At 77.8% G+C, this 55,802-nt stretch carries 54 protein-coding genes, 1 tRNA gene and 1 other RNA gene (2 of these 56 cut by a window edge); 25 read left to right on the top strand and 31 right to left on the bottom strand.

The features are described 5' to 3' along the window. The 3 genes in view from BLS82_RS00510 to BLS82_RS00500 are tightly spaced (at most 46 nt apart) and all read right to left on the bottom strand, a layout consistent with a single transcriptional unit that may run on beyond the window. Nucleotides 1-883 carry the 5' portion of a beta-ketoacyl-ACP synthase III gene (locus tag BLS82_RS00510; RefSeq protein ID WP_092860686.1) on the bottom strand. 143 nt of this gene lie to the left of the window's left edge, so the window shows 883 of its 1,026 coding nt (coding positions 1-883); its start codon is at nucleotides 881-883; its stop codon lies off the left edge, out of view. Beyond that, the gene (locus tag BLS82_RS00505) at nucleotides 880-1,872 is read right to left on the bottom strand and encodes an ACP S-malonyltransferase (RefSeq protein ID WP_255378016.1); all 993 of its coding nucleotides are present in this window, start codon (nucleotides 1,870-1,872) and stop codon (nucleotides 880-882) included. The genes BLS82_RS00510 and BLS82_RS00505 overlap by 4 nt, the downstream gene beginning before the upstream one ends. Nucleotides 1,873-1,918: 46 nt before the next feature. After that, nucleotides 1,919-3,145: a PucR family transcriptional regulator gene (locus BLS82_RS00500; protein WP_218123401.1), complete on the bottom strand. Its 1,227-nt coding sequence runs from the start codon at nucleotides 3,143-3,145 to the stop codon at nucleotides 1,919-1,921. 197 nt (nucleotides 3,146-3,342) lie between these two features. On the opposite strand from BLS82_RS00500, the gene BLS82_RS00495 reads away from it, so the two are divergent. Then, on the top strand, nucleotides 3,343-4,023 hold the full coding sequence (locus tag BLS82_RS00495; RefSeq protein WP_218123400.1) for a hypothetical protein: 681 nt from the start codon (nucleotides 3,343-3,345) through the stop codon (nucleotides 4,021-4,023). Nucleotides 4,024-4,126: 103 nt separating this feature from the next. Here BLS82_RS00495 and aceE read toward each other — a convergent pair whose 3' ends face one another. Beyond that, nucleotides 4,127-6,913: a pyruvate dehydrogenase (acetyl-transferring), homodimeric type gene (gene aceE, locus BLS82_RS00490; protein ID WP_092860684.1), complete on the bottom strand. Its 2,787-nt coding sequence runs from the start codon at nucleotides 6,911-6,913 to the stop codon at nucleotides 4,127-4,129. Nucleotides 6,914-7,106: 193 nt separating this feature from the next. On the opposite strand from aceE, the gene BLS82_RS00485 reads away from it, so the two are divergent. Then, nucleotides 7,107-7,529 (top strand): YjbQ family protein, encoded by a 423-nt coding sequence (locus BLS82_RS00485; RefSeq protein ID WP_092860682.1) that lies wholly within the window; start codon nucleotides 7,107-7,109, stop codon nucleotides 7,527-7,529. Here the strand turns inward: BLS82_RS00485 and fdhD are convergent. After that, complete coding sequence (gene fdhD, locus BLS82_RS00480; protein WP_092860680.1) at nucleotides 7,514-8,452, bottom strand: formate dehydrogenase accessory sulfurtransferase FdhD; 939 nt, start codon at nucleotides 8,450-8,452, stop codon at nucleotides 7,514-7,516. The genes BLS82_RS00485 and fdhD overlap by 16 nt on opposite strands. 117 nt (nucleotides 8,453-8,569) lie before the next feature. On the opposite strand from fdhD, the gene BLS82_RS00475 reads away from it, so the two are divergent. The 5 genes from BLS82_RS00475 to BLS82_RS16180 all read left to right on the top strand — a co-directional run bounded on the left by BLS82_RS00475 (nucleotide 8,570) and on the right by BLS82_RS16180 (nucleotide 12,007). After that, nucleotides 8,570-8,992 (top strand): DUF3052 domain-containing protein, encoded by a 423-nt coding sequence (locus BLS82_RS00475; protein ID WP_092860679.1) that lies wholly within the window; start codon nucleotides 8,570-8,572, stop codon nucleotides 8,990-8,992. 121 nt (nucleotides 8,993-9,113) lie between these two features. Next, a tRNA-Val gene (locus BLS82_RS00470) sits at nucleotides 9,114-9,186 on the top strand. A gap of 34 nt (nucleotides 9,187-9,220) precedes the next feature. Next, the gene (locus tag BLS82_RS00465; protein WP_092860677.1) at nucleotides 9,221-10,390 is read left to right on the top strand and encodes a Nif3-like dinuclear metal center hexameric protein; all 1,170 of its coding nucleotides are present in this window, start codon (nucleotides 9,221-9,223) and stop codon (nucleotides 10,388-10,390) included. 43 nt (nucleotides 10,391-10,433) lie between these two features. After that, nucleotides 10,434-11,186, top strand: a complete 753-nt coding sequence (locus BLS82_RS00460) for a zinc ribbon domain-containing protein (protein WP_092860675.1) — start codon at nucleotides 10,434-10,436, stop codon at nucleotides 11,184-11,186. Next, nucleotides 11,183-12,007 carry a DUF1737 domain-containing protein gene (locus BLS82_RS16180; RefSeq protein WP_143028687.1) on the top strand — a complete coding sequence of 275 codons (825 nt, stop codon included), beginning with the start codon at nucleotides 11,183-11,185 and terminating at the stop codon, nucleotides 12,005-12,007. The genes BLS82_RS00460 and BLS82_RS16180 overlap by 4 nt, the downstream gene beginning before the upstream one ends. Before the next feature lie 52 nt (nucleotides 12,008-12,059). Here the strand turns inward: BLS82_RS16180 and BLS82_RS00445 are convergent, their stop codons facing one another. Together BLS82_RS00445 and BLS82_RS00440 are read right to left on the bottom strand one after the other, a co-directional pair. Continuing rightward, nucleotides 12,060-13,010 (bottom strand): alpha/beta fold hydrolase, encoded by a 951-nt coding sequence (locus BLS82_RS00445; RefSeq protein ID WP_143028686.1) that lies wholly within the window; start codon nucleotides 13,008-13,010, stop codon nucleotides 12,060-12,062. Nucleotides 13,011-13,206: 196 nt separating this feature from the next. Further along, nucleotides 13,207-13,986 (bottom strand): YaaA family protein, encoded by a 780-nt coding sequence (locus BLS82_RS00440; RefSeq protein WP_092862408.1) that lies wholly within the window; start codon nucleotides 13,984-13,986, stop codon nucleotides 13,207-13,209. Nucleotides 13,987-14,028: 42 nt separating this feature from the next. Between BLS82_RS00440 and rnpB the strand changes: the two genes are divergently transcribed. Beyond that, nucleotides 14,029-14,466: RNase P RNA component class A (gene rnpB, locus BLS82_RS00435), an RNA gene on the top strand. Nucleotides 14,467-14,561: 95 nt separating this feature from the next. Next, the gene (locus BLS82_RS15470) at nucleotides 14,562-14,708 is read left to right on the top strand and encodes a hypothetical protein (protein WP_176818854.1); all 147 of its coding nucleotides are present in this window, start codon (nucleotides 14,562-14,564) and stop codon (nucleotides 14,706-14,708) included. 59 nt (nucleotides 14,709-14,767) lie between these two features. Here the strand turns inward: BLS82_RS15470 and BLS82_RS00430 are convergent, their stop codons facing one another. Beyond that, entirely contained in the window at nucleotides 14,768-15,433 is a 666-nt protein-coding gene (locus tag BLS82_RS00430; RefSeq protein WP_092860669.1) for a pyridoxamine 5'-phosphate oxidase family protein, read from the bottom strand. 89 nt (nucleotides 15,434-15,522) lie between these two features. Here BLS82_RS00430 and BLS82_RS00425 point away from each other — a divergent pair, with 89 nt between their 5' ends. The 3 genes from BLS82_RS00425 (at nucleotide 15,523) to BLS82_RS00415 (ending at nucleotide 18,625) form a co-directional block, all read left to right on the top strand. Further along, on the top strand, nucleotides 15,523-17,088 hold the full coding sequence (locus BLS82_RS00425; RefSeq protein ID WP_218123399.1) for a MocR-like pyridoxine biosynthesis transcription factor PdxR: 1,566 nt from the start codon (nucleotides 15,523-15,525) through the stop codon (nucleotides 17,086-17,088). 28 nt (nucleotides 17,089-17,116) lie between these two features. Next, a complete protein-coding gene (locus BLS82_RS00420) occupies nucleotides 17,117-17,944 on the top strand; it encodes a formate/nitrite transporter family protein (RefSeq protein WP_092860667.1) in 828 nt (275 codons plus the stop codon). A gap of 117 nt (nucleotides 17,945-18,061) precedes the next feature. Next, nucleotides 18,062-18,625, top strand: coding sequence for a hypothetical protein (locus tag BLS82_RS00415; protein WP_092860665.1), 564 nt, complete (start codon nucleotides 18,062-18,064; stop codon nucleotides 18,623-18,625). Nucleotides 18,626-18,666: 41 nt separating this feature from the next. Here the strand turns inward: BLS82_RS00415 and BLS82_RS00410 are convergent, their stop codons facing one another. Together BLS82_RS00410 and BLS82_RS00405 are read right to left on the bottom strand one after the other, a co-directional pair. After that, nucleotides 18,667-19,356, bottom strand: coding sequence for a phosphatase PAP2 family protein (locus tag BLS82_RS00410; RefSeq protein ID WP_092860663.1), 690 nt, complete (start codon nucleotides 19,354-19,356; stop codon nucleotides 18,667-18,669). Between the two features lie 10 nt (nucleotides 19,357-19,366). Further along, on the bottom strand, nucleotides 19,367-20,086 hold the full coding sequence (locus BLS82_RS00405; protein ID WP_092860661.1) for a DsbA family oxidoreductase: 720 nt from the start codon (nucleotides 20,084-20,086) through the stop codon (nucleotides 19,367-19,369). A gap of 267 nt (nucleotides 20,087-20,353) precedes the next feature. Here BLS82_RS00405 and BLS82_RS00400 point away from each other — a divergent pair, with 267 nt between their 5' ends. Continuing rightward, complete coding sequence (locus tag BLS82_RS00400) at nucleotides 20,354-21,166, top strand: hypothetical protein (protein ID WP_143028685.1); 813 nt, start codon at nucleotides 20,354-20,356, stop codon at nucleotides 21,164-21,166. On the opposite strand, the gene ppgK is transcribed toward BLS82_RS00400, so the two are convergent. Both ppgK and map read right to left on the bottom strand, forming a co-directional pair. Beyond that, the gene (gene ppgK, locus BLS82_RS00395; RefSeq protein ID WP_092860657.1) at nucleotides 21,163-21,933 is read right to left on the bottom strand and encodes a polyphosphate--glucose phosphotransferase; all 771 of its coding nucleotides are present in this window, start codon (nucleotides 21,931-21,933) and stop codon (nucleotides 21,163-21,165) included. The genes BLS82_RS00400 and ppgK overlap by 4 nt on opposite strands. 51 nt (nucleotides 21,934-21,984) lie before the next feature. Further along, the gene (map, locus tag BLS82_RS00390; protein WP_092860655.1) at nucleotides 21,985-22,878 is read right to left on the bottom strand and encodes a type I methionyl aminopeptidase; all 894 of its coding nucleotides are present in this window, start codon (nucleotides 22,876-22,878) and stop codon (nucleotides 21,985-21,987) included. A gap of 69 nt (nucleotides 22,879-22,947) precedes the next feature. Between map and BLS82_RS00385 the strand changes: the two genes are divergently transcribed. Beyond that, a complete protein-coding gene (locus BLS82_RS00385; RefSeq protein WP_092860653.1) occupies nucleotides 22,948-23,130 on the top strand; it encodes a hypothetical protein in 183 nt (60 codons plus the stop codon). 45 nt (nucleotides 23,131-23,175) lie between these two features. Here BLS82_RS00385 and BLS82_RS00380 read toward each other — a convergent pair whose 3' ends face one another. Genes BLS82_RS00380 through BLS82_RS00360 form a run of 5 tightly spaced genes read right to left on the bottom strand, consistent with a single transcriptional unit; the run spans nucleotide 23,176 to nucleotide 29,434 of the window. Further along, the gene (locus tag BLS82_RS00380; protein ID WP_092860651.1) at nucleotides 23,176-24,201 is read right to left on the bottom strand and encodes a TIGR03557 family F420-dependent LLM class oxidoreductase; all 1,026 of its coding nucleotides are present in this window, start codon (nucleotides 24,199-24,201) and stop codon (nucleotides 23,176-23,178) included. Beyond that, entirely contained in the window at nucleotides 24,201-25,277 is a 1,077-nt protein-coding gene (locus tag BLS82_RS00375; RefSeq protein ID WP_092860649.1) for a CDP-glycerol glycerophosphotransferase family protein, read from the bottom strand. Before BLS82_RS00375 ends, BLS82_RS00380 begins: the two co-directional genes overlap by 1 nt. Before the next feature lie 40 nt (nucleotides 25,278-25,317). Then, nucleotides 25,318-26,136 (bottom strand): 3-methyl-2-oxobutanoate hydroxymethyltransferase, encoded by an 819-nt coding sequence (gene panB / locus BLS82_RS00370; protein WP_092860647.1) that lies wholly within the window; start codon nucleotides 26,134-26,136, stop codon nucleotides 25,318-25,320. Continuing rightward, nucleotides 26,133-27,941: an NAD+ synthase gene (locus tag BLS82_RS00365; RefSeq protein ID WP_092860645.1), complete on the bottom strand. Its 1,809-nt coding sequence runs from the start codon at nucleotides 27,939-27,941 to the stop codon at nucleotides 26,133-26,135. Before BLS82_RS00365 ends, panB begins: the two co-directional genes overlap by 4 nt. Nucleotides 27,942-27,952: 11 nt before the next feature. Then, nucleotides 27,953-29,434, bottom strand: a complete 1,482-nt coding sequence (locus BLS82_RS00360; protein WP_218123398.1) for an MFS transporter — start codon at nucleotides 29,432-29,434, stop codon at nucleotides 27,953-27,955. An 85-nt stretch (nucleotides 29,435-29,519) separates the two neighbouring features. Between BLS82_RS00360 and BLS82_RS00355 the strand changes: the two genes are divergently transcribed. The 3 genes from BLS82_RS00355 (at nucleotide 29,520) to BLS82_RS00345 (ending at nucleotide 34,686) form a co-directional block, all read left to right on the top strand. Continuing rightward, nucleotides 29,520-30,866, top strand: a complete 1,347-nt coding sequence (locus BLS82_RS00355; RefSeq protein WP_092860643.1) for a glutamine synthetase family protein — start codon at nucleotides 29,520-29,522, stop codon at nucleotides 30,864-30,866. 89 nt (nucleotides 30,867-30,955) lie between these two features. Further along, a complete protein-coding gene (locus BLS82_RS00350) occupies nucleotides 30,956-31,669 on the top strand; it encodes a type 1 glutamine amidotransferase (RefSeq protein WP_176818853.1) in 714 nt (237 codons plus the stop codon). Continuing rightward, nucleotides 31,666-34,686, top strand: coding sequence for a bifunctional [glutamine synthetase] adenylyltransferase/[glutamine synthetase]-adenylyl-L-tyrosine phosphorylase (locus BLS82_RS00345; protein WP_092860639.1), 3,021 nt, complete (start codon nucleotides 31,666-31,668; stop codon nucleotides 34,684-34,686). Before BLS82_RS00350 ends, BLS82_RS00345 begins: the two co-directional genes overlap by 4 nt. On the opposite strand, the gene BLS82_RS00340 is transcribed toward BLS82_RS00345, so the two are convergent. Both BLS82_RS00340 and BLS82_RS00335 read right to left on the bottom strand, forming a co-directional pair. Further along, complete coding sequence (locus tag BLS82_RS00340; protein ID WP_176818852.1) at nucleotides 34,677-35,141, bottom strand: Fur family transcriptional regulator; 465 nt, start codon at nucleotides 35,139-35,141, stop codon at nucleotides 34,677-34,679. The two genes, BLS82_RS00345 and BLS82_RS00340, sit on opposite strands and share 10 nt — an antisense overlap. Before the next feature lie 65 nt (nucleotides 35,142-35,206). Beyond that, nucleotides 35,207-36,178, bottom strand: a complete 972-nt coding sequence (locus BLS82_RS00335; RefSeq protein ID WP_092860637.1) for a glycosyltransferase family 2 protein — start codon at nucleotides 36,176-36,178, stop codon at nucleotides 35,207-35,209. Nucleotides 36,179-36,286: 108 nt separating this feature from the next. Here BLS82_RS00335 and BLS82_RS00330 point away from each other — a divergent pair, with 108 nt between their 5' ends. The 3 genes from BLS82_RS00330 (at nucleotide 36,287) to BLS82_RS00320 (ending at nucleotide 38,098) form a co-directional block, all read left to right on the top strand. Beyond that, nucleotides 36,287-36,481, top strand: coding sequence for a DUF2795 domain-containing protein (locus BLS82_RS00330; protein WP_092860635.1), 195 nt, complete (start codon nucleotides 36,287-36,289; stop codon nucleotides 36,479-36,481). A gap of 94 nt (nucleotides 36,482-36,575) precedes the next feature. Continuing rightward, nucleotides 36,576-37,550 carry a UDP-glucuronic acid decarboxylase family protein gene (locus tag BLS82_RS00325; protein ID WP_092860633.1) on the top strand — a complete coding sequence of 325 codons (975 nt, stop codon included), beginning with the start codon at nucleotides 36,576-36,578 and terminating at the stop codon, nucleotides 37,548-37,550. A 17-nt stretch (nucleotides 37,551-37,567) separates the two neighbouring features. Then, the gene (locus BLS82_RS00320; RefSeq protein ID WP_218123397.1) at nucleotides 37,568-38,098 is read left to right on the top strand and encodes a 2'-5' RNA ligase family protein; all 531 of its coding nucleotides are present in this window, start codon (nucleotides 37,568-37,570) and stop codon (nucleotides 38,096-38,098) included. Here the strand turns inward: BLS82_RS00320 and BLS82_RS00315 are convergent. Further along, a complete protein-coding gene (locus tag BLS82_RS00315; protein WP_092860629.1) occupies nucleotides 38,038-39,390 on the bottom strand; it encodes an FAD-dependent monooxygenase in 1,353 nt (450 codons plus the stop codon). The genes BLS82_RS00320 and BLS82_RS00315 overlap by 61 nt on opposite strands. 172 nt (nucleotides 39,391-39,562) lie before the next feature. Between BLS82_RS00315 and BLS82_RS00310 the strand changes: the two genes are divergently transcribed. Then, nucleotides 39,563-40,126 carry a TetR/AcrR family transcriptional regulator gene (locus BLS82_RS00310; protein ID WP_176818851.1) on the top strand — a complete coding sequence of 188 codons (564 nt, stop codon included), beginning with the start codon at nucleotides 39,563-39,565 and terminating at the stop codon, nucleotides 40,124-40,126. Between the two features lie 29 nt (nucleotides 40,127-40,155). Here the strand turns inward: BLS82_RS00310 and BLS82_RS00305 are convergent, their stop codons facing one another. Next, the gene (locus BLS82_RS00305) at nucleotides 40,156-40,749 is read right to left on the bottom strand and encodes a TetR/AcrR family transcriptional regulator (RefSeq protein ID WP_092860625.1); all 594 of its coding nucleotides are present in this window, start codon (nucleotides 40,747-40,749) and stop codon (nucleotides 40,156-40,158) included. 96 nt (nucleotides 40,750-40,845) lie between these two features. On the opposite strand from BLS82_RS00305, the gene BLS82_RS00300 reads away from it, so the two are divergent. Then, nucleotides 40,846-41,262, top strand: a complete 417-nt coding sequence (locus BLS82_RS00300; RefSeq protein WP_092860623.1) for a nuclear transport factor 2 family protein — start codon at nucleotides 40,846-40,848, stop codon at nucleotides 41,260-41,262. Between the two features lie 69 nt (nucleotides 41,263-41,331). Here the strand turns inward: BLS82_RS00300 and BLS82_RS16170 are convergent, their stop codons facing one another. Beyond that, nucleotides 41,332-41,463 carry a hypothetical protein gene (locus BLS82_RS16170; RefSeq protein WP_255378012.1) on the bottom strand — a complete coding sequence of 44 codons (132 nt, stop codon included), beginning with the start codon at nucleotides 41,461-41,463 and terminating at the stop codon, nucleotides 41,332-41,334. Nucleotides 41,464-41,547: 84 nt separating this feature from the next. Here BLS82_RS16170 and BLS82_RS00295 point away from each other — a divergent pair, with 84 nt between their 5' ends. Further along, nucleotides 41,548-42,162: a DsbA family oxidoreductase gene (locus tag BLS82_RS00295; protein ID WP_092860621.1), complete on the top strand. Its 615-nt coding sequence runs from the start codon at nucleotides 41,548-41,550 to the stop codon at nucleotides 42,160-42,162. A gap of 350 nt (nucleotides 42,163-42,512) precedes the next feature. Here BLS82_RS00295 and BLS82_RS00290 read toward each other — a convergent pair whose 3' ends face one another. From BLS82_RS00290 to BLS82_RS00250, 9 genes are all read right to left on the bottom strand, one after another. Further along, the gene (locus BLS82_RS00290; RefSeq protein WP_218123396.1) at nucleotides 42,513-42,962 is read right to left on the bottom strand and encodes a MarR family winged helix-turn-helix transcriptional regulator; all 450 of its coding nucleotides are present in this window, start codon (nucleotides 42,960-42,962) and stop codon (nucleotides 42,513-42,515) included. 9 nt (nucleotides 42,963-42,971) lie between these two features. Next, on the bottom strand, nucleotides 42,972-43,883 hold the full coding sequence (locus BLS82_RS00285) for a glycosyltransferase family 9 protein (protein WP_218123395.1): 912 nt from the start codon (nucleotides 43,881-43,883) through the stop codon (nucleotides 42,972-42,974). A gap of 62 nt (nucleotides 43,884-43,945) precedes the next feature. Next, nucleotides 43,946-44,656: an SDR family oxidoreductase gene (locus BLS82_RS00280; RefSeq protein WP_218123394.1), complete on the bottom strand. Its 711-nt coding sequence runs from the start codon at nucleotides 44,654-44,656 to the stop codon at nucleotides 43,946-43,948. Continuing rightward, on the bottom strand, nucleotides 44,653-46,872 hold the full coding sequence (locus BLS82_RS00275) for a PfkB family carbohydrate kinase (RefSeq protein ID WP_143028684.1): 2,220 nt from the start codon (nucleotides 46,870-46,872) through the stop codon (nucleotides 44,653-44,655). The genes BLS82_RS00280 and BLS82_RS00275 overlap by 4 nt, the downstream gene beginning before the upstream one ends. After that, entirely contained in the window at nucleotides 46,869-48,113 is a 1,245-nt protein-coding gene (locus BLS82_RS00270; protein ID WP_092860615.1) for a glycosyltransferase, read from the bottom strand. Before BLS82_RS00270 ends, BLS82_RS00275 begins: the two co-directional genes overlap by 4 nt. Beyond that, complete coding sequence (locus BLS82_RS00265) at nucleotides 48,110-49,117, bottom strand: glycosyltransferase (RefSeq protein WP_092860613.1); 1,008 nt, start codon at nucleotides 49,115-49,117, stop codon at nucleotides 48,110-48,112. The genes BLS82_RS00270 and BLS82_RS00265 overlap by 4 nt, the downstream gene beginning before the upstream one ends. Continuing rightward, on the bottom strand, nucleotides 49,114-50,241 hold the full coding sequence (locus BLS82_RS00260) for a glycosyltransferase family 9 protein (RefSeq protein ID WP_218123393.1): 1,128 nt from the start codon (nucleotides 50,239-50,241) through the stop codon (nucleotides 49,114-49,116). Before BLS82_RS00260 ends, BLS82_RS00265 begins: the two co-directional genes overlap by 4 nt. Then, nucleotides 50,238-51,776, bottom strand: coding sequence for an HAD-IIIA family hydrolase (locus BLS82_RS00255; protein WP_218123392.1), 1,539 nt, complete (start codon nucleotides 51,774-51,776; stop codon nucleotides 50,238-50,240). Before BLS82_RS00255 ends, BLS82_RS00260 begins: the two co-directional genes overlap by 4 nt. Then, nucleotides 51,773-53,434, bottom strand: a complete 1,662-nt coding sequence (locus BLS82_RS00250; RefSeq protein WP_092860611.1) for a carbamoyltransferase family protein — start codon at nucleotides 53,432-53,434, stop codon at nucleotides 51,773-51,775. The genes BLS82_RS00255 and BLS82_RS00250 overlap by 4 nt, the downstream gene beginning before the upstream one ends. Nucleotides 53,435-53,528: 94 nt before the next feature. Here BLS82_RS00250 and BLS82_RS00245 point away from each other — a divergent pair, with 94 nt between their 5' ends. Beyond that, the gene (locus BLS82_RS00245; RefSeq protein WP_218123391.1) at nucleotides 53,529-55,088 is read left to right on the top strand and encodes an aldehyde dehydrogenase family protein; all 1,560 of its coding nucleotides are present in this window, start codon (nucleotides 53,529-53,531) and stop codon (nucleotides 55,086-55,088) included. A gap of 78 nt (nucleotides 55,089-55,166) precedes the next feature. Further along, nucleotides 55,167-55,802: the 5' portion of an LOG family protein gene (locus BLS82_RS00240; protein WP_092860609.1), read on the top strand. The gene runs 168 nt beyond the window's last position; 636 of the gene's 804 nt are visible here — the first part of the coding sequence; its start codon is at nucleotides 55,167-55,169; its stop codon lies beyond the right edge, outside the window.

The raw sequence follows: 55,802 nt of genomic DNA, 5'->3' as shown, positions 1-55,802 counted from the left end.
CCTGGGCGATGTCGCGCGCGATCGGCACGCCGGCGGGCAGCTGCAGCTGCTTGGCCATCGCGTCGATGATGCGCATGTTGGCCTGGTGGGGGATGAACGCCTGCAGCTGGTCGGCGGTGATGCCGGCGGCGTCGATCGCCTTCTGCGCGACCGGGGCCATGGCCCACACGGCCCAGCGGAAGACCGAGCGGCCCTCCTGCACCAGGTGCGGCCACACCTGCTCGTCGCTGGCGCGCACGTCCAGCCAGGAGTGCCGGCTCTTGATCGTCTCCCACTGCGCGCCGTCCGAGCCCCACACCGTCGGGCCGATGCCCGGGGTGTCCGAGGGCCCGACGACGACCGCGCCGGCGCCGTCCGCGAACAGGAACGCCGTGGAGCGGTCGGTGAGGTCGGTGAAGTCGGACAGCTTGTCGACCCCGACGACGAGGACGTGGCGGGCGGTGCCGCCGCGCACGAGGTCGTTGGCCTGCGCCAGGGCGTGGCAGAAGCCGGCGCAGCCGGCGGAGACGTCCCACGCGGCCGCCGGGGTGGCGCCGATGCGGTGCGTGAGGATCGCGGCGGCTGACGGCGTCTGGTACGGGTGGGAGACCGTGGCGACGATGACGGCGTCGATGTCGCTGGGGGCCAGCCCGGCGCGCTCGACCGCCTCGGCCGCGGCGACCTCGGACATGTCGACCACGGTGGTCTCGGGATCGGCCCAGCGGCGGGTCTCGATGCCGGTGCGCTGGCGGATCCACTCGTCGCTGGAGTCGATGTGCTGGCACACCTCCTCGTTGGTGACGACGCGCTCGGGGCGGTAGGCGCCGACGCCGAGCAGGCGCGCGTGCGGCGAGCCGGTCGCAGGGGTGATCGCGGGGGTGGTCGCAGGGGTGGTCGCGGTCATGCGGGGCTCCCGGGGTGGTGGGGGCTGGGCGCGCCGGTGCGCTGGGGTGCGGGGGCGCCGTGCCGGGCCAGCAGGTCCCGGGCGGCGTCCAGGTCGTCGGGGGTGCGCAGGGCCACGGCCTCCACGCCCGGCAGCGACCGCCGCGCCAGGCCCGTCAGGGTGCCGCCCGGCACCAGCTCCACGAGCCCCGTGACCCCGAGCCCGGCGAGGGTCTCCTGGCACAGGTCCCAGCGCACCGGGTTGGCCACCTGGGCGACCACGCGGCGCAGCACCTGCGCGCCGTCGGCCACGACCGCGCCGTCGGCGTTGGACAGCAGCAGCACGCGCGGGTCGGCGGGAGCGATCGCCGGTGCGTAGCGCTCCAGCACCTCCACGGCGGGTGCCATGTGCTCGGTGTGGAAGGCGCCGGCGACCTGCAGGGGGATCACGCGCGCGCGGGCCGGCGGGTCGGCCGCGAGCGCGGCCAGCTGCTCGAGCGTGCCGGCGGCGACGACCTGGCCCCCGCCGTTGCGGTTCGCCGCGGTCGCGCCGGCGCGGGCGACGGCCGCCTCGACCTCCTCCGGGTCGCCGCCGACGACGGCGCTCATGCCGGTGCGGGTGACCGCGGCCGCGGCGGCCATCGCCCGGCCGCGCTCGCGCACGAGCACGAGGGCCTGCTCGGGGGTCAGGACGCCGGCGACCACCGCCGCCGTGATCTCGCCCACCGAGTGCCCCGCGGTCGCGCTCACCGCGGTCGCGACGTCCTCGGGGGAGGGCAGCAGGGCGCGCAGGGCCACCAGGCCGCTCGCGACGAGCAGCGGCTGGGCCACGGCGGTGTCGCGGATGGTCGCGGCGTCCGAGGTCGTCCCGTGGGCGACCAGGTCGAGGCCGCAGACCGCGGACAGCCACTGCAGCTGGGAGCGCGCGCCGGGCAGCTCCAGCCACGGCGAGAGCATCCCCGGGGCCTGGGCGCCCTGGCCAGGGCAGACGACGACGAGCACGTCCTCCACCTTGCCCGCTGGCGCACGGGTGCTCCGATGATGACGTCCACGAAGCTCAGCGGTGATCTTTGGAGGAACCCGCCAAAGGACGAGCTGTCGGGTCCGCCGGTCGGGGTGCCCGCTCCGCCAGCGCCCCGACCGCCAGGCCCACCTGGAGCACGTACGCCTCCCGGGCGGAGGTGGCGTCCCAGCCGGTGACCTCCGCGATCCGGCGCAGGCGGTAGCGCACCGTGTTCGGATGCACGAAGAGCGTGCGCGCGGTGGCCTCCAGGCCCCGCCCGCACGCGAGGTAGGTGCGCAGCGTCTCCAGCAGCACCGGGGCGCCGGCGTGCAGCGGCGCGTGCACGCGGTCGGCCAGGGCGCGGCGCGCGCTGGCGTCGCCGGCGAGCACGCGCTCGGGCAGCAGGTCGTCGGCGGCCACGGGCCGCGGGGCCTCCGGCCACGCGCGCGCCGCCGTCATGCCCAGCAGCGCCGCCCGCGCCGAGCGGGAGGCCGCGGGCAGCCCCGGAGCGGGCGGGCCGAGCACGACCGGGCCGGGGCCGAAGCGGGGCGCCAGCGCCTCGGCGGCCGCGCGCGCGTCCTCCGCGCCGAGCACGACGAGCGCGCGCTCGCCCTGCAGCCCCACCAGGGCGTCGGTCGCTCCGGCCCGGGCGGCGGCGCGCAGCTCGGCCGCGACCTGCTCGGGCCCGCCCGGGGGCCGGTGGCCGACGACGACGACGACCTCCTGGCTGCCGCGCCAGCCCAGCGCCGTCACGCGGCCGGCCAGGGAGTCGTCGGCCTCCCCGCGCACGAGGGCGTCGACGACGAGGGCCTCCAGGCGCGCGTCCCACGCCCCCCGGGCCTCGGCGGCGCGCGCGTAGACCTCCGCGGCGCTGAAGGCGACCTCGCGCGAGTACCGCAGCACCGCCTCGCGCAGGTCCTGCCGGCGCTCGGGCGCCGCCAGGACCGGCACGTGGTCCTCGACGACGTCGACGACGACGCGCACCAGCTGCAGGGTCTGGTGCAGCGAGACCGCGCGGGTCAGCTCGCGCGGGGCCGTGCCGAAGACGTCGGCCGAGACCTCCGGGCGCCGCTCGGGCGAGCGGTACCAGGCGACGAACGCGGAGATGCCGGCCTGCGCGACCAGCCCCACCCACGAGCGCTCCTGCGGCCCCATCGCCGCGTACCAGGGCAGCGTCTCGTCGAGGCGCTCCAGCGCCGCGCCGGCCAGCTGGCCCACCCCGGCCTGCAGGCGGCGCAGCGCGTCCTCGTCCGGCCCGGCGCCGGGCGGCTGCGCTGACACGCCCGCCAGCCTAGGGCCGCCTTGTAGGGCCCCTACAACGCTCCGCGAGCGCCTGCCGCGCTCCCGGGCGGCCGCTCGCGGGGGCGGCCGGGCGCCGGCGGACGGCGCCGGGATGGTCCCGCGGCGCCCCGCAGGGTTAGTCTCGGGCTCCTCGGGGCGGACGGCGCCCGCCGACGGCGCAGGGACGGAAGGACCGCATGGGACTGCTGGATCGCCTGCGCAACCGCGCGGTCATCGCCCGCACGCAGGGCCTGCGCCCGGCCCTGAAGCCCCCGGTGGCCCTGGTGCCCAAGAGCCGCCGGGTGCCGGTGGACGCGGCGGAGGAGGTGCGGCTGCGCGAGCGCCTCGAGCACGACCCGAACGACGAGCAGGCCTTCCGGCGCCTGGCCGACATCGTGCGCCGCCGCGCGGCGGAGGGCCACGAGGGCGGTGACCCGCAGCGCGCCGCGGACGACGCGGTGTGGGCGCTGGCGGAGGAGACCGCGCGCAACGGCCGCGCCTGGTACGCCCTGGTGGAGCTGGGCCGCCTGTCGGTCCACGAGGACCGCGAGGGCGCGCTGCGGCGCCTGGGCACGGCCGCGGAGCGCGACCACAGCGGCCAGGCGCTCGCCGAGAGCCTCGCCGTGCTGCGCGAGGCCGGCCTGCCGGACGACGCCCTCGGCCTCGGCGTGGGGCACTGGCGCCCGCGCGAGCACGTGATCGACGCCGGCCGGCACCTGGTGCACGCCGCCGTGGAGGCGGGCCGGATCGCGGAGGCCCGCCGCCACCTGCAGGCCTTCGACCAGTTCCCCGACCAGCAGCGCGTGGCCGGGGTGCGCGCCGAGCTCGAGCGGGCCATCACCGAGGCCGACCAGCGCAAGGACCGCTTCAGCCGCTGACCGGCGGCCCCGCCCCCTGCCGTGATCTTGCACCTCCGGTCGCCGCGTCCCGGCGGAGGGACCCGCAGGCACGGACCGGACGTGCAAGATCACGACGAGGGGGTCAGCTCTCGCCGCCGGCGCTGCCGGTGGTGCCGGCCGTGACGTCGTCCAGGCGGTAGGTCTCGTACGCCTTGGCCGGCACGCCGGCGTCGACCTCGCCGCGGCGGGCGAGGACCTGCAGCGCCCGGTAGGCGATGCTCGGCCCGTCGACGTGGAAGTACCGCCGCACGGCCGGGCGGGTGTCGGACAACCCGAACCCGTCGGTGCCGAGGGAGACGTACTCCTGCGGCACGTACTGGCGGATCTGGTCGGGCACGGCCCGCATCCAGTCGCTGACCGCCACCACCGGGCCGGTCGCGTCGCCGAGGCGCTGGGCGACGAACGGCACGGGCGCCTCCTCGCCGGGGTGGTCGAACGCCCACTCGTCGCACGCGAGGCCGTCTCGGCGCAGCTCGTTCCAGGACGTCACGCTCCACACGTCGGCGTCCACGCCGAAGTCGCGGGACAGCAGGTCCCGCGCCTCCAGCGCCCACGGCACCGCCACGCCGGAGGCGAGCAGCTGCACGCGCGGGCGGCCCTCGCCGCCCTCGGCGGCGGCGACCCGGTGGATGCCGCGCAGGATCCCCTCGACGTCGACGTCCTCCGGCTCGGCCGGCTGGACCATCGGCTCGTTGTAGACCGTCAGGTAGTACATGACGTTCGGGTCGCGCCCGTCGGGCTCCACGGCGGCGCGCGCCGGGTCGTCGCTGTCGTACATGCGCGCCAGGCCGTCGCGCACGATGTGCCCGATCTCGTAGGCGTACGCCGGGTCGTAGGAGACCACCGCCGGGTTCGTCGACGCCAGCAGCAGCGAGTGCCCGTCGCCGTGCTGCAGGCCCTCGCCGGTCAGCGTGGTGCGCCCCGCGGTGGCGCCGAGCAGGAAGCCGCGGGTCATCTGGTCCCCCGCCAGCCACAGCTGGTCGCCGGTGCGCTGGAACCCGAACATCGAGTAGAAGATGTAGACCGGCAGCATCGGCTCGCCGTGCGTGGCGTAGGAGGTGCCGACCGCGGTGAACGCCGCCGCCGAGCCTGCCTCGTTGATCCCCAGGTGCAGGATCTGCCCGGACGTCGACTCCTTGTACGCGAGCATCAGGTCGCGGTCGACGGAGACGTAGTTCTGCCCGTGCGGGTTGTAGATCTTCGCGGTCGGGAAGAAGGAGTCCATCCCGAAGGTGCGGGCCTCGTCGGGGATGATCGGCACCACGCGGGGGCCGAACCCCTTGTCGCGCATGAGGTCCTTGAGCAGCCGCACGAACGCCATGGTCGTGGCGACCTGCTGCTTGCCCGAGCCCCGCTTGACCACCGAGTACGCCGACTCGCCCGGCAGCGTCATCGGCGCCGCCCCGCTCGTGCGCCGGCTGGGCACGTAGCCGCCCAGCTCGCGGCGGCGCTCCTGCAGGTAGCGGGTCTCCGGGGCGTCCTCGCCGGGGTGGTAGTACGGCGGGGCGTACGGGTCGGCGTCCAGCTGCTCGTCGCTGACGGGGATCCGCAGGCTGTCGCGCAGCAGGTGCAGGTCGTCGAGCGTGAGCTTCTTCATCTGGTGCGTGGCGTTGCGCCCGGCGAAGTGCGGGCCCAGGCCGTAGCCCTTGATGGTCTTGGCGAGGATCACGGTCGGCCTGCCGTCGCCCTGCACCGCGCGCGCGTAGGCCGCGTACACCTTGCGGTAGTCGTGCCCGCCGCGCTTGAGGTTCCAGACGTCCTGGTCCGACAGGTCCGCGACCAGCTCGCGGGTGCGCTCGTCGCGCCCGAAGAAGTTCTCCCGGATGTAGCCGCCGTCCTCGGCGCGGAAGGTCTGGTAGTCCCCGTCCGGGGTGCGGTTCATCAGCTGCACCAGGGCGCCGTCGGTGTCGGCGGCCAGCAGCGGGTCCCACTCGCGGCCCCAGACCACCTTGACGACGTTCCAGCCGGCGCCGCCGAAGAACGACTCCAGCTCCTGGATGATCTTCTGGTTGCCGCGCACGGGGCCGTCGAGGCGCTGCAGGTTGCAGTTGACGACGAAGACGAGGTTGTCCAGGCCCTCGTTGCCGGCCAGCTGCAGCAGGCCGCGGCTCTCCGGCTCGTCCATCTCGCCGTCGCCGAGGAACGCCCAGGTGCGCTGCCCGGAGGTGTCCTTGAGACCGCGCGCGTGCAGGTAGCGGTCGAACTGCGCCTGGTGGATGGCGTTGGCCGGGCCCAGGCCCATGGACACCGTCGGGAACTCCCAGAAGTCCTTCATCAGCCGCGGGTGCGGGTAGGAGGGCAGCCCGCCGCCGGGGGAGGACAGCTCCTGGCGGAACCCGTCGAGCCGGTCGGCGGACAGGCGGCCCTCGAGGAAGGCCCGCGCGTACACGCCGGGGGAGGCGTGGCCCTGGATGAAGACGTGGTCGCCGCCGCTGGGGTGCTCCTTGCCGCGGAAGAAGTGGTTGAAGCCGACCTCGTACAGCGTGGCCGACGAGGCGTAGGTGGAGATGTGGCCGCCGACCCCGACACCGGGGCGCTGCGCGCGGTGGACCATCACCGCGGCGTTCCACCGGATGTAGGCGCGGTAGCGGCGCTCGACGTCCTCGTCGCCGGGGAACTCGGGCTCGTCGTCGGGGGCGATCGTGTTGACGTAGTCGGTCGACAGCCGCCCCGACAGCGGCACGCCCGAGCTGCGGGCGTGCTCGTAGCTGCTGGCCAGCACGAACCGCGCGCGGTCGACGCCGCGCTCGGCGACCAGCCCGTCGACCGAGTCCAGCCACTCCCGGGTCTCCTCCGGGTCGGCGTCCGCCAGGTGCAGGGGGCCGCTCAGGCCCGAGCCCGTGCGCGCCGCCTCATCGCGTCCTGCCACGTTCGGCCTTCCTCACGTCGTCCTGCCGCGCGGCGGGTGGCGCCGCGGGGACCCCGTCCGCCGCGCCGGCCGGGTGGGCCTGCGCGGCGCGGACCGAGGTGACCCCATCCTGCCCCCGCGCGGCGCCCGAGTCACCACGCCCCCCGTCACCTCCGCACGCGCAGCGCGACCGGCCCGCGCCTAGCCTGCTCGGGTGAGGACGAGCGAGCTGTCGGTGCGCACGGGCGAGGAGCAGCGCGTGGTGGACCTGACCGACCGGTGCGCGGCGTTCCTGCGCGAGGCGGGTGCGCAGGACGGGCTGCTCAGCGTCTTCGTGCCCCACGCCACGGCCGGCGTCGCGGTGCTGGAGACCGGGGCCGGCTCGGACGACGACCTGCTGGCGGCCCTGGAGGAGCTGCTGCCCCGGCGCGGCCCGGGCGGTGCGGGCTGGCGCCACCGGCACGGCAGCCCCGGGCACGGCCGCGACCACGTGCTGCCCGCCCTCGTGCCGCCGTCCGCGGTGGTGCCGGTGCTCGGCGGCGCGATGGCCCTGGGCACGTGGCAGTCGGTGTGCCTGGTCGACACCAACGTCGACAACCCGGTGCGCACCGTGCGCCTGTCCTACCTCGAGGGCTGAGCCACCGCCGGCCGGGCCGCCACCTGAACCGTCGCCTGGGCCGTCGCCGGGACGCCGTCTCGCTCGCCGGCCCGCTCGCCGTCGGTCGCGGGCGGCGCGACGACGCGGTGCGCGCCGGTGTAGACGTTCAGGCGCGGGTCGCGCACGAACCCGGCGAGGGTCATCCCGGCGTCCGCGGCGAGCTCGACGGCCAGGGAGGACGGCGCGGAGACGGCGGAGAGCACCGGCACGCCCGCGGACCAGGCCTTCTGCGCCAGCTCGAAGGAGGCGCGGCCGCTGACCTGCAGCACGGTGCCGGTCAGGGGCCAGCCGCGCTCGCGGGCCGCGCGCCCGAGCACCTTGTCGACGGCGTTGTGGCGGCCGACGTCCTCGGCGACGGCGAGCAGGTCGCCGGTGGCGGTGAACAGGCCCGCGGCGTGCAGGCCGCCGGTGCGGTCGAAGACCCGCTGGGCGGCCCGCAGCCGCTCGGGCAGGCTCACGAGCAGCCCGGCGTCGACGCGCACGTCGTCGCCCGCCACGTCGTAGCGGGAGCGGCGGCGCACGGCGTCGATGCTGGCCGACCCGCACACGCCGCAGGCCGACGTCATGCCGAAGGTGCGGCGGCCCTCCAGGTCCGGCGGCGGCACGCCGGGGCGCAGGGCGACCTCCACGACGTTGAAGGTCGGCCGCCCGTCCTCGCCGAGGTCGGTGCAGTGCATCGCCGTCGCGACGTCGTCGGCGGAGGCCAGCAGGCCCTCGGTGAGCAGGAAGCCGACGGCGAGGTCGAGGTCGTCGCCCGGCGTGCGCATCGTGACGACGACCGCCTGCCCGCCGACGCGCACCTCCAGCGGCTCCTCGGCGGCCAGGGTGTCGGGGCGGCGCACGGCGACGCCCGTGGCGGTGTCCAGGCGCAGCACCGGCGCGCGCGAGGTGACCCGACCCATCCGCCCAGCGTACGCGCGGGGCAGCCGCTGGCGCGGCGGGCGCGGTACCGTCGCTCCCGACACGCCGCCCGCGCCCGCGAGCGGCGGCCGGTAGGAGAGCACCACAGGAGGACCAGGGTGAGCGCGACCGCGGGGCCCGCGGCCGACAGCGCCGCCGGTCGGCTCGGGGTCCGGGCCGGTCAGGCGGTGCAGGAGCTGGGCTACGACGACGACGTCGACCACGACCTCCGGGAGGCCGTCGAGGCCCTCACGGGCGGTGAGCTGCTGGACGAGGACGACCAGGAGGTCGTCGACGTCGTCCTGCTGTGGTGGCGCGAGGACGACGGCGACCTGGTCGACGCGCTGGTCGACGCGCAGGTCTCCCTGGCGGACGACGGGGTCGTCTGGCTGCTCACGCCGAAGGCCGGCCGCCCGGGCCACGTGCCGCCCTCGGACGTGCAGGAGGCCGCGCCGACGGCGGGCATGCACCTGACCAGCACCGTCAGCCCCTCCCGGGACTGGGTCGCCACCCGCATCGTCGGCGGGCGCACCCGCCGCTGAGGCGCTCCGCGCGCCGATCCCGGGAGTTCCGCGCACCGCCGGGCCCGCGGTGTGCTGTGCTGGGCAGGCGCCACGGCCGCCGCTGGGTCACCCCGGCGGCCGTGGCGGTCGCACCGCACCCGGGCCCGTAGCTCAGCTGGTAGAGCACCGCGCTTACACCGCGGACGTCGCCGGTTCGAACCCGGCCGGGCCCACGAGGGCCGCCCGGCGCGCCGGTAGCCTGCGCGGGTGAGCCCCGCCCCCACGGTCGCCGATGTCGTCGCCGTCCTGGAGCGGCTCTACCCGCCGCGGTGGGCGGCCGACTGGGACCGCGTGGGGCTGGTGTGCGGGGACCCGCGGGCGCCGGTGGAGCGGATCCTGCTCGCCGTCGACCCGACCGCCGACGTGGCCGCCGAGGCCGTCGCGGCGGGCGCCGACCTGCTGCTCGTGCACCACCCGCTGCTGCTGCGCGGGGTGCACTCGGTGGCGGCGGACACCCCCAAGGGCCGCGTCGTCCACGACCTCGTGCGCGCCGGCTGCGCCCTGTACGCCGCGCACACCAACGCCGACTCCGCCCGCCCGGGCGTCTCCGACGCCCTCGCCCGGGTGCTGGGGCTGACCGACCTCGTGCCGCTGTCCGCGGCGCCGTCGGAGCCGACCGACAAGCTCGTCGTCTTCCTCCCGCGCGAGGGCGCGGGCGCCCTGCTCGACGCCCTGGCCGCCGCCGGCGCGGGCGGCGTCGGGCAGTACGAGCGGGTGGCGTGGACGACGTCCGGCACCGGCACCTTCGTGCCCGGCCCCGGCGCCGACCCCGCCGTCGGGGAGGTCGGGCGCCGCGAGCAGGTGGCGGAGGAGCGCCTGGAGGTGGTGCTGCCGCGGGCGCGGCGGGAGGCGGTGCTGGCGGCGCTGCGCGCGGCGCACCCGTTCGAGGAGCCGGCCTTCGACGTCCTCGAGCTGGCGCCGTGGTCCGCCCCGCGCGGGCTGGGCCGGGTCGGGGTGCTCGAGCGGCCGGTGAGCCTGCGGGCGTTCGCGCAGGTGGTCGCCGACGCGCTGCCCGCCACGGCGGGCGGGGTGCGCGCCAGCGGGGACCCGGACGCGCTCGTGGAGCGGGTCGCCGTCTGCGGCGGCGCCGGTGACGGCCTGCTCGGTGCGGCTCGGGCCAGCGGCGCCGACGTCCTCGTCACCGCCGACCTGCGCCACCACCCGGCGTCCGAGGCCCGCGAGGCTGCCGGCGGCGGGCCGCCCTACCTCGTCGACGTCGCCCACTGGGCGAGCGAGTGGCCGTGGCTCAACGGCGCCGCGGAGCGCCTCTCGGCGGCGCTGGCCGAGCGGGGCGCGTCCGTGACGACGACGGTCAGCCAGCGCCGCACCGACCCGTGGACCTTCCACGTCGCCAGCACCGAGGGCCCCGTCCGGTGACCCGCACCGGCGCCGCGCCCGCCCACCGCCCAGGAGGCCCGACGTGACCACCGCCCCCGCGACCGACCAGCGCCGGCTGCTCGGCGTCCAGGCGCTCGACACGAGGCTGGCCCAGCTCGCGCACCGGCGCCGCGCCCTGCCCGAGCACGCCGCGCTGGCCGAGCTGGAGCAGCGGCGCGCCACCGTGCGCGACCGGCTCGTCGCGGCCCGCACCCTCGCCTCGGACGTGCAGCGCGAGCTGGTGCGCGCCGAGCAGGACGTGGAGCAGGTGCGCACCCGCGCCGCGCGCGACGCCGCGCGGCTGGCGGCGGGCACGGGCACCGCCAAGGACCTGCAGGCGCTGGTGAAGGACTCCGAGGCGCTCGCGCGGCGCCAGAGCGACCTCGAGGACGTGGAGCTGGAGGTCATGGAGCGCCTGGAGCAGGCGCAGGCGGCCGCGGCCGACCTGGAGCAGCAGGCCGCGCAGCTGGAGGCGGAGCGCACCCGCCTCGTCGCCGCGCGCGACACGGCGACCACCGCGATCGACGCGGAGGCCGAGCAGCTGCGCCTGCAGCGCGCCGGCGCGGTGCAGGGCCTGGACGCCGGGCTGGTCGCGCTCTACGAGCGCGTGCGCGAGAGCTCGGGCGGGCTGGGTGCGGCCCCGCTGCAGGGAGACCGCTGCGGCGGGTGCCGGCTGCAGCTGAACCCGGTCGAGCTCACCCGGATCCGGAGGGCTGAGCGCGACGAGGTCGTGCGCTGCGAGGAGTGCGGCCGCATCCTCGTCCGCGTGCCCGAGGGCGCGGAGGGTCGGGCGTGAGCGCCGGTGGGCGGCGCCTCGTCGTCGAGGCGGACGGCGGCTCGCGCGGCAACCCCGGGCCCGCCGGCTACGGCGCGCTGGTGCGCGACGCGGAGACCGGGCAGGTCCTCGCCGAGCACGCCGCGGCGATCGGGACGGCCACCAACAACGTCGCCGAGTACTCCGGGCTGCTCGCGGGCCTGCGCGCCGCGGCGGAGATCGACCCGCAGGCGCAGGTGGAGGTGCGCATGGACAGCCGCCTGGTGGTCGAGCAGATGTCGGGGCGCTGGCAGGTCAAGCACGAGGACATGCGCCGCCTCGTCCGCGAGGCGCGCGGCGTCCTGCCGGCGGGGCGCGTGACGTACGCCTGGGTGCCGAGGGCGCGCAACGAGGACGCCGACCGGCTGGCGAACGAGGCCATGGACGCCGCGGCGCAGGGGCGCCCGTGGCAGCGCCGCGGCGGTGCCGGCTCCGCGTCCGGCTCCTCGTCCGGCTCCTCCGCCGGTTCCTCCGCCGGTTCCTCGGAGCCGTCCGGCGGGGATGCCGAGGGCGAGGACGCCTCCGGGTTCGAGGCGCTCGCCGCGCAGGCGGTGGCGGCGGAGGTGATGCCGCCGCGCGGGCTCGCGCCCGAGCCCGGCCAGGAGCCGGCGGAGGAGCCGGACGCCCGCGCTCCCGGTGCGGGGGAGCGGCTGCGCTACCGCGTGCTCACGGGACCGGACGACCGGGCCTTCTGCGAGCGGGTGAGCCGGGCGCTGGCCGAGGGCTACCAGCTGCACGGGAGCCCGGCGGTGGCCTTCGACGGCCAGCGCGTGGTCGTCGCGCAGGCGCTCGTCCTGCCGTAGCGGCCCCAGCGCAGGCCCCAGCGCAGGGCTCGGCGCAGCCCCAGCCCGAGGCTCAGCCCGCGGCCTCGAGCAGGGCGGCGGTGACCTCGGCGGGGCGCTCCAGCGGAGTGGCGTGCCCCGCGCCGTCCAGGACGACCGCCCGCCCGCGGGGCACGCGGTCGGCGATCAGGTGCGCCCTCGACGGGGGGCAGATGCGGTCCGCGCCGCCCGCGACGGCGGTGACGGGAACCGGCACGGCGGGCAGCAGGGGCCGCAGGTCGGCGCCGAGGACGCCGCGGGCGCAGGCCCACCGCGTCGGCAGCGGGCACGCGGACCAGCGGCGCCTCACCGCGTCGACCACCTCGGGTGCGGCGCCGGGGCCGACGATCTGCAGCCGCACCAGCAGGCGCCCGCTGGCCCGGGCGTCCAGCAGGGCCGGGGTCAGCGGGCTGGCCCCGAAGGCGATGGTGCCGACCTCCGGCGGGCGCCGGAACTGCGGCGGCGCGGCGACCGTCACCAGGGCCCGCACGCGCTCGGCGGCCCGCGCGGGGTCGCGGGCGGCGAGGGCGAGGGCCGCCGTCCCCCCGAGGGAGTGACCGCCCAGCACGGCGTCGCGCAGGTCCAGGTGCTCCAGCACCGCCTGGACGGCGTCGGCGAGCCGGCCCACGTCGAGGCGGCCTCTCCCGCGCGAGGAGCGGCCGTGCCCGGGCAGGTCAAGCGCGAGGACCCGGCGGCCGGCGGCCAGCAGGCCCGGCACCACCGGCAGCCAGTCCCCGTGGGTCGCGGTGTACCCGTGGGCGAGCACCACGGGCCTGCCGCGGGCCTGGCCCCACTCCACGACGTGGAGCGAGGCGCCGCCGGTGGTGGGCACCCGGTGGACGGCGCGAGGTGCCGGCACCCGCGCCGCGGCCCCGTCCTCGTCCTCGCGGCCGGGGTCCCGGGTGACGGCCACGGACCGGCCGGTCACGGCAGCGGCAGCAGCGGCGGCGGCGGTGGCGGTGAGCGCAGGGGTCCTGGGGAGCACGTCGAGCACCTCCGGAAGCGTCGGGTGCGCCACGCTTACCCCGTCGGGGCCGCGCGCACCGCCATGGGGCTCGATGCGCTCGACGCTCGTCGCCATGGGGCTGCGTGCGGCGACACGCCGCAGCAGCGCACCGGAACCCCATGATCGACGCGCGCAGGGCGCCTAGGAGCGCAGGGAGTGCGGCCGGGAGAGCGGATCAGTCGCGGACGACGACGTCCAGGGTGCGCGAACGGCCGGGAACGGCGGGGGAGAGCTCGCAGGCGAAGGCCTCGGCGACGGCGCGCGCCAGCCGCTCGGCGTCCTTCGGCGCCGCGCCGCGGCGGGTGAGCAGGTGCCGCGCCACGAGCCCGCGCGCGTGCTTGGCCCCGTGGGAGACGACGCTGCGCCGCCCGTCCTGCTCGCGCAGCACCCGCACCGCGACCACGCGCTCGGCGAGCGCCCGCGGCGGTCGCCAGGCGGCGGCGTAGGCGGCGGATCGGCAGTCCACGACGACCTGCTCCGCCTCCGCGGCCATCGCGTCGAGCACGGGCGTCAGGTGCTCGCGCCAGAAGGCCGCGAGCGGGCCGGTGCCGGGCAGGTCGACGTCCATCGCCAGGCGGTAGGCGGGCACCCGGTCACCCGGGGCGAGCAGGCCGTGGGCCGCGGAGAGCACCCGCACCGACGCCGCCGCCCGGGCCGCCGCCCCGCGGGGCAGGCCGCGCAGGTCGAGCGCGTCGTAGAGGACGCCGGAGTACAGGCGGCGCACGTCCTGGGCCGGTTCGGTGCGCCAGCGGGTGTTGCGCTGGACCTCCGCGACCAGCGAGGCGCCGGTGCCGAGCACCTGCGCGGCGTCGCAGGAGGCGCTGGCCTCCTCCAGCGCCGTGAGCACCTGCTCGCGCGCCGGGGTGAGCTCGGGGTGGTGCAGCGAGGCGAGGTCGAGCGCCGCTCCCCGCGTCGCCGGGGTCTTGCGCTCGGACGGCGGCAGCAGGACGATCACGGCGTCCGAGCCTAGGACGAGCACTAGACTCGCCGGTGCGGACGAGTCAGCCGGGCGGCCGCGTCAGGCGCGTCGCGAGGCGCGACCTGCCGAGGAACGTCCGGGCTCCGCAGGGCGGGGTGGTGGGCAACACCCACCCGGGGCGACCCGCGGGACAGTGCCACAGAGAACAGACCGCCTCGCGACCTCCTCCGGGAGGTCGTGCGGCAAGGGTGAAACGGTGGTGCAAGAGACCACCAGCACCCCCGGTGACGGGGGTGGCTCGGCAAACCCCACCCGGAGCAAGGCCAGACAGGGAGCGCTCGAGGGCTGCCCGCCCGAGCTCCCGGGTAGGCCGCTACGGCGGCCGGACCACGGGCGCGAGCCCGGGGCCCGGCCGCGCGAGGACGTCGGCGACGGCGTCCCGAGATGGATGGCCGCCACCCGCGGCCGGGCGACCGGCCGCGGGGACAGGACCCGGCGTACAGGCTGACTCGTCCGCACCACCCCGCTCCGCCGGCGGACCGACCCGCCAGGCGGGTGACCGGCCCCCTCGGGTGCTTGTCGCCCCGCACCGCGCTCGCCACCCTGACCAGGTGACCGACGACCGAGACGACGCGCTGCGCAGGCGGGTCGTCGTCCCCGCCGCGGACGACGCCCGGGAGGGAGCGCGGCTGGCCCTGGTCGCCGTGCCGGCGGCTGCGGTTCCCGTCGAGGCGGTCGGGGCGCTGCCACCGCGCTGATCCGCTCCGGCACGGGCACAAGCACGGGCACGCGCGCGCGCTCGTCGCCGGCGTCCGGCTCAGCCGCTCCCGTGCCGCGCGAGCAGCCCCCGCACGCTCGGGGGCACCGGCACGGACGCCGGCACCTCGGGGTTGGGCGCGGGGGTCCCGGCGCGCAGCGCGAGCGGGACGACGCCCGCCCACGCGGCCCGGTCCTCGCCGTCGTCGTCCGCGGCGCTCGCCCCCGCGGCGCGCACCTTGACGCTCGCCTCGGCCAGCGGCACGCGCAGCACCAGCGTGGCGGCGCGCTCGCGGGGGCTCGCGGGCCGCACCTCGGACCAGCGGCCGGGCAGCAGGTGCTCGGAGAGGACGAGCAGCGCCCGCTCCTGCTCCTCGCCGCGCAGGACCTCCGCACGCCCGAGCACGAGGGCGCTGCGGTAGTTCATCGAGCTGTCGAACAGCGACCGGGCGACGACGAGGCCGTCGAGGAGCGTCACCGACACCGCCAGCGGCGCTCCGGCGGCGGCCTCGCGCAGGAGCCCGCCGCCGGTGGAGCCGTGCAGCAGCAGCGCGTCGCCGTCGCGGGCGCAGCCGAGCGGCAGCACGACGGGCCCGCCGTCGCGCACCACGGCGACGTGCGCGACGAGCGCCTCGTCGAGCAGGGCGTGCAGCGCGGCGCGGTCGGTGACCTGGCGCTGCGCGAGCCGGGTGACGCGGGTGCGGTCGGTGAGGGGGAGGGGTTCCACGGCGGAGATCCTCGGTGCCACAGTGGACCGCGCGACAGGGCCACTGCCGCGCCGATCCGCCAGACCACTCCGAGGCCGAGGAGGAGGGCGTGCGACCCGCCGCCGACCTGGACCTGCCGCTCGCGCTCGACCGCTCGACCGCCGTTCCGCTGCACCTGCAGCTCGCGGCCGGGCTGCGGGAGGCGGCCTCGACCGGGCTGCTGCCGCCGGGGAGCCGGATGCCCCCGACGCGGCTGCTCGCGCGGCGCCTCGGCGTCGCCCGCAGCACGGTGGTCGCCGCCTACGAGCAGCTGGACGGCGAGGGACACCTGCAGGCCCGCCACGGGTCCGGCACCTACCTCACCGCCTCCTCACCCGCGCCGTCCGCCCCGTCCCTGCTGCCCTCGCCGTCCGCGCCGCCTGTGCCGCCTGTGCCGCCTGTGCCCTCTGCGCGATCCGGCACGGCGACCGCGCCCTCGAGCCCGCCGGCCGCTGCACCGCGCCCGCCCGCCGTCCTCGACCTGCGCCCGGGCCAGCCCGGCACCGCCCGCCTCGCCGACCCGGCGTGGCAGCGGGCCTGGCGCGCCGCCACCGCCGCCGCCCCGCCGACGTGGGAGCCGCCGTCCCTGGGCCTGCCGCGCCTGCGCGAGGAGGTGGCCGCGCACCTGCGCGCCGCCCGCGGCCTGGCCGCCGACCCCGACGACGTGGTCGTCACGGCCGGCACGAGCGAGGCGCTGTCCCTGCTGGCGTGGGCGCTGCCGCTGCGCGGGGAGTCCGTCGCCGTCGAGGACCCAGGCCACCCCGCGGCCCGCCGCTCGCTCGTCCGCCACGGGGCCGCGCTGGTGCCGGTGCCGGTCGACGACGACGGGCTGGTCGTCGACGCCCTGCCCACCGGCCGCGGCGCCCCGCGCGCGGTGCTGACCACCCCGAGCCACCAGTACCCGCTCGGCGGGCGGATGCCGGTCGCGCGCCGCCTGGCGCTGCTGGCGTGGGCCGAGCGCTGCGACGCCGTGGTGGTGGAGGACGACTACGACAGCGAGTTCCGCTTCGACGTCGCCCCGCTGCCGGCCCTGGCCGGTCTGGACCGCGCCGGCCGCACCGTGCACGTGGGGACCTTCTCCAAGGTCCTCACCCCGTGGCTGCGGATCGGGTACCTCGTCGCCCCGCCGTGGCTGCGGCCGGCGCTGCGGGACGCGCGCACCGACCTCGGCACGGTCGTCAGCGGCGTCGACCAGCAGGCGCTCGCGGCGTACCTGGCGGCCGGCGGGCTGCGGCGCCACGTCGCGCGCTGCCGCCGCGACCACGCCCGCACGCGCGCGCACCTGACCCGGCGCCTGGCGCAGCAGGCGCCGGGCGTGCGGCTGCGCGGCCTGGACGGCGGGCTGCACGCCGTCCTCGAGCTGCCGCCCGGCGCCCGTGCGGCCCGGGTGGTCGCGCGGGCGGGAGCCGCCGGCCTGCGGGTGGCGGACCTCGACGAGTACCGCGTGCGGCCGCTGCCGCAGGGCGCCGCGGCGGCGCAGGGCGTCGTCCTCGGCTACGGCAGCGCCACCGCGGCCGACGTCGACCGGGCGGTCGCCGTCCTGGCGCACGCGGTGCGGGCCGAGGCGGTGCAGGTGGAGGCGGTGCAGGCCGAGGCGGTGCGGGCCGGAGCGGTGCGAGCGGAGCCGGGCGCCTGAGGCGCCCCCGGCGGGGTACACCACGCGCATGGCCAGCGCAGCGGGCGGACGGGGCGGGACCGGCTCACCGCTGGAGCCGCCCGCCGAGCCCGAGCAGGAGATCGAGGAGGCCTTCGACCGCCTCGTCGACGAGGGGGAGGACCGCCTGGCGCGGCCCTGGCCGGCGCTGGTCACGACGGGCTTCCTGGGCGGGGTGGACGTCGGCACGGGGGTGATCGCCTACCTGCTCGTCGAGCACGCCACCGGCTCGCCCCTGCTGGCCGGGCCGGCCTTCAGCATCGCCTTCGTCGCGCTCCTGCTGGCCCGCAGCGAGCTGTTCACGGAGAACTTCCTCGTGCCCGTCACCGCCGTCGCGGCCCGGCGCGGCTCGCTCGCCGCCCTCGGGCGGCTGTGGGGCGTGGCGCTGGTGATGAACCTCGTCGGCGGCTGGCTGATCGCCTGGTTGATCGTCACGGCCCTGCCCGACCTGCGGCCGACGGCCGTGACGGCCGGGACCCACTACGCCCAGCTGGGCGTGGACCTGGAGTCCTTCGCGCTCGCCGTCCTCGCCGGCCTGGTGATCACGCTGATGACGCGCATGCAGCACGCGACCGACAGCCTGGGGGTCAAGCTCGTCCCCGCCGTCCTGTTCGGCGCCCTGCTGGCCGGCGGGCAGCTGTTCCACAGCGTCCTGGACTCGGTGCTGATGTTCGCCGCCCTGAACACCGGCCAGGCACCGTTCGGCTACGCGGACTGGTTCGGCGCCCTGTGCTGGTCGGCGCTGGGCAACACGGTCGGGGGCGTGGTGCTCGTGGCCTTCGTGCGCCTGGCGCGCGTGCCCCACCGGCTCGTGCAGGAGCGCGCGCGCAACGCCTGACCCGGCGCCGCGGAACGGTCCGGGGACGACCGCGCCCGCACCGCGGGTCCCGCTCGCCCGTCGCCGCCGCTGCGGGCAGGCTGGGACGTCCGACCCGCGCACCCGTCCGGAGGAGACATGCAGCGCCCCGCCCGTGGACCCCGCCCGCGCCGCGCCGCGACCGCGCTCGCGGCCGCCTCGCTCATCGCCCTGGTGGGCTGCTCCGACGAGGACCCGCCCACCGTCTCCACGCCCGAGGCGGTCGAGTCGGAGGCCGCCGACGGCATCGCCGGGGACGCGGAGGAGGCGGAGGCGGAGGCGGACGCCGAGCCGGAGCTGACCGCCGAGGAGCTGCTCGCCGCGCCGGCGAACCACCAGGGCGAGCAGGTGGACGTCGAGGCCGTGATCCGGCTGGTCCTCGTCGACGGCGCCTTCCTCCTCGCGCCCCCGGGCACCGAGGTGACGCCCGAGCCGAGCCCCGCGCTGCCGCAGGTGGCGTCCGAGAACGAGTTCGTCGTCATCGGCCCGACGGAGGACGTCGCCGCCGGGGACACCGTGCGGGTGACCGGCACGGTGCGCGACGGCCTGGTCGACACGGACCTGGAGGACCGGGTGCCGGAGAGCTGGCCGGACGGGGCGCTCGACGACTTCGTCGACGGGCCGTGGCTGGAGGCCACCTCGGTGGAGCCGGTCGGCGGCTGACCTGCTCGCGGCGCTCCGCTCGCGGCGTCGTGCGCCCGGGATCAGCGGCGGAGGTGCGGCGGGACGGCGACCAGGGCGCCGGTGACGAGCGCGAGCGCGACGACCCAGCCGGCCACGACGTCGCTGAGGTAGTGCACGCCCAGGGCGACGCGGTCGAACCCGGTGGCGAGGACGACGAGCGCCGCTGCCGACCACGCCAGCGCCCTCGCCCGCCGGCCCAGCGCCGGCAGCAGCACGGCGAGCAGCACGGCGGCGCCGAGCATCGAGGTCTGCGCGTGCCCGGAGGGGAAGCTGTACCCGGGCGCCGCGGCGACGGGGTCGGCGAAGGCGGGACGCGCCCGCTCGACCGCCTCCTTGAGCACGACGTTGAGCACCGAGCCGACGGTCGTCGTCGTGACCGCCCATGTCGCCGCCCGGCGCCGTCCCCGCCGCCACAGCGCGACCGCCACCGCCAGGACCGCCAGCCGGAAGGTCCACGGGTGCGCCACGACGGCGAGCACCTCGAGCGCGACCACGGCGCCCGGCCGGGTCAGCGCCCAGGCGTTGAAGCCGGCCGCGACGGCGCCGTCCAGGCGCAGGAGCGCAGGGGAGCCGGCGAGCACCAGGGCGAGCAGCGCGAGGAACGGCAGCGCCACGAGCGCGCCCAGCGCGGCGCCCGCCGCCGTGCGCCCGGCCAGGCCGGCGTGGCGGGCGACCTCCTGCTCGACGGTGCCGGGCGTCGCGGCGCTCACGCGGGCGGCCTCACAGAGCGCAGCCGTCCGGGCCGCACGCGGCGGCGTCGTCCCCCGTGCCGACCAGGGTCAGCGGGCGGCTGTCCTCCCAGGCGCGCTGCAGCACCGCGAGCAGGTGCTCGGGCGGCTGCGCGCCGGAGACGCCGTAGCGGCGGTCGACGACGAAGAACGGCACGCCGCGGATCCCCAGGGCCGCGGCCTCCGCCTCCTCGGCGCGCACCGCCTCCAGCAGGCGGCCCTCGGCCAGGACGGCGCGCACCTCCTCGGCGTCCAGGCCCGCCTCGGCGGCCAGGCGCACGAGCACCTCGCGGTCGCCGACGGCCTCCCCCTCGGTGAAGCACGCCCGCATCAGGCGCTCCTCCACGGCGTCCTGGAGGCCGTGCTCGCCCGCCAGGAGGACCACCTGGTGCGCGTCGGCGGTGTTGGCGCGCACCGCGCGCTCGAAGTGGAAGTCCAGGCCCTCCTCGGCTGCTGCGGCCGTCATGGACGCGAGCATCCCGCGCGCCTGCTCCAGCGAGGTGCCGTACTTGGCCGCCAGCCGCGTCGCGTAGTCGTCCGGGCGGGCGGTCTCGGCAGCGGACGCCGACGTCGCCGTCGGGTCCAGCTCGAACGCCTTCCACTCCACCTCGACCTCGTCGCGGTGCCCGAAGCGCTCCAGGGCGGCTTCGAAGCGGCGCTTGCCGATGTAGCACCAGGGGCAGACGACGTCGGACCAGATCTCGACCTTCACGGCCGGGTCAACGCGCGGGACGGGCGGGCGCTTCCCGCGCCCGCCCGCCCCGGCGGTGGGTCGTGCCGCGCCGTTCGCGGCGCCGACCCGGGCAGGGCCGCCTGGGCGCGCCGCGACCGGACGCCGCGACACGCCTGGCGCGCGGCGACACGCCGGGCACCGGTTGCGCGGAAGTCCTGAGGAGGGGCCACCCGCGCCACTACCGTGGCCGAGGACCCCCGCAGCAGCCTCCCCGCGGCTGACGGGGCGCGCGGCGGAGAGGCACACGTGGGACGACGGGTCAGCACGGCGCGCAAGCGCCGGCTGCTGGCGCACCCCGCCGAGGGGGTCGCGCTCGGGGTCGCGGGCGCCCTCGTCGCCGCGACCCTCGTCGGCGCCCTGGGCGACTTCCACGTCCCGGCCGACGGCGGTCCCGCCCGCCCCAGCTGGTCCGAGACCAGCGTCAGCGCCCGGTCCACGCCGTCCTCGCAGCTGGCGGACGAGCTGGTGATCCCCCTCGCGGAGCCGGTGCCCACCGGGTCGGCGCTGCCCGGGCGCGTGTCCACGCTGCGCCCGGCCGCCCCCGCAGTGCCGTCGCCGCCCGCACCGGCGCGGACCGCCGCGGAGCCGACGCCGGAGGAGCCGGAGCCCTCCCAGGAGCCCTCGCAGGAGGCGTCGCAGGAGCCGCAGTCCTCCAGCGAGTCGTCCGGCGAGTCCTCCGGCGAGTCCTCCGGTGGGTCCTCCGGCCGGTCCTCCGGTTCGCCGGAGGGCTCGCCGAGCTCGACGACGACCACCGACGCGCCGCCGCCGACGCGCAGCCCCTCCCCGGGGACTCCCGACCCGGAGCCGGAGCCGGAGCCCTCCGGCAGCACGAGCACCGGCCCAGAGCCGACCAGCGGGACCGCGGAGCCGGGAACGGCGGCGGAGGAGACGTCCTCCCTGGTGGAGCAGACCGCCGGCGCCCCCGGCGACGGCGGCTCGTCGTCCTCGTCGGCCGCGGGCGCGCCGTCCTCCTCGACCCCGTCCGGGTCGTTCCCGGCCGCGTCGGCGGGGACGTCGTCCAGGACGGCCGAGGCGTCGTCGCAGGGGTCCGGCGGCTAGCTCCCGGCCCGTTCCGCCGCGAGCACCGCGGCGCCCACGATGCCGGCCTGGTTCTGCAGGCGCGCCGGGACGATCGGCGTCCTGAGCTCCAGCAGCGGCAGGAACTTCTCGGACTTGCGCGAGACGCCGCCCCCGACGACGAGCAGGTCGGGCCAGAACAGCGCCTCCAGCGCCCCGAAGTACGCCTGCAGCCGCTTCGCCCACTGCTTGTAGGTCAGGTCCTCGCGCTCGCGGGCGGCGTCCGACGCCCGCGTCTCGGCGTCGTGGCCGCCGACCTCGAGGTGCCCGAGCTCGGTGTTGGGCACCAGGACGCCGTCCACCAGCAGCGCCGTGCCGATGCCCGTGCCGAGGGTGGCGACCAGGACGACGCCCCGCACCCCCTTCGCCGCGCCGAAGCGGGCCTCGGCCACGCCGGCGGCGTCCGCGTCGTTGACCACGTGCACGGGGTGGCCCGTGGCCTCCGCCAGCAGCGCCTGCACGTCGGTGCCGATCCACGCCTCGTGCACGTTCGCGGCGGTGCGCGCCGTGCCGTGCTGGATCACCGCCGGGAACGTGACCCCGAGCGGCAGGCCCTGCCCGGCGTCCCCGAGGCCGCCGGTGATCGTGCGCGCCAGGTCGGCGACCACGCGCGCGACGGCGGCGGGCCTGGAGGGCTGGGGCGTGGGCTCGCGCAGCCGCTCCGCGGTCAGCTCACCCGCCCCCAGGTCCACGGGGGCGCCCTTGATGCCCGAGCCGCCGATGTCGATGCCCACCCCGATCCGCTCCACCCGCCGCACGCTAGGCCGTGCCCGGACGGCGGACCAGTGCGGGGCGCCGGCTCAGGGGAGGGTGAGCACCTCGGCGCCGGTGTCGGTGACGAGCACGGTGTGCTCGAACTGGGCGCTGCGGCGGCGGTCCTTGGTCACGACCGTCCAGCCGTCCTCCCACATGTCCCACTCCACCGTGCCCAGGGTGAGCATCGGCTCGATGGTGAAGGTCATGCCCGGCTCGATCACCTCGGCGTGGCGCGGGGCCGCGTCGTAGTGGGGGATGACGAGGCCGGAGTGGAACGCGGTGCCGATGCCGTGCCCGGTGAAGTCGCGCACCGACCCGTAGCCGAAGCGGCGGGCGTAGGTCTCGATCACCCGCCCGATGACGTTGACCTCCCGGCCGGGCTTGACGGCCCTGATGCCGCGCTCGAGGGCCTCGCGGGTGCGCTCGACGAGCAGGCGCGACTCCTCGTCGACCTCGCCGACGCAGAACGTCGCGTTGGTGTCCCCGTGCACCCCCACGCCGTCGACGACGACGAACGCGGTGATGTCGACGTTGACGATGTCGCCCTCGGCCAGCACCGTGGAGTCGGGGATGCCGTGGCAGACGACCTCGTTGACGCTCGTGCAGACGGCCTTGGGGAAGCCGCGGTAGCCGAGCGTGGAGGGGTAGGCGCCCGCGGCGACGAGGAACTCGTGCCCGACGCGGTCCAGCTCGTCGGTGCTCACGCCGGGCGCCACGTGCCGGCCGACCTCGGCGAGGGCCTGCGCGGCGAGCCGGCACGCCACCCGCATCCGCGCGATCGTGGCGGCGTCCTTGACCTCCGGGCCGGTGTAGGGGCGCGGCGCCGGGCGGTCGACGTACTCCGGGCGCGGGATCGACGCCGGCACCGGGCGGCGGGGGCTGACCGCGCCGGGTCGCAGGGTGCCGAGGGGAGCGGTGGCGGGTGCGCTCGCGGGCATGCGCCGAGTCTAGGTCGACGGCACGATCGTCCTCCCCGACGCGGGGACGCAGCAGCGAGGAGGTGCCGGGTGTCCGAGCCCGAGATGAAGTACTGGTTCAACGTGCGCACGGGTCAGGTCGACGAGGGCCACACCGCGCCGGGCAGGGACCTCATGGGCCCCTACGCCACGCGCGCGGAGGCCGAGCACGCCCTGCAGATCGCGCGGGCGCGCACCGAGGCCTGGGACGACGCGGAGCGCGCGGACGACTGAGGGAGGACCGGCTGGGCGGCTCGCCCCGCCCGGCCGGGCAGCGGGCTACCGGGTCAGCTTCGGCAGGACGTCGCGGCCGAAGACCTCCAGCCACTGCTCCTGGTTCCGGCCGACGTTGTGCAGGTAGACCCGGTCGAAGCCGAGGTCGACGAAGCGCTGGATGTGCGCGCGGTGCTCGTCCGGGTCCTCGGAGATCAGCAGCCGCCCGGAGAAGTCCTCCGGGCGCACCAGCTTCGCCATCGCGGCGAAGTCGTGCGGGGAGCGGACGTCGGCCTTGGGGAACGCCATGCCGCCGTTGGGCCACTGGTCCATCGCGTTCGCCAGCGCCTCCTCGCGGGTCGGCGCCCACGACAGGTGCAGCTGCAGCAGCCTGGGCATGGCGTCCGGGTCCTTGCCCGCCTCGCGGGCGCCCTCGGCGAACCGGTCGAAGAGCCCGGAGATCTTCTCCAGCGGCGCCCCGACGGTGATGATCCCGTCGGCGTGCCGCCCGGTGCGCCGAGCGTTGACCGGCCCGGCGGTGGCCACGAGCACGGGCGGGGCCTGCTGCGGCATCGTCCACAGCCGCGAGGACTCCATCCGGAAGTACCGGCCGTCGTGCTTGACGTCCCTGCCGGCGAGCGAGGCGTCGAACAGCTCCTTGATCACGTCGACGGCCTCGAACACCATCGCGCTGCGCTGGCCGGCCTCGGGCCAGTACGTGCCGAGGACGTGCTCGTTGAGCGCCTCCCCGGCCCCGACGCCCAGCCAGGAGCGGCCCGGGTACATCGACTCCAGCGTCGCCGCCGCCTGCGCCACCACGGCCGGGTGGAAGCGGAAGGACGGGCACGTCACGCCGGGGCCGAAGTCGCCGCGGGTGCGCTCGCCGACCGCCGCCAGCACCGACCACACGAACGACGCCTCGCCCTGGGCGGGCACCCAGGGCTGGAAGTGGTCGGCGGCCATGCACCCGGAGAACCCGTGCTGCTCGGCCAGGGCGGTCAGGGCGACCGCCTCGGCGGGCGCGAACTGCTCCAGCGCCGCGGCGTACCCGACCGTGAGGCCGGCCGCGGTGCCGGGGTCCTGCGCGGCCATCAGCGGCCCTCCAGCAGGAGGTCGAGGACCCGATCCGTGGCGCGGCCGTCCTCGAGGTGGCAGTACCGCTCCTGGAACGCGGCGTACCGCCCGGCGTGCTCGCGGCGGACGCCGTCGAGGTCCGACAGCGCGTCCAGCAGCTGCGGCAGCGTCTGCGCCACCGGGCCGGGCGCCTCGGGGATGGGGTCGAAGTACAGCCCCCGCACGGAGTCGCGGTAGGTGGCGAGGTCGTAGGCGAAGAAGAGCAGCGGCTTGCCGGTGACGGCGAAGTCGAACATCGTCGAGGAGTAGTCGGTGACCATGGCGTCCGCGGCCAGGTACAGCTCGCGGACGTCCGGGTGCCAGGAGACGTCGCGCACGCCCGGCCCCACCAGGGGCTGCATCCGGTCGGTCATCATGTAGTGCAGGCGGGGCAGCAGCACCCAGTCCTCGCCCATCCGCTCCACGAAGCGCTCGACGTCGAGCGCGAGCCGGATGTCGGGGCGGCCCTGCGCGTAGTAGTCGTCGTCGCGCCAGGTGGGCGTGTACAGCACGGCGGTGGTGTGGTCGGCGATGCCCAGGTCGGCGCGCACCTTCGCGCGCACGGCGTCGCGCTCGGGGGAGAGCAGCAGGTCGTTGCGCGGGTAGCCGGTCTCCACCACCCGCCCGTCGAAGCGGAACGCCCGGCGCAGCCGCTCGGTGCTGACCCGGTTGGGCGAGAGCAGCACGTCCCAGCGCGCGACGTCGCGGTCGAGGCGCTGCAGGCGGTCCCCGGGGGCGGAGGTCGGCAGGACGTCGTGGTGGATGCGCTTGAGCGGCGTGCCGTGCCAGGTCTGCAGGTACAGCGCCCCGGGCGCCTTGGTCCACTCGACCTCGGTGTGCGTGTTGGCCACGACCGCGTCGGCGGACTCCAGGGCCGCGACGCCCTCCGCGCTGTCCAGGACGACGGTGCGCGCGTCCGCGGGGAAGCCGGACAGGTGGGCGGGGTCGGCGAGCCACGTGTGCTCGTGCTCGTCGCCGAGCTCGCGCAGCCGCTCGTAGACCGCCCGCGGGCTGTCCGAGTAGCGGCCGGCGAAGGAGTTGTAGACGAGGCGCATGGGCGCATGGTGGGGGTCCGGCGCCCGCGGTGCTAGTCGGCTACTCGGGGTGGGTGTGCTCCTCGGCCGGGAAGGCGCGCGCGCGGACCTCAGCGGCGTACTCGCGCGCCGCGCCGAGCAGCGCGCCGCGCACGTCGGCGTACGCCTTCGCCAGCTTCGGCATCCGGGGGGTCAGGCCGGCCACGTCGGTCCACACCAGCACCTGCCCGTCGCAGCCGGCGCCGGCGCCGATGCCGATGGTGGGGATCTCCAGCGCCTCGCTGACCCGCTGCGCCAGCGGCGCGGGCACGACCTCGAGCACGATCGCGAAGGCGCCCGCCTCCTGCAGCGCCAGGGCGTCGGCGAGGAGGCGGTCCCCGGCGTCCCCCCGCCCCTGCACGCGCGGCCCGCCGAGGCTGTGCACCGACTGCGGGGTGTAGCCGAGGTGGCCCATGAACGCGATGCCGGCGCCGGTGACGGCGCGCACCTGCGGCAGCACCCGCGCGCCGCCCTCGAACTTCACCGCGTGCGCCCGGCCCTCCTTGAGGAAGCGCACCGCCGTCGTGACGGCCTGCTCGGGGGAGACCTCGTAGCTGCCGAAGGGCAGGTCCGCGACCACCAGCGGGCGCCCGCCGCGGTCGGCGACCGCCCGCACGTGCGGCAGCAGCTCCTCGACCGTGACGGGCAGGGTGGTGGCGTAGCCCATCAGGTTGTCGCCCATGGAGTCCCCGACGAGCAGGACGTCGATGCCCGCCTCGTCGAAGATGGCCGCGGTCAGGGCGTCGTAGGCGGTGAGCATGGCGATCGGCTGGCCCGCCGCCTTCATCTGCCGCAGGTGGTGCACGCGCACCCGCTTCGGGGCGATCGCCGGCTCGCTCATCGGGACCGCTCCTCGCGCCAGCGGGTGGTGATCGGCAGCCGCCGGTCGCGGCCGAACGCGACCGCGCTGATCTTGGTGCCGGGGGCGAACTGGCGCCGCTTCCACTCCGCGCGGTCCACCAGCGGCACGACCGCGTCGACGACCTCGGGGTCCAGCCCGGCGGCCAGCAGCTCCGAGCGCCCCTGCGCGCCGACGACGTACCGCTCGAGCACCGCGTCGAGCACCTCGTACGGGGGCAGGGAGTCCTGGTCGGTCTGGCCCGGGCGCAGCTCCGCCGACGGCGGCTTGGTGATGGAGCGCTCCGGGATCGGCGGGGTCTCCCCGCGGCGCTGCGCGTGCGCGTTGCGCCAGCGCGCCAGCTCCCACACCAGCGTCTTGGGCACGTCCTTCAGCGGCGCGAAGCCGCCGACGGAGTCGCCGTAGAGCGTGGAGTAGCCCACGGCCAGCTCGCTCTTGTTGGACGTCGCCACCACCAGGTGGCCCTCGGAGTTGCTCAGCGCCATGAGGGTGGTGCCGCGCACGCGCGCCTGCAGGTTCTCCTCGGCGAAGCCGCCGAGCCGCACGACCGCTGCCAGGTCCGCCGTGAAGGCGTCCACCACGGGCGCGATCGGCACGACCCGGTAGTCCAGCCCGGTGCGCCGGGCCAGGTCCGCGGCGTCGTCCTTGGAGTGCTCCGAGGAGTGGACGCTGGGCATGGACACGCCCGTGACGCACCCGGCGCCCAGGGCGTCGACCCCGAGGGCGGCGACCACGGCCGAGTCGATGCCGCCGGACAGGCCCAGGGCGACGCGCTCGAAGCCGTTCTTGCGCACGTAGGCCCGCAGCCCCGTCACCAGCGCCGTCCACACCTCCCCGACCTCGTCCAGGCGGGGGGCCTGCGGCGGGGGCAGCGGCTCGTACGGGGCCACCGGCTCGTTCCCGACGACGACGCGCACCACCCCGGGCACCGGTTCGGGGGCCGCGCGCCCGGGCTCGGAGGGCAGGTCGAGGTCGACCACGAGCAGCGCCTCGGCGAACTGCGGACCGCGCGCGAGGAGGTGCCCGGCGGCGTCCACGACGAGGGAGTCGCCGTCGAAGACCAGGTCGTCCTGCCCGCCGACCGCGTTCAGGTACGCCAGGGTGCAGCCGGCCTCGACGGCGCGGCGGCGCACCAGCTCCAGGCGGGTGTCGTCCTTGTCGCGCTCGTACGGGGAGCCGTTGACCACCAGCAGCAGGTCCGCGCCGGCCGCCCGCGTCATCGCCACCGGCCCGCCGTCCTGCCAGAGGTCCTCGCAGATCGCGAGGGCCACGTCGACGCCGGCGACCCGCACCACCGCCAGGTCGCGGCCGGGCACGAAGACGCGGAACTCGTCGAAGACGCCGTAGGTCGGCAGGTGGTGCTTGGCGTAGCGGGCCACCACCCGCCCCCCGTGCAGCACCGCCGCGCAGTTCTGCGGCAGGCCCTTGGGCAGCGCGGAGCCGCCGTGCTCGTCGCGGCCGGTCTCCACCAGGTCCAGGTCCACCTGCCCGCCGCGCAGGTCCTCGGCGCGGTCGAGGTGGCCGACGACGACGGGCAGGTCGCCGTGGCCGTCGGCGTGCAGGTCGGCCGCCAGCTGCCGCAGCGCCGCCCGCGAGGCCTGCACGAACGAGGCGCGCAGCGCGAGGTCCTCGACCGGGTAGCCGGTGAGGACCATCTCGGGGAAGGCCACCAGGTGGGCGCCGGCGCGGGCGGCCTCGGCGGTGCGCTCGCGCACCAGGCGGGCGTTGCCGGGCAGGTCGCCCACGGTCGGGTCCACCTGCGCGAGCGCCAGTCGCAGCTGTGGCATGCCCCGGGAGCCTAGTGATGCCAGTGCTCGCCGCCGAGCGGGTGGGCGACCACCGGCGAGGTCGGGCCGGTCAGCACTGCCGGGGAGCGGACCCGCCGTCGCGCGTCCAGGACGGCGGGGACGAGCGCGAGGGCCACCAGGCCCGCGGTGACCAGCAGGGAGACGGTGATCGCCGGCTGCCACCGCCCGCCCGCGGAGACGGCGAAGAAGACGGCGCTGATCCCCGCGATGCCGGCCGCCGAGCCCAGGCGCTGCGCCGTCTGCAGCACGCCGCTGGCGCTGCCGGCGTCCTCCAGCGGCACCTCGGCCAGGGTCAGGGTGACGTTGGGGCTGATCACCAGGCCGCCGCCCGCGCCCGCGACGGCCAGCGGCAGGGCCAGCAGCGCGCCCGTCCACCCCGCGCCGACCGCCGGCGCGAGGACCTCGACGACCAGGACGCCGGCCAGCAGGCCGGCGGCGACCAGGCACAGGCCCGCCACGACCATGCGCCGCCCCACCCGCGTGACGACCCGCCCGGCCAGGGGCGCGGTGACCGCCCCGGCGATCGCGAACGGGGTGGTGCTCAGGCCCGCCTGCAGCGGCGTGTAGCCGAGGCCCTGCTGCAGGTACAGGGTGAGGACGACGAAGATCGCCGTGAAGCCGGCGAAGTACAGGCTGCCGACGAGCACGCCCGCGGCGAAGGGCGGGTGGCGCAGCAGCGCCGGGCGGGCCAGCGGCGTGCGGCCCGAGGCGGCGTACCGGCGCTCCCAGGCCACGAACGCGCCGGCCGCGGCCGCGGCGGCGAGCAGGACGGCGAGGGCGAGCGGCAGGCCGAGGACGGCCTGCTCCTGCAGGCCGAGCAGCACCCCGAGCACGGCCAGCCCGAGCAGCAGCGAGCCGACGACGTCCAGGCGCTCGTGCCGCGTGCCCTCCTCGCGCGGCAGGAGCCGGTGGGCGAGCAGCAGGGCCACCGCGCCCACGGGCAGGTTGACCCAGAACACCCAGCGCCAGGCGCCGCCGCCGGGCACCAGGGCGAGGATCGCGCCGCCGAGGAGGGGGCCGATGGCGGTGGAGACGCCGATGGTGCCCCCGAACAGGCCGAACGCCCGCCCGCGCTCGGCGCCCGTGAAGAGGTTCTGGATGATGGCGCTGACCTGCGGGTTGAGCACGCCGGCGCCGACGCCCATCGCCAGGCGCGCCGCGATCAGCGCCCCGGGGCTCGTCGCGAGCCCGCACGCGAGGCTGGCGAGGAGGAAGACGGCCAGGCCGGTCATGAACAGGCGCCGCCGCCCGTAGGAGTCGCCCAGACGCCCCGCGGGCACCAGGGCCAGGCCGAAGGTGAGGGCGTACCCGGTGAGCACCCACTGCAGCTGCGCGGCGGACGCCCCCACGCCCGCCTGCACGGCCGGCAGCGCGACGTTGACGATGCTCACGCTGAGCAGGCTGAGGAAGCCCGACGCCAGGCAGACGGTGAGGATGCGCCAGCGACGGGGGTCGCTGCCGGGAGGAGTCACGACGCACCATCGTGCTCCCGCTCCCGCCCGCCCGCTCCCCGGGCGGGCGGGCGGGCCCGGGGGCGCCGGGTGCCACGATGGGCCCATGGACAGGCAGCAGGAGTTCGTGCTCCGGTCGGTGGAGGAGCGCGACATCCGCTTCATCCGCCTGTGGTTCACCGACGTGGTCGGGTCGCTGAAGTCGGTGGCCGTCGCTCCGGCGGAGCTGGAGGGGGCCTTCACCGAGGGCATCGGCTTCGACGGGAGCGCCGTCGAGGGCCTGACCCGGGTCTCCGAGGCCGACATGCTGATGCGGCCGGACCCCTCGACCTACCAGGTGCTGCCGTGGCGCATGGACGCCCAGACCGGCCAGGGCACCGCGCGCATGTTCTGCGACATCCTCACCCCCGACGGCGAGCCCGCCGCCGCGGACTCCCGCCAGGTGCTCAAGCGCGTCCTGGCCCGCGCCGCCGACCTCGGCTTCACCTTCTACACCCACCCCGAGATCGAGTTCTACGTGCTCACCGAGGAGTCGCTGCGCACCGGCACCCCGGTGCCGGTGGACGCCGGGGGCTTCTTCGACCACGTGCCGCGCGGCACCGGCCAGGACTTCCGGCGGCGCGCGATCTCGCTGCTGGAGTCGATGGGCATCTCGGTGGAGTTCAGCCACCACGAGGGCGGGCCCGGGCAGAACGAGATCGACCTGCGCTACGCCGACGCGCTGTCGACCGCGGACAACATCATGACCTTCCGCACGATCATCAAGGAGGTCGCGCTCGAGCAGGGCGTGTACGCGACCTTCATGCCCAAGCCCTTCGCCGAGCACCCGGGCTCTGGCATGCACACCCACATGTCGCTGTTCGAGGGCGACCGCAACGCCTTCCACGACGCCGCCGGGCAGTACCAGCTGTCGAAGACGGGCCGGCAGTTCATCGCCGGCCTGCTGCGCCACGCGCCGGAGATGACGGCGGTGACGAACCAGTTCGTCAACTCCTACAAGCGGCTGTGGGGCGGCCACGAGGCGCCGTCCTACGTCAGCTGGGGCCACAACAACCGCTCGGCCCTGGTGCGGGTGCCGCTGTACAAGCCGCGCAAGGGCAACTCCGCCCGCGTCGAGTACCGGGCGCTGGACTCCGCGGTCAACCCCTACCTCGCGTTCGCGCTGCTGCTGTCCGCGGGCCTGAGGGGCGTGGAGGAGGGCTACGACCTGCCCGAGCCCGCCGACGACGACGTGGAGTCCCTCACCGACGCGGAGCGGCGGGCCCTGGACATCGACCCGCTGCCGGCGAGCCTGGGCCGGGCCCTGGAGGTGCTGCAGGGCTCGGAGCTGGCCGCGGAGACCCTCGGCGAGCACGTCTTCGACCACCTGCTGCGCGACAAGCGCCTGGAGTGGGCCGAGTACCGCCGCCAGGTCACCCCGTTCGAGCTGCGCCGCTACCTGCCGGTCCTGTGAGCGGCGCCGTGAGCGGTGGTGGGGGCGGTGCTGGAGGCGGTGCTGGAGGCGGTGCTGGAGGCGGTGCTGCGGGGGCGCGAGCGCCGCGGGTGCTCGTCGTCCAGCACGAGGACGGCTGCCCCCTCGGCCGCCTGGCGCTGCCCGGCGCCGCGGTCGACCTGCGCCGCCCCTACCGCGGGGACCCGCTGCCCGCGCGCCCGGCCGACCACGACGCGCTGGTCGTCCTCGGCGGGCGGGTCGCCGCCTGGGAGGACGACGCGGCGCCGTGGCTGCCCGCGACCCGGCGCCTGCTCGCGGCGGCGGTCGCGGACGGCGCCGCCGTGCTCGGGATCTGCCTGGGGGCGCAGCTGCTCGCCCTGGCCACCGGCGGGCGCGTCGAGCGCGGCGGCGCGGGCCCGGAGGTCGGCGTCCTGCCCGTCACCGCCGCTCCCGGCGCGGACGGCGACCCGCTGGTGGGCGGGCTCGGCCCCTCCTGGCGCGCGCCGCAGGCCCACGGGGACGCCGTGAGCGCCCTGCCGCCGGACGCCGTCCTGCTGGCGGCCAGCGCCGCCTACCCGGTGCAGGCGTTCCGCCTCGGGCACCGCGCCTGGGGCGTGCAGTACCACCCGGAGGTGACCCCGCGGGTCTACGGGGAGTGGCTGGCCGGCCACGGCCGGGACCTGGCCGTCCGCGGCACCGACGCGGCCGCCGAGCTCGCCGGGATGCGCCGGCGCGACGGCGAGCTGGGCGCGCTCGCCCGCGGGCACGGCGAGGCGCTGCTCGCGGCGGCGGGCGCCGGGCCCGGGGCGGGAGCCGCGCGGTGACGACGCCGCGCGCCGCCAGCACCGCGGGCACCCTGGCCCGGCTGGGGTTCACCGACCCGCCCGCGGCCGCCCGGCTGCTGTCCGACCCGGCGCTGGCGCGCCTGGCCGGCACCGGCGCGGACGTGGAGGAGCTGCTGGCGGCGCTGGCGCGCACGCCGGACCCCGACCGCGGCCTGCTCGCGCTCGTGCGCCTGCTGGAGGCCCTCGGCCGGCCCGCGGTGCCCGCGGGCGTGCGCGCCGGCGTGCAGGGCCTGCTGGCCGAGGACGGCGTCGTGCGCCGGCGCCTGCTCGCCGTGCTCGGCGGCTCCGTGGCGCTCGGGGAGCACCTGGTGCGCCACCCCGAGCACTGGGAGGCGCTGCGGGTCGGTCCGCACCGCACCGCCGCGCAGGTGCGCGCGGACCTGCTCGCCGCCGTCGGGGCCGACCCGCAGGCGCCGGTGCCCGTGGCCTCCTCCGAGCGCGGCCCGGGCCGGGACGCGCTGCGCGTGGCGTACCGGCGCCGGCTGCTGACCCTGGCCGCGGTCGACCTCGCCGACCCCGAGCCGGTGGCGTCCGTCGACGTCGTCACCGGGCACCTCGCGGACCTCGCCGACGCCGCCCTCGAGGCCGCGCTCGCCCTCGCCCGGGCCGTGGTGCCCGGCGCGCCCGCCGCCCGGCTCGCGGTGATCGCGATGGGCAAGTGCGGCGCGCAGGAGCTGAACTACGTCAGCGACGTCGACGTCGTCCACGTCGTCGCCCCGGCGCAGGGCTGCGACGAGGCCACCGCCCTGCGGGTGGGCGCGCAGCTGGCGGCCGAACTCGCGAGCGCCTGCTCGGCCGCCACCGCCGAGGGCACCCTGTGGCCGGTCGACGCGGGCCTGCGCCCGGAGGGGCGCGACGGGCCGCTGGTGCGCACCCTCGACAGCCACGTCGCGTACTACCGGCGCTGGGCGCGCACGTGGGAGTTCCAGGCGCTGCTCAAGGCCCGCCCGGCGGCGGGGGACGCCGAGCTCGGCGCCGCCTACGCCGAGGCCGTGGGGCCGATGGTGTGGAGCGCCGCCGACCGCCCCGACCTCGTCCCGGACACCCAGGCGATGCGCCGCCGGGTGGAGGAGCACGTGCCGGCGAAGGAGGCGGACCGCCAGCTGAAGCTCGGCCGCGGCGGGCTGCGCGACGTGGAGTTCGGCGTCCAGCTGCTGCAGCTCGTGCACGGGCGCACCGAGCCCGCCCTGCGGGTCGCGGCGACGCTGGAGGCCCTGGAGCGGCTCTCGGCGTTCGGGTACGTGGGCCGCCACGACGCCGCCGCCCTCGACCGCGACTACCGGTTCCTGCGCGTGCTCGAGCACCGCCTGCAGCTGCACCGCCTGCGCCGCACGCAGCTGGTGCCCGAGGACGACGCGGACCTGCGCCGCCTCGCGCGCGCCGCCGGGGTGCCCGGCGGGGCCGACGGGCTGCGCGCCGAGTGGGCGGCGGTGCGCCGGCGCGTGCGGCGCCTGCACGAGCTGTTCTTCTACCGCCCGCTGCTGGCGGCGGCGGCGCAGCTGAGCACCGACGAGGTGCAGCTGACGCCCGACGCCGCCCGCGCGCGCCTGGCCGCGCTCGGCTACCGCGACCCGGCCGGGGCGCTGCGCCACATCGCCGCCCTCAGCTCCGGCGTCAGCCGCCGCGCCGCGATCCAGCGCCAGCTGCTGCCGGTGATGCTCGGCTGGTTCGCCGACGGCGCCGACCCGGACGGCGGGCTGCTGAGCTTCCGGCGCATCAGCGAGCGCCTCGGCGGCACCCACTGGTACCTGAAGATGCTGCGCGACGAGGGCGCCGCGGCGCAGCGGATGGCCGCCGCGACGGCGTCCAGCCGGTTCGTCGCCGCCGGGCTCGAGCGCGACGCGGAGGCCACCCGCTGGCTCGGCACGGACGCCGACCTGCTCCCGCGCGACCCGCGCGCGCTCGCGGTGGAGGCCTCGCACGCGCTCGCGCGCCAGGAGGAGCGCGCCGCCGCGGCGGCCGTGGTGCGCCGGCTGCGCGCCCGCGAGCTGCTGCGCACGGCCCTCGGCGACGTGCTGGGGCTCGTGGAGCCCGAGCGGGCCCGCGCGGCGATCAGCGCCGCGACGGCGGCGGCCCTGGACGCGGCCCTGGCGGTGGCCGTGCGCGCGGTCGTCGAGCGCACGAGCCGGGAGGCGCTCACGCGCGTCGCGGTGGTGGGCATGGGCCGGCTCGGCGGGGCGGAGATGGGCTACGGCAGCGACGCCGACGTGCTCTTCGTCCACGACCCCCTGCCGGGCGCGAGCGCCGCGGCCGCCCAGGAGCAGGCCCTGGCGATCGTCGGGGAGCTGCGCCGGGTGCTCACCGCCCCCGGCCCGGAGCCCGCCCTGGAGGTCGACGCCAAGCTGCGCCCGGAGGGGCGCGACGGCCCGCTGGCCCGCTCCCTGGCCTCCTACCGGGAGTACTACGGCCGCTGGGCGCAGCCGTGGGAGGCCCAGGCCCTGCTGCGCGCCGTCCCCGTCGCCGGGGACCCCGCGCTGGGAGCGGCGTTCCTCGAGCTGGTCGACCCGGTGCGCTTCCCCCCCGGCGGGGCCGGGGAGGCGGTGGTGCGCGAGGTGCGCCGCGTCAAGGCGCGCGTGGAGGCCGAGCGGCTGCCGCGCGGCGTCGACCCCCGGCGCCACCTCAAGCTCGGCCCGGGCGGCCTGGCCGACGTGGAGTGGACCGCCCAGCTGCTGCAGATGCGGCACGCCGCCGAGGTGCCCGCGCTGCGCGCGACGTCGACGACCGGCGCGCTGGCCGCCGCGGTCGGGGCCGGCGTCCTGGACGGCGACGACGCCGCCGTCCTGGACGCCGCGTGGCGGACGGTCTCGCGCGCCCGCGACGCCCTGGTGCTGCGCGCGGGCCGTCCCACCGACGTCCTGCCCTCCGACGTCGGCGAGCTGGAGGCCGCCGCGCGCCTGGCCGGGCACCCCGCCGGGTCCGCGAACGCCTTCGACGAGGACGTGCGCCGGCACATGCGCCGCGCCCGCCGGGTCGTCGAGCGCGTCTTCTACGGCTGAGCGCCCGGGTCCCGGCCCCGGGAGCAGGCGCGGCAGGTGCCCAGCAGGGCCACGTGGCCGGGGTCGAGGACGAAGCCGCGCTCGGCGGCCAGGCGCTCGGCGAGGTCCGCCAGGGCCGCGGCGGGCACGTCCTGCAGGATCCCGCACGCCGAGCACTGCACGTGCGCGTGCGGCTCCCCGGTCGCCAGGTGGTAGGTCGTCGCGCCGCGGGCGCTGTGGGTGTGGGTGAGCAGGCCCAGGTCGCGCAGGGCCTCCACGGCCCGGTACACCGTGGCCCGGTGCACGCCCGGGCGCCGGGCCGCCGCCTGCTGCACCACGTCCTCGGCGCTCAGGTGCTCGCCGGCGGCGCCGGCGAGCACCTCCAGGACGGCGCGGCGGGCCGCGGTGACCCGGTGCCCGCCGGCGCGCAGCAGCTGCAGCCGGCGCTCGACCGCGGGCGCGACCGCATCCTCCACGACCGGCAGTGTGGCACCGCGCACCACGCGCCGGGCGCCGGGCGTCGTGCGCCGGGCGCGCGGGCTCAGCCCTGCCCGAGCAGGCGCGCCGCGGCCTCGACGCGGGCCGGCAGGCGGCGGCGCGCCCGCAGCGCCCGCGCCGCGTCCGGCAGCGCCGTGCGCAGGCCGGCGCGCCCGGCGTCCCCGCCGGCCCAGGCCGCGCGCGCCCGGGCGGCGACCACGCGCCACGGGCGGCGCATCAGCGCGGTGAGCAGGCCCGCGCGGGTGATGCGGGCGCGCCGGCGCGCCGGGTCGTCGCGCGCCGGGCTGGGGTGGTGGTGGACGACGAGCTCGTCGACGTACGCCAGGCCCCACCCGGCGGCGGCCAGGTCCAGGGCCACCCGCTCCTCCTCGCCGGGGAAGACCACGACGTCGTCGAAGCCGCCGACGGCGAGGAACGCGTCGCGGCGCACGACGGCCCCGCAGGCGACGAACCCGAGCAGGCTGGGCCCGGGCAGGTCCGGCTCGGTGCCCAGCGGCGAGCGCGCCATCTGCGCGCACAGGCCGTCGAGGCGCTCCTGCGGCCCGACGAGGATGCGGGCCGCCAGCAGCGCGGCGCGCGGGGAGGCGTCGAGCAGCCGCACCGCGCGCGCGAGCGCGCCCGGCGCCCACCAGGAGTCGTCGTCGGCGAAGGCGACGTAGCGGGTGCTCGCCCGCCGGGCGCCCAGGGTGCGCGCGGCGGCGCCGAGGTTGGCCGGCAGGGCGACGACGTCGACGTCCGGCACGCGCTCGCGCACCGCCGCGGCGGTGCCGTCGGAGGAGCCGTTGTCGACGAGGACCACCGGCGCTTCGTGGCGCGGCAGGGAGGCGAGCAGCTCCTCGCGCCGGTCGCGGCTGGCGACGACGACCGTGACGTCCCGCGTCGCGGCGCGCGCGGCGCCGGTCCTGCCCGTGCGCTCCCCGGGGCGGTCGGAGGCGCGGTCGGAGGCGCGGTCGGAGGCGCGGTCGGAGGCGCGGTCCGGGGCGCGGTCGCGGGTGTGCGGGGAGGGAGCGGTCATCGCCGGCGATGATGCCGCCGACCGTCCGGCGTGTCGCGCGGGGCGGGGCGTGGGCGCGCGCCGGGCGGGGTAGTCAGGTGCGTCCGTCCCCGACACGAGGAGGTCCCGATGGCCGACCAGCCCAGCCCGATCGACCTGCAGAAGCACCTGTCCGGTGTGGAGTACCCCGCCGGCCGCGACGCGCTCGTCCAGCACGCCGAGCAGCAGGGCGCCCCGCAGGAGGTCCTGGAGCGGCTGCGGACGATCCCCGACCGCGAGTACGAGGGTCCCAGCGGCGTGACCCACGAGGTCTTCAACGGCTGAGCCGGCCCGGCGAGCGCGTCCGGACCACCCGTCCGGGCCAGCGGCGCCCGGGGGCGCTGTGGCGCACCCGGGCGCCGTCCTGTTGGATCCCCGCGTGAGGTCCCTGGAGGCGGCGCAGGCGCCGCGGCGAGCGGTGGTCACCGGCGGGGCGGGCTTCCTCGGCAGCCACCTGTGCGAGGAGCTGCTGGCCCGCGGCACCCGGGTGGTGTGCCTGGACAACTTCCTCACCGGGACGCCGGTCAACGTCGCCCACCTGGTCGAGCACCCCGGCTTCCAGCTGCTGCGCTGCGACATCACCGACTACGTGCACGTGCCGGGCGAGGTCGACCTCGTGCTGCACTTCGCGTCCCCGGCCTCGCCCATCGACTACCTGCAGCTGCCCATCGAGACCCTCAAGGTCGGCGCGATCGGCACCCTGCACGCGCTGGGTCTGGCCAAGGACAAGGGCGCCCGCTTCGTCCTCGCGTCCACCTCGGAGGTCTACGGCGACCCGCAGGTGCACCCGCAGCCGGAGGACTACTGGGGCCACGTCAACCCCGTCGGCCCGCGCGGCGTCTACGACGAGGCGAAGCGCTACGCCGAGGCGATGACCACCGCCTACCGCACCGCGCACGGCGTCGACACCGCCATCGTGCGGATCTTCAACACCTTCGGGCCCCGCATGCGCCCGCACGACGGGCGCGCCATCCCCACGTTCGTCCGCCAGGCGCTGGCCGGGGAGCCCATCACCGTCGCCGGGGACGGCCTGCAGACCCGGTCGGTGTGCTACGTCGACGACCTCGTCGCCGGCGTCCTCGCCCTCGCGGCCAGCGGCCACCCCGACCCGGTCAACATCGGCAACCCCACCGAGCTGACGGTCCTGCAGATCGCCGAGGACGTCGTCGCCGCGTGCGGCTCGGGCTCGCAGATCCGCTTCGTCGAGCGGCCCGTGGACGACCCGCAGGTGCGCCGTCCCGACACGACCCTCGCCGGGCGCGTGCTCGGCTGGGCCCCGCGAGTGCCGTGGGAGCAGGGGCTGGCGCGCACCGTCGACTGGTTCGCCCACGCCCTGACCACCCGCTCCGCCTGAGCGGGACGCCCGAGGTGGTGGACGGCGCGCCGCTCGTCCTGACGCTCGCGCTCGCCCGGCAGGACCAGGAGCGCTTCGACCGGCTGCGCCGGCAGCACTTCCCGTCCGAGCGGCTCCACGTCGGCGCGCACGTGACCCTCTTCCACGCCCTGCCGGGACCGCGGGTGGACGACGTCCTCGCGGCGTGCGAGGAGCACGCGCCGCCCGCGCCGTTGCCCGTCGCGGTCACGGGCGTGCGGATGCTCGGGCGCGGGGTGGCGTACCAGCTGGCCTCCCCGGTGCTGTCCGCGCTGCACGCGGCGCTGCTGGCGGCGTTCACCGCCACCTTCGGCGAGGACGTCCTGACCCGCCAGGACCGCGCGCGCCTGTCCGCGCACGTGACGGTGCAGAACAAGGTCGACCCCGAGCGCGCCCGCGCCCTGCACGCCGCCCTGTCGGCCGCCTTCACCCCGAGCGAGGTGACGGCGACCGGGCTGGCGCTGTGGCGCTACGTCGGCGGCCCGTGGGAGGCGGTGACCACCGTGCCGTTCGGGTCCGCTCCGCGCTGACCGGAGGGACGCCCCTGCATCAGCTCGGGAGCTCGGCGCTGGGGGTCCGGCAGCGCACGGCGGACACGACCGTGGCGCCCGCCGCGACGGACGCGGCCAGGAGCGCGGTCGCTGCCGTGGGCGCTCTTGCGGTCGACCAGGGCCTCCAGGAGCGTCGCGGCGGGCTGGTGCTGCAGCAGCGTCATCAGGGCGGCGCTCGCGCGGATGCCGGTGGTGGTGCGGGGGGCGTAGGTGCGCACCCTGCCCGGCGGGAGCTGCTGGGCCGCGCGGGCTCGCGGGCGCACGGCGGCCTCGTAGCGGTGCAGCGCCTCGGGCAGGGGGTGGTCGCCCAGGGCGTCGGCCAGGGCGACCGCGCCGGTGAGGGCCAGAGCGGTCCCCAGCCCGCTGAGGGGGCTGGTGCACCAGGCGGCGTCACCGAGCAGGACGACGCGCCCGCGGCTCCAGGTGCCCGTGTGGATCTGGTCGAAGGAGTCCACGGCGAAGTCCTCGGCGGCGCGGGCGGCGGCGAGCAGCTGGGGCGCTCGCCAGCCGACACCGGCGAACACCTCCTCCAGCAGGGCGTGCTGGGCCTCGCGGTCACGGCGGTCGGGCAGTCGGTCCAGGTGCTCGGCGGGGAAGGTGAAGCCGGCCTCCAGCTGCCCCGGACGGCCCGGGCGCAGCTCGACCAGGCGGGAGCCGGGCGCGTTGTGCACGAGGTACCAGCCGTCGACCGCGCCCGTGGCGGGGGACTGCGGCACGGTGAACCAGGCGTGGGCGAGCCCGAGGCGCCGCACGAAGGCCTCCTCGGGGCCGAAGACGAGCCGGCGCACGGCCGAGTGCGCTCCGTCGGCGCCCACCACGAGGTCGAACCCCTCCGGTCGGGAGCGGCGGAAGCGGGCCTCGACCGCGGTCCCCGCCGGCTCCAGGGCGGTGACGGGATCGTCGAAGCGGTGCTCCGCGCCCGCACCGACGGCGGCGTCGTGCAGCACGGCGGCGAGGTCCGCGCGCAGCAGCTCGGCGCTGGAGACGAACCCACGACCGCCGAAGGCCTCGACCGGCATCTGCGCCATCCGGTGACCACCGGCGTCGACCCAGGCGATGCCCCGCTGGGCGATCAGCCGCGCCCGGCACGCCTCCAGCAGGCCCATCCGCTCGAGGGCGGCCGCCGAGGACCCCCGCAGGTCGACCGTCTGGCCTCCGCTGCGCGGTCCCGGGGCCACCTCCACGACGGTGACCCGCCACCCCGCCCGCCCCAGCAGCGCGGCCAGCGCCTCCCCGGCGATGCCCGCCCCGACGATCAGGACCTTGTCCACGAAGCCTCCACCGCTCGCCTGTGCCGTGCCCCTAGCGCGAGAGGACTCGCACTAGCAGGAGCGTGCACGATGCTCCTGGAGGACGCAAGAAGGGTCGCCTTAACCTGGAGCGGTGGCGCAGCGGCACGGTGGACAGCGCCCCGGTGGCCGCACCGCACGGACCAGGGCGGCGGTGCACGACGCCGTGCGCGCCGTGATCGCCGAGCACGGCAGCGCGCACGTGACCATCGCCGAGGTCGCCGCGCGCTCCGGCGTCCACCCGGCGACGATCTACCGGCGCTGGGGCACCCCGGCGGCCCTCGTGCTCGACGTCGCCGTCGAGCACGTGAACGCCGCCTCGCCCCTGGTCGGCACCGGTGACCTGCGCGAGGACCTGAGCGCCTACGCCCGCAGCGCCGTCGAGGGCGTCGACCGACCCGGCGGCCTGGGGTTCCTGCGCGCGATCATCGCCGCTGTCGAGGACCCGGGCACCGGCCGCGACCGGGCCCTGCAGCTGATCGCGCCCCGCGTGGAGCGCATCCAGGCGCTGCTCGACGCCGCCGGTCCGGCCGCCGCGGGCCTGACCCCCGCCGACGTCGTCGACGGCCTGATCGCCCCGATCCACTACCGCAGCCTGCTCACCGGCACCGCCGACCTCGCCCCCGCCGACGTCGCCCGCCTCGTCGACAACCTCGTCCTCCTCGGCCGCGCCCGGCAGCCCCGGGTCCGCGACGAGCCCGATCCGCTGGCCGGCTGACGGCGGGCCCTCGCCCCTGCGGGCTCGGGTCAGGAGCTGGCGGACGGGGACGGCTGCTCGAGCGCGGGGGCCGTGGAGGCCTCGCCGTCGCCGAGCACGGCGTGGACGAGAGCGGCCAGACCGTCGTGCAGCCGTCGCTCGGGCCAGTCGCCCAGGTGCGCGACGAAGTCGCTGCGGATGACGGCGAGGAGCGCGTGGGCCAGGAAGTCCGCGGACCGCGGGCCCCGGACGCCGGTGACGATCCGCGTCAGGAGCGCGTGCCACCGGTCGTAGTCGGCGTTGTGGTACGGGTTGCCGTCGGTGGCGTCGATGGCGAGGGCGACCACCTGGTTCTCGTTCTTGAAGCGCAGCAGGGCGGTGAGCAGGTCCATCGCCTGCTCGGCGGGTGCTCGCCGGTCGTCCACCGCGGTGAGCGTGTCGTACAGCTGGCTCGTCCTCTGCTCGAACAGGGCCAGGACCAGCCCGGTGCGGCTGCCGAACCGGCGGAACAGCGTCCCCTTGCCGACGCCCGCGGCCGCGGCGACGTCGTCCATGGAGACCTGGTCCGGATCGGCCGCGGCGTCGAAGAGGCGTCCGGCCGCCGCCAGCACCGCCTCCCGGTTGCGCGCAGCGTCAGCTCGCACGAACCCTCCCTTGCCAAGCGGACCACCAGTCCGTACGGTTGAGCGGACCGGTGGTCCGCATTCTAGCGCGGACCTCCTGGACCGAGGAGGGGTTCCATGTCGAGCACTGCGGTCGAGGTCTTCCAGCAGGGGTTGGACCTGCTGGTGGCCAGGGACATGAACGGCTTCGTCGACCTGTTCGCCGAGGACGCCGTGGTGGAGTACGCGTTCGCGCCGCCCGGCTGGCCCCAGCAGCTGCACGGGCGCGCGCAGGTGCAGCGCCAGCTGGGCGACTTCCCCGCCTTCCTCGAGATCCAGCGCGTGGAGGACCTCACCGTGCACGAGACCACCGACCCGGAGGTCGTGGTGGCCGAGTTCACCCTCGCCGGCGTCGTCACCGCCACGGGCGAGCCCTACGCGTCGCGCTACATCGAGGTGGTCACGGTCCGCGGCGGCCGGTTCGTGCACTACCGCGACTACTGGAACCCGATGCTCGCCCTCGACCTGATGCCGCACGGTCACGGGTCGCACTGATCCGGGTCGCACTGATCCGGGTCGACCCCGGGTCGGGGAGGTCCGACGACGGCGGACCTCCCCGACCCGTCACAGGGGCCGGTCGCTCAGCGGGTCCTCCGGCTCGGCGCGGGCGACGTCGGCGACCTCCTCCTCCGGGCGCGGCGGCGCGGTCGGGTCGGCCTCCAGGGGCTCCAGCTCGTGGTCGGGGTGCTCGCTCACGGGTCCTCCTCGCGGGTCGGGTGCTCGGGGTCGGTGCTCGGGGTCGGTGCTCGTCCGTGCTCCGCGGTGGCGCAGCATCGTCGCGTGCTGCGCTACCACTACGACGTCGTGTGCCCCTACAGCCACCTCCTCATGCCCGAGGTCGAGGCCGCCGAGGACGCAGGCCTGGTGGTGGAGTGGGCGCCCTTCGAGCTGCGCCCGGCGCCGGACCCGCTGCCCGACCCGAGGGGCACGTACATCCGGGACCACTGGCGGGAGCGGGTCTACCCGCTCGCGGTCGCGTACGGCAGCGAGATCCACGTGCCCGTGCACCAGCCGCGCTCCACGCTGGCGCTGGCAGCGGGCTCGTGGGCGGCCGAGGAGGGCGCCGGGCGGGCGTGGCGCGCCGCCGTCCAGCGCGCGTTCTTCGTCGAGGGCCGGGACGTCGGCGACGAGCGGGTGCTGCGTCGCGCCGCCCGCGCGTGCGGCCTGGACGGGGACGGCGCCGTGGCCGCTGCGTGGGACCCGGCGCGCCAGGCGCAGCTGCGCGCGGAGCGGGCCCGGGCAGCCGCTCGGGGCGTCTTCGGCGTGCCGTCCCTGACGGTGGGGGAGCGGCTGGTCTTCTTCGGCGCCCCGCCGCCCGGGGCGGTCGCGGCGGCGCTGGCCGGGTGGGACGGGGACGCCGACGTCCTCGCGCAGCGGCTGGCCGCCGCGGCCTGACGGCTGCGGCGGCCAGCAGCGCCCGGTCGAACTCCTCCGCGCGCGTGGTGTCGACGCCGTGCGGCCCGCCCTCGACGTACCGGGCCGGGGAGCACGGGACCTCGCCGCCCGTGGAGGACCCGACGAGCGCCGGGCACCTGCTCCTCCCGGGAACGGCTGCTGAGGGGCCAGCCGCGGACGAGCACCACGGGGGTGACCGCGCCGTGGTCCTGGTGGCGCGGCTCGGTCGGCGCGCCGTTCTCGGTGCCGATGCTCAGGCGGGGCGTGCGGGTCCTCCCCGGGTGCGGACGGGTCCACCGACCACTGCATGCGACTAGGTGGCGCGCGATCCGTCGCGCCGCGCGGCCCGCTCAGTCCTCGGGCGCGAGCCTGCGCACGAGGGCGTGCAGCACGCCGACGAGCTCGGCGCTCTCCGAGGCGTCCAGGCCGCTGGCGGTGCACATGGTCCGCGGGATGTCCGCGGCCCGCGAGCGCAGGGCCTCGCCCTCGTCGGTGAGGGTGACCTCCACGGTGCGCTCGTCGTCCGTGCCGCGACGGCGCCGGGCCAGGCCCATCGCCTCCAGGCGCTTGAGCAGGGGGCTCAGGGTGCTCGACTCCAGGCCGAGGCGGGCGCCGATGCCCCCCACGGACGTCGTCCCGTCCTCCCACAGCACCACCAGCACGAGGTACTGCGGATAGGTCAGGCCCAGCTCCGACAGCAGGGGTCGGTAGCGGGCCGTCATGGCCCGCGAGGCGCGGTAGAGCGCCAGGCACAGGCGCTCGTCCAGGAGGAGCGCGTCGTCTGCAGCGGGGGCGTGCACGGGTCAACGCTAGACGAGCAGGCGCTCGGCGGCCGCCACGACGTCCTCCACCCGGGTGCGCGCCAGCACCGGGTCGACCGCCGCCGCGTGCGGGTCGCCGCGGTGGCCCGGCGGCGCGGGCCACAGCACCACGTGCCGGTCGGCGTCCACGGCGGGGCCCCACAGCGCCGGGCAGACGGGGCCGAACAGCAGCACCGACGGCGTGCGCACGGCCGTGGCCACGTGCGCGACGCCGGTGTCGCCGCACACCAGCAGCCGGGCGGAGGCGACGACGTCCAGCAGCTCGCGCAGCGACAGGGCGCCCGCGAGGTCCTCGCCGCCGGCGGCCGCCACCTGCGCGCACAGCGCCCCCTCGGCGGGGCCCCCCGAGACCAGGACGCGGTGGCCCCGCGCCGCCAGGGCGGTGACGACGCGCTCCCACCGCTGCGCCGGCCAGCGCCGCGACCCGGACGCGGCACCCGGGTGGACGACGACGGGGCCGCCGCGGCGGGCGCTCGCGGCGTCGTGGCGGGGAGCGTCCAGGAGGAGGTCCTCCGGCCCGCAGCGCCCGCCCGCCGAGCGCACGAGCCGGCACCAGCGCAGGACCTCGTGCTCGTCCGGGGACCACGCCGGGCCGCTCGGGTGCGCAGGACCCGCGAACGCCACGGTGGCCGCGGGCGCCAGGGCGGCCAGCGCCCGCGCGCTCTGCGGCCCGTTCCCGTGCAGGTTGACGCCGACGTCCACCCCGCGCCCGCCGAGCGCCTCCGGGTGCGCTCGGTCGGCGCGCACCAGCGCGTCGGGCGCCAGCGGCGCCAGGCCGGTCACCGGCAGCACGGCGTCGACCACGCCCAGGTCGCGCAGGAGGCCCCCGACGCCCGCGGGGGCGGCGAGCACGAGCCGGGCCGCCGGCCAGCGCCGCCGCAGGCCCCGCAGGGCGGGCACGCCCGTCAGCGCGTCCCCGAGGCCGAGGGCGCGCAGCGCCAGGACCGTGCGCGCCTGCCCGGTCAGGGCCAGGACGGCTCGGTGGAGACGGTCATCACGAGCTCGCGCACCTCCGTGCCCACGGGCTGGCGCAGGGCGTGGACGACGGACAGCGCCACCTGGCGCGGGTCCATCAGCGCGGCGTCAGGGCCCGGCCGGTACTGCTCGGTGCGCCCGTCGAAGAACGCCGTGCGCATGCCCGCGGGCACGAGCAGGGTCACCCCGACCTCCCCGGCGAGCTCGAGCTGCAGCGCCCGCGTGAAGCCGACGACGCCGAACTTGCTCGCGCAGTACGCCGTGGCGTCGCTGGCCGCGCGCAGCCCCAGGGAGGAGGCGACGGTCACGACGGTGCCGCGCGCGGCCCTCAGGTGCGGCAGGCACGCGCGCACCGCGGCGGCCGTGCCGAGGAGGTTGACCCCGACGACCTTCTCCCACGCCTCGACCGCGACGTCCTCGAGCCGGCCCACGGCGTCGGTGCCCGCCGCGGTGAGCAGCGCGGTGGGCGGGCCGACCTGCTCCACGAGGGCGTCCACGGCCCGCTGCACCGCGGCGGCGTCGGAGACGTCGGCCAGCGCGTGGGGGGCGCCCGACGGCGGCGCGGCGCGGTCGATGACCGCCGCGGTGCCGCCCAGGGCGGTGACGACCTCGACCACCGCCGCGCCCAGGCCGCTGGACCCGCCCGTGACGTAGACGGTGCCCAGCTCGCGCTGCTCGGGCAGGGGGGTGGTGGTCACGAGACCTCCTGGTCGTCGGGGGAGAGGGCGGTGAGGATGGAGGTGGTGGAGCGGCCGTCGAGGTAGGGCAGGAGCACCACGCGCCCGCCCCAGCCGCGCACGAGGGCGGCCTCGGGCAGCTCCGCGCCCCCGTAGTCACCGCCCTTGGCCCACACGTCCGGCCGCAGCCGCTCCAGCGCGGCGCGCGGGTCGTCCTCGTCGAAGACGACGACGGCGTCGACGCTGTCGAGCGCGGCGAGCACGCGCGCCCGGTCCTGCGAGGAGGAGACCGGCCGTCCCGGGCCCTTGAGACGGCGCACCGACTCGTCCGCGTTGAGCAGCACCACCAGCGCGTCGCCGAGGCGGCGGGCGGCGTCCAGGCAGGCGACGTGACCCGCGTGCAGGACGTCGAAGCAGCCGCCCGTGGCGACCACGGTGCCGCCCGCGGCGCGCACGCGCGCGAGCACGGCGTCGACGCCCGTGCCGGTGGTCGCCCCGGCCGCGGCGGGGGAGGGCGCGGGGGTGCGGGCGGCGTCGCGCCAGCCGCTGGCGCCGCCGCCCGCGACCCACGCCGAGGCGTCGCGCACGGCGGCCACGACCGCCTCGGAGGGCACCGCCCCGCCCGCCAGCGCGAGCGCGGCGGAGGCGGCGAAGCGGTCGCCGGCGCCGCACGGGTCGCCGCCCGGCACGCGGGGGGCGGGCACGAACAGCGGCTCGCTGCCGGGCACGCCGAGCCACGCGCCCTCGGCGCCGGTGGTCACGCACACCGCGCGGGCGCCCCACCGCTGCGCGAGCGCACCCGCGAGCGCGTCGGGGCCGCCCGCCGCGGCGGTGCCGGTGGCGGTACCGGCAGCGGTGCCCGCGGCGGCGCGCGCCTCGGCGAGGTTCGGCGTGACGAGGGCGCAGCCGGGCACGGGCTCGCCGCCGCGCGGGTGCGGGTCCCACACCACCGGAGCGCGGCGCGCGGCCTCGGCGAGCAGCTGGCGCACCTGCGGGTCGCGCGTGGTGCCGGCGCCGTAGTCGCTGACGAGGACGACGTCGGCGGCCGCCAGGGCGGAGCGCACGGCGTCGACGGGCACCTGCTGCGGGGTCCCGGGCCCGCCGTCGTCGAGGCGCACGAGGGACTGCCCCGCCACGCGCACCCGCGCCTTGGTCCGCGTGCCGCCCGCGTGGCCGAGCGCCAGGAGCTCCACCGGCCTCCCGGCCTCCGCCAGGGCCCGCGCCAGGCGCCGTCCGGCGTCGTCGTCGGCGAGCGGGGCGACCAGCTGCACGTCGACGTCCCCGCTCGCGCACAGCAGCGCGGTCAGCCCGGCCCCGCCGGGGCTCTCCTGGACCCGCTCGAGGTCCACGACCGGCACGGGGGCGTCGGGGGCGACGCGGGTGGTGCGCCCGAGCAGGTCGCGGTCGAGGACGACGTCCCCGACCACGACGACGCGACGCCGGCGCCCCGCCCGCCGCGCGGGTGCGGCCTGCTGCTCGGCGGTCGGGGCGGTGGCCGGCCCGGTGGCGGCCTGCTGCTCGGCGGCCGGCACGGTGGCAGCCTGCTGCTCGGCGGCCGGCCCGGTGGCGGGGGCGGGTGCGGCGGGGTCCGCGGCGGGGTCCGCGGCGGCGATCGCCGCGTCCACCGCGGCGCACAGGGCGTGCAGCGCGACCAGGTGCCCCTCCTGCACCGCGGAGGTGGTGGGCGCCTCGACCGCGAGCACGGCGTCCGCCCGCTCGGCGAGCGGGTTCGGCGCGGCCCCCGTCATCGCCCACACGGTGATCCCGAGGGCGCGGGCGCGCTCGGCGGCGCGCAGCACGTTGGGGCTGCGGCCGGAGGTGGAGAGGAGGACGAGCACGTCGCCGGGACGGCCGTGGGCGGCGACCTGGCGGGCGTAGACCTCGTCCCAGCCGTAGTCGTTGCTGATCGCGGTGACGCTGGAGGTCTCGGCCGCCAGGGCGATCGCCGACAGGGGCTGGCGCTCGTCGACGAACCGGCCGACGAGCTCGGCGGTCAGGTGCTGCGCCTCCGCGGCGCTGCCGCCGTTGCCGGCCGCGAGCAGGCGCCCGCCGCCGGCCAGGCGCGCGGCCAGGTCGACGCCCCACGCGTCGATCAGGGCCGACTGGCGCACCACCTCGGCGACCGCGGCGGCCACCTGGGGCTCGTGCTCGCGCAGCCACGCGCCGGCGGCGCCGCCGCTGCCGCCGGTGTCGCCGCTGCCGCCGGTGTCGCGGGGGTGCGGGTCTCGGGTGCTCACAGCGCCTCCAGGGGCTCGTCGAGGGGGGTCCGCGCCGGCACGGCACGGCCCTGTCGGGTCAGCACGTCCGCGTAGGCGGCCTCGGTCTCGGCGGCCACCCGGTCCCATCCGTAGCGCGCCACCGCCCGCGCCCGGGCCGCGCGGCCCCAGCGCTCCCGGCGCCGGCGGTCCTCCAGCAGCGGCTGCACGGCCTCGGCCAGCGCCGCGGGGTCGCGCGGCGGCACGAGCGCGCCGGTGCGCCCCTCCTCGACGGTGTCGAGCAGGCCCCCGACGGCGCTGCCCACCAGCGGGCGCCCGCACGCCATGGCCTCCAGCGGCACGATGCCGAACGGCTCGTACCAGGGCGTGGCGACGACGACGTCCGCGGAGCGGTAGACCGCGGGCAGGTCGGCGTGCTCGACCCGGCCCACCAGGCGCACCCGGTCCGCGACGCCGAGGTCGGCGGCCAGGGCCGTCAGGCGCAGCGCCTCCGGATCGCGGTGCAGCCCGGCGGCGGGCGGGCCGCCGACGACGACCAGCTCCGTGCCGGGCAGCACGGGCAGCGCCCGCACGGCGGTGTCCACGCCCTTGCGCTCCACGAGGCGCCCGACGCTGACCAGGCGGGACGGGGCCGTGCGCGCCAGCGCCGGCCCGTGCGGGGTGAAGTGCTCCACGTCCACGCCGCAGGGCACGACCCGCACGCGGCGCGGGCCCGCGCCGGTCGCGGACAGCTCCGCGACCTCGTCGGAGCAGGTGGCGATGACGAGGTCGACCTCGCGCGCGAGCGAGGCCTCCACCGCCAGGCGCTCGGAGGGGGAGGTGTCGTAGTCCCCCTGGTGGCGCCGCTTGACCGCGCCGAGGGCGTGGAAGGTCTGCAGCACCGGCACGCCGGTGGCGCGCCCGGCCTCCAGCGCCGCCACCCCGGACATCCAGAAGTGGGCGTGGACGACATCGGGGCGCCGCTGCGGGTCTGCCCACTCCTGGGCGAGGACGGCGGCGAAGGCCGGCATCCACGGCAGCAGGTCGTCCTTGGGCAGCGTCCGGGGCGGACCGGCCGGCACGTGCACGACCTCGACGCCCGGCGCCAGCGGCACGCGCTGCGGCAGGCGCCGGTCGTCGCGGCGGGTGTAGACCTCCACGGCGTGCCCGCGCGCGGCCAGGCGCTCGGCCAGCGCCGCCACGTGCACGTTCTGCCCGCCGGCGTCCACGCCGCCGAGGACGGCGAGGGGGCTGGCGTGCTCCGAGACCATCGCGATCCTCACCGCTGCACCGCCTCCGCCGCCGCGCCCGACGCCACCTCGTGCAGGACGGCGTCCCAGTCGGCGAGGAACCTGCCCAGGCCGAAGCGGACCAGGGCGTGCTCGCGGCCCGCCAGCCCCCGCTCGCGGGCCTCCGCCGGGTCCGCCATCCACCGCCGCGCCGTCGCGACGAGCGCGTCGACGTCGTTGCTGACCAGGCCCGCGGCCGCCGGCACCGACTCCGGCGCGGCGGTGGTCGCGAGCGCGAGCACCGGCAGGCCGGCCGTCATCGCCTCCACCAGCGCCAGGCCCAGGCTGGTCCAGCGGTAGGGGTGGAAGTAGCCGCGGTGGGCGGCGAGCCGGGCGTGCAGCTGCGCCTGCGGCAGGTCCTCGTGCACGCGCCCGGCCAGGTGCGGGGCGCGCTCGAGCAGCGCGGCCATGCCCATGCCGTGCACGTCGACGTCCACGTCGCGGCTGACGCGCAGGAGCAGGTCGGTGCCGGCCACGCGCCAGCGGCGCACCGGCTCGTTGACGACGACCGCCAGGGACGCCCGCTCGCCGGTCCACGCGTACCCCGGGTCCACGACGCCGTGCTCGACCACGCGCACGGGCGCGCGGCCGCCGTCCCACATCACGGCGTTGAACGCCGTCACGTGCACGACCGGCACGAGGGCGCCGCCGAGCTCGGCCGGCAGGCCGTCGGCCAGCGGGTGCACCGTGCGCGCCGCGTGCTCCGGGGGCGCGTTGTGCTCGACGTAGACGGCGGGCACGTCGACGCCCGCTCGCAGGCCCGTCCACCGGTGCAGCAGCTCCGCCTCGTGCGGCCGCTGCAGCAGCACGGCGTCGGGGCGCTCGGCGGCGAGGTCGGCGACGGGCACCTCCCGCGCCGAGGCGGGCCAGTCCCACGTGCGGGCCCGCCCGCGCCCGTCCGGGCCGCGGTCGGGCAGCAGGGGCAGCAGGTGCTCGTGCCGGCCCTGGACGAAGGAGGTCGTCCAGGAGCCGTGCACGTGCCAGAGCAGCACCTTCACGCCGGTGCTCCTTCCGCGCTCAGGGCCGGCGCCGCGGCCCGGGGGGGATGCGCCGCGCCCGCGGCCAGGCGCGCCACCGCCGCCACCACCTGCGAGGGCTCGACGTCGAGGCAGGGGTGGCCGGGCTCGGGGCACTCGCGGGCGCGGGTGAGCCGGCAGGGGGCGTCCTGGTCGCCCAGGAGCACGCTCGGCACCCCCCACGGCGCCCACCGCTCGGCGGGCACGACGGGGGAGAAGAGGCTGACGACGGGCGTGCCGACCGCGGCGGCCAGGTGCGCCGGCCCGGTGTTGCCGACGACGCAGGCCGCGGCGCCCGCCAGGACGGCGGCCAGGGACGGCAGGTCGGTGCGCCCGGACAGGTCCGCGGCGCCCGTGCCCGCCGCCACGGCGCCCGTCAGCGCGGTCTCGGCGGGCCCGCCCGTGACGGCCACGGCCCAGCCCCGCGCGCGCAGGGCGGTGACGGCCGCCCGGGCGACGTGCGGCGAGGGCGCGCGCGAGGGCACCGACGCGCCGGGGTGGACCACGACGTACGGGTGGGGTGGCACCAGGGCGGCCACGTCCGGCAGGGGCCGGCGCACGGCGAGGCGGGGAGCTCGCGGCACGGCCCGCCCGGTCGCGGCGACCAGGCGGAGCGCGGCGAGCACCTCGTGGCCGCCGCCGGAGCCGTCCGCGCCGCCGCCGCGGCGGTGGCGCACGTCGAGGAGGGAGCCGGGGTAGTCCTCGCTGGCGCCCGCCACGCGCGCCACGCCCGCGAGGCGGGCCAGCAGCGCCGTCGGCAGGGGGCTCTGGTGGAAGGAGGTGAACACCACGCACTCGTCGTAGGCCCGCTCGCGCAGCAGCTCCACCAGGCCGGTGACCGCACCGGGGTCCAGGGGCGCGGGCCGGTACCCGCTCCACGGGGCGTCGAAGACGAGGACGTCGTCCACGCCGGGCAGCAGCCGCGCGGCGCCGGCGCCCTGGGGGGAGGCGAGCAGGTCGACCCGGGCGGCGGGAGCGCCGTCCGGGCCCGTGCGCAGCGCCGCCACCGCCGGCCCGGTCAGCAGCACGTCGCCGTCGCTGTCGAGGCGGACGGCGAGCACCCGCAGCCCGCGCCCGGTCGCCGGCGGCGCGTCGGCACCGGTCACCGGGGCCCGCCCAGGAGCAGGCGCACGGCGGCGGCGAGGTCGGGGGCCACCAGGGGCGCGTCGGCGACCTCCTCGGGCCGCGTGGCGGGGGTCGGGACGAGGACGCCGCGAGCGCCGGCGGCCTGGGCCGCGCCCACGTCGGCGCCGATGTCGCCGACGACCGCGACCTGCTCCACCGGCACGCCCAGCGCCGCCGCCCCGGCGAGCACCATGCCGGGGGCGGGCTTGCGGCACGCGCAGCCGTCCTCGGGCCCGTGGGGGCACACCTGCCAGGTCTCGAACGGCCCGAGGGCGGCGTCCACGGCGGCGTCGACCGCGTCGACCTGCTCGCGGGTGAGCAGGCCGCGGGCGATGCCGGACTGGTTCGTCACCACGCCCAGGCGCACCCCGGCCGCGCGCAGCGCCGCCAGGGCCTCGGCGGCGCCCTCGACCGGGCGCACCAGCGCCGGGTCGCCGTTGTAGGGCACGTCGTGCACGAGGGTGCCGTCGCGGTCGAGGAGCACCGCCCGCACCGGCGGCGGCCAGGCGGGCGTGCGCCGCCGCCGGTGGCGCACCTCGCCGCGCACGCGGTGCACCACCGCGGCGAGCGGGATAGCGGCGCTGGTGAGCACCATGCGGCGCACCTCGGCGGCGTCGCGGGGGCCGGGGGCGATCCGGCGGCGCGCGAAGTCCGCGGTCAGGGCGACCCACGCCGCCGCCGCGAGCGCCGCGCCGCGCCGGCGGCCCAGCACCGCCGCGCCGAGGGCGGCGCCCGCCGCGGCGCAGGTGGCGGCGTGCCACGGCAGCCGGCCCGGCGGGGCCTGCGCGTCGGCGCGCCACGAGGGCCCGTGCAGGTGGCGCATCAGGGCGTCGTCGGCGTTGCCGCGCTGCACCCGCAGGCTCACCCGGTCGTCGGCCGGCCGCACCGGGTGCGTGGTGGTGCGCCGCCCCTGCGCCAGCTCCCAGCCCGCGCGGCGCACGCGCAGGGCCAGGTCGGCGTCCTCGCGGTAGGCGCGGGGGAAGCGCTCGTCGAAGCCGCCGACGGCCTCCAGGGCCTCGCGGCGGTAGGCCATGTCGGCCGTGGCCCAGTGCGCGGTCTCCAGGCCCTTCGTGCCGCGCTCCCAGTCGGTGGGGCGGCGCCCGGCGGGCAGGGGCACGTGCAGGCGGCCCTTGGAGGCGCCGGTGCGCTCGCCGGCGGCGGCGAGGTCCGCGACCAGCGCCCGCGCCCAGCCCGCGGGCAGCTCCACGTCGTCGTCGAGGAACGCCACCCACGGCGCCGTGCTCAGGCGCCACCCGAGGTTGCGCGCCGCGGCGGGGCCGCGGCCGCGGGAGCGGACCACCCGCGGCTGCCACCCCGCGCCGCCCGCCAGCCGCAGGGGCGGCACGTCGGTGCCGGGCCGGTCGTCGACGACCAGCACCTCGGCCGGTGCCGGCCCGTCCTGCCCGGCCAGGGTGTCCAGCAGCCGCTGCAGGCTGGGGCGCCCCACGGTGGGGACGACGACCGCGAAGCGCAGGAGGTCGCTCGCGGGCGCGCCGGAGGAGGCGCCGGGCGTCACTCTCCCGCCCCGTCGACGGCGAACAGGTGCGCGCGCCGGACCAGGTGCGGCCCGAGCACGAGGGCGTCGACCGGCGCGGACCCGAACAGCTCGAGGGCGTCGCGGGGGTCGTCGACCATGGGGCGCCCGGCGGTGTTCAGGCTCGTGTTCACCAGCACGGGCAGCCCCGTGCGCGCCTCGAACGCCCGCAGCACGGCCGCCACGGCCGGGTCGGCGGCGTCGTCCACGGTCTGGATGCGCGCGGTGCCGTCGACGTGCACCACGGCGGGGATGCGCTCGCGCCACTGCGGGCGCACGTCGTGCACGAAGAGCATGTAGGGGCTCGGGAACGGGCCGTCGGTGAAGACCTCCGGCGCCCGCTCGGCGAGCACCATCGGCGCGATGGGCCGGAACTGCTCGCGGCCCTTGACGTCGTTCATGCGCTCGACGTTGGCCGCGTGGCCGGGGTGGGCCAGCAGCGAGCGGTGCCCGAGGGCGCGCGGGCCGAACTCGGAGCGGCCGCAGAACCAGGCGATCACGCCGTCGGCGGCCAGGACGTCGGCGACCTCCCCGGCCAGGTCGGCGGGCGTGGTGAACGGCACCTTCGCCCGGCGCAGCCAGGCCGCGAGCTCCTCCTCGCCCCAGGACCGACCCAGCGCGGCGCTGCCCATGGGCTCCGGCACCCGGCCGTGCTCGGCGCTGACCTGCAGCGCCGCCCCGAGGGCCGTGCCGGAGTCGCCCGCGGCGGGCTGCACCCACACCTCCTCGAAGGGGGTGCGGCGCCAGATGCGCGTGTTCGCCACGCAGTTCAGCGCCGTGCCGCCGGCCATGGTCAGCAGCCGGTCGCCGGTCTGGGAGTGCAGCCAGGTGGCGAGGTCCACGAGCACCTCCTCCGTCAGCGCCTGCACCGAGGCGGCCAGGTCGGCGTGCTCCGGCGCCCAGTCCTCGGCGTCCGGGCTGCGCCGCGGCGCCCACCGCGACCAGTCCGGCTCCGGGGCGACGAAGCGCCCGTCCCCGGTGGCGTGCACGACCTCGCGCAGCTCCTCCAGGTGGCGCGGGGTGCCGTAGGAGGCCAGCGCCATGACCTTGAACTCGTCGGAGGAGCGCAGGAAGCCCAGGTGGTCGGTGAGGGACTCGTAGACCAGGCCCAGGGAGTGCGGCAGCTCGGTGGTGGCCAGCACCTCGAGCTTGCCGTCGACGTAGCGCCCCGCCAGGTGGGAGCCGCGCTCACCGCGCCCGTCGAGGACGAGCACGCTGTTCGTCGGCGAGGGCCCCGCCAGCCCGGCGGAGGCGGCGTGCGCGACGTGGTGGGGGACGAAGACCACCTTCGCCGGGTCCAGGCCCGGCAGGGCGGTGGCGAGGAAGCCCGGCGCCCGCTGGGCGTACGTGATCCGCAGGTGGTCCCACGGGTCGGACAGGCCCATCTCCTCGGCCGGGCGCGCGAGGGCGGGGTCGAAGCCGTAGGCGACGGCGTCGAGGTCCTCCGGGGCGAGGCCCGCCTCCTCCAGGCACCAGCGCGCCGCCAGCTCGGGCAGCTCCCAGGCGGAGAAGGGGACGGGGCGCTTGCCGTGCTTGCGGCGGCTGAACCGCTCCTCCTCGGCCGCCGCCACGACGCGCCCGTCGACCACCAGCGCCGCCGAGGAGTCGTGGAAGACGGCGTTGATCCCCAGGACCTTCATGGGGCACTTCTTATCGGACGAGCCCGACATCCGCTGCGCCCGGTGCTCCGACCAGGGCACGGCCGGGCCGGTGCGGGTGCGGTAGGAACGTGCGGTGACCTCCCCCGCTCCCGCCCCCGCCGCTCCCGACGCTCCCGCCCCCGCCGCGCCCGCTCCGGGCGCCGCTCCCGACGGCGCCGCTCCCGGCGGTGCCGCTCCGGGCGGCGCCGCCCCGGTGCCGCCGGGGCGCCTGGCCCGCCACTGGCTCGACGGCCGGGAGGTGCCCGCCGCGGGCTCGCGGGCCCTGCCCGCGGTCGACCCCGCCACCGGGGCTCCCGGCGGGGACGTCGTGGCCGCCGCGGACGCCGAGGTCGACGCCGCGATCGCGGGCGCCGACGCCGCGCGGGCGCCGTGGCGGCGCACCGCACCGGCCGAGCGCGCCGGCGCGCTGCGCGCCGCGGCCGCCGCGGTGCGCGCCGACGCCGACGCCCTCGGCGACCTGCTGTGCGCGGCGACCGGGCGCCTGCTGGGCCAGGCCCGCGACTCCGCCCGCGTCGCGGCGGACCTGCTGGAGGAGGCGGCGGTCACCGGCGTCCTCGACGCCGGGCGGGCGCTGGGCGGGGCCGCCGGCGCGCTCGACCTCGTGCGCCGCGAGCCGCGGGGGCTCGTGGCCGTCATCACGCCGTGGAACGACCCGTTCCCCGCCGCCGCCGGGCTGCTCGCGGCCGCGCTCGTGACCGGCAACACCGTGGTCCACAAGCCGTCGGAGCGCAGCGCGCTGCCCGGCTACGAGATGGCGCGCCGCGTCGCCGCCGCCCTGCCGCCGGGGGTCCTGCAGGTGCTCAGCGGCGACGGGGCCGTCGGGGAGCGGATCGTCGCGGACCCGCGCGTGCACGTGGTGGCCCAGGTGGGCAGCACCGCCACCGGCCGCCGGATCGCCGCGGTGGCCGGCGCCCGCGGCGCGCGGGCGCTGGTGGAGAACGGCGGCAAGGACCCCGTCCTCGTCGACGCCGGCGTGGACCCGGCCTGGGCGGCGCGGCAGCTGGCCGCCGGCGCGTTCACGAACACCGGCCAGCTGTGCACCTCCGTCGAGCGCGTCTACCTGCACGCCGACGTCGCCGACGCCGTCCTCGCCGAGCTGGTCGCGATCGCGCGGGGCACGGTGCTGGGCCACCCGGCCGACCCGGCGAGCGAGCTGGGTCCCGTGGTCGACGAGCGCCAGCTCGCCGTGGTCGAGCAGCACGTGGACGCCGCCGTCGCCGCCGGCGCCCGGGTCCTGGCCGGCGGTGCCCGCCCGGACCGGCCGGGCACCTGGTACCCGCCGACCGTGCTCGTCGGCTGCACCGAGGACATGGCCGTCATGGCCGAGGAGACCTTCGGGCCCGTCGCGGCCGTCACCGTCGTCCCGGACTTCGCCACCGGCCTGCGGCTGGCGGGCTCCGGCGCCTACGGGCTGGCGGCCACCGTGCTCACCCCCTCCACGGCGCACGCGCTGCAGGCGGTCGAGGAGCTCGAGGTCGGCACCGTGAAGGTCAACGCCGTGTGGGGCGGGGCGCCCGGCGGCTCCGCCGACCCCCGCCGCGCCAGCGGCAGCGGCCGCGGCTACGGGCCGGACCTGATCGGTGAGCTCACGGCGCTGAAGGCCGTGCACCTGGAGCCGGCCCCGCCCGCCTGAGGGCGCCGTCCCGCGGCGACCGGGGGACGGCGGTGCGCGCGCGCAGCCGGGCGGGCGGCCCCGACGTAGCCTGCGGGGATGACCCGCCGCTACGCGAACGGCTACCACCAGGGACCGGTCACCTTCAGGCGCGACATGGTCCCGGGCACGACGACCGACCAGCACCTGCTCGACAGCGACCCCGACTCGGACTGGCTCCACCAGGACCCGTGGCGGGTGCTGCGGATCCAGAGCGAGTTCGTCGAGGGCTTCGGGGCCCTGGCGGAGCTGGGACCGGCCGTCAGCGTGTTCGGCTCCGCGCGCACGCCCGTGGAGCACCCCGACTACGCCCTCGGCGTGCGGGTCGGCGCCGCGCTCGCGCGCGCCGGCTACGCCGTCATCACCGGCGGCGGCCCCGGCGCGATGGAGGCCGCCAACCGCGGCGCCAGCGAGGCCGGGGGCGTCTCGGTGGGGCTGGGCATCGAGCTGCCCTTCGAGCAGAGCATGAACGAGTGGGTCGACCTCGGCGTGCACTTCCGGTACTTCTTCGCCCGCAAGACGATGTTCGTCAAGTACGCCGGCGGCTTCGTCGTCCTGCCCGGCGGCTTCGGCACCTTCGACGAGCTGTTCGAGGCCCTCACGCTGGTGCAGACGCAGAAGGTCACCCGCTTCCCGCTCGTGCTCATGGGCGCCGAGTACTGGAGCGGGCTGCTGCAGTGGCTGCGCGGGACGGTC

It is taken from the genome of Quadrisphaera sp. DSM 44207 (assembly GCF_900101335.1).
Taxonomy (GTDB): Bacteria; Actinomycetota; Actinomycetes; order Actinomycetales; family Quadrisphaeraceae; genus DSM-44207.
The sequence above is the reverse complement of the archived record's forward strand: the minus strand, read 5'-3'. Positions and strand labels throughout refer to the sequence as shown.

Excerpts from the sequence above, each read along its gene's own strand:
- BLS82_RS00495 (WP_218123400.1), top strand. The coding sequence starts at position 3,343 with ATGGGACTGCTGGATCGCCTGCGCAACCGCGCGGTCATCGCCCGCACG.
- BLS82_RS00300 (WP_092860623.1), top strand. The coding sequence starts at position 40,846 with ATGTCGAGCACTGCGGTCGAGGTCTTCCAGCAGGGGTTGGACCTGCTG.
- panB (WP_092860647.1), bottom strand. The coding sequence starts at position 26,136 with ATGAGCGAGCCGGCGATCGCCCCGAAGCGGGTGCGCGTGCACCACCTG.
- map (WP_092860655.1), bottom strand. The coding sequence starts at position 22,878 with ATGCCCGCGAGCGCACCCGCCACCGCTCCCCTCGGCACCCTGCGACCC.
- BLS82_RS00335 (WP_092860637.1), bottom strand. The coding sequence starts at position 36,178 with ATGACCGCTCCCTCCCCGCACACCCGCGACCGCGCCCCGGACCGCGCC.
- BLS82_RS00355 (WP_092860643.1), top strand. The coding sequence starts at position 29,520 with ATGGACAGGCAGCAGGAGTTCGTGCTCCGGTCGGTGGAGGAGCGCGAC.
- BLS82_RS00420 (WP_092860667.1), top strand. The coding sequence starts at position 17,117 with ATGGCCAGCGCAGCGGGCGGACGGGGCGGGACCGGCTCACCGCTGGAG.
- BLS82_RS00375 (WP_092860649.1), bottom strand. The coding sequence starts at position 25,277 with ATGCGCCTCGTCTACAACTCCTTCGCCGGCCGCTACTCGGACAGCCCG.
- BLS82_RS00365 (WP_092860645.1), bottom strand. The coding sequence starts at position 27,941 with ATGCCACAGCTGCGACTGGCGCTCGCGCAGGTGGACCCGACCGTGGGC.
- BLS82_RS00250 (WP_092860611.1), bottom strand. The coding sequence starts at position 53,434 with ATGAAGGTCCTGGGGATCAACGCCGTCTTCCACGACTCCTCGGCGGCG.
- fdhD (WP_092860680.1), bottom strand. The coding sequence starts at position 8,452 with ATGGGTCGGGTCACCTCGCGCGCGCCGGTGCTGCGCCTGGACACCGCC.
- BLS82_RS00330 (WP_092860635.1), top strand. The coding sequence starts at position 36,287 with ATGGCCGACCAGCCCAGCCCGATCGACCTGCAGAAGCACCTGTCCGGT.
- BLS82_RS00380 (WP_092860651.1), bottom strand. The coding sequence starts at position 24,201 with ATGGCCGCGCAGGACCCCGGCACCGCGGCCGGCCTCACGGTCGGGTAC.
- BLS82_RS00415 (WP_092860665.1), top strand. The coding sequence starts at position 18,062 with ATGCAGCGCCCCGCCCGTGGACCCCGCCCGCGCCGCGCCGCGACCGCG.